This window comes from Cohnella sp. AR92 (assembly GCF_003990975.1).
Classification (GTDB): domain Bacteria; phylum Bacillota; class Bacilli; order Paenibacillales; family Paenibacillaceae; genus Cohnella.
The window spans coordinates 1-57,671 of record NZ_RZJR01000015.1 but is presented as its reverse complement, the minus strand read 5'-3'; the positions used below and the strand labels follow the sequence as shown (position 1 = coordinate 57,671).

The following is a 57,671-nucleotide window of genomic DNA, read 5'->3' as shown; positions in this document are numbered from 1 at the left end:
CCAAACATAAGTACAGGGATACTACTGAATACAAACAACCAGTTCAACCAACACCAACATTCAATTGTAAAGGAGCCTTTTCTTATGCGTACCATCCCTTTATCCATCTGCCTTAAGCGCACCCGCATCCTCCGCGAGTCTGCCGCATACGGAATCCAGTCCTTGTGGCTCTACGGATCGGCGCTATACGGCGAAATGGACAACAATGAACCAATCACATTCCTAGCCAAGTGCGACCAGACAACAGAGATCGTCGACTCCTTCTTCGCCCTAGAGCGCGACCTTAAGCCACTCTTGGGCAGGATGGTATCAATCGTCGATTCCCCGGCTATTTTCCGCAGAACAGGGCGCAAACCTCCGAGCGATCGACATCAGGGATCTCGAACCCAACTGCACCTATAGCAAGGAGTAGCCCGCAACTACCCATTTACCCGACCACCCAACCAGTACCACCAATCCCAACCAATCCAACCAAAAGAGGTGTATTAAGATGCTACTACGACATATCTGTGAAGTCTGCGGCAAGGAAGAGATTCTAACTCCCGATCAAGCTCATGAACAAGGATGGGACTACCCACCGATGATGGGACAATTCAAGATGATTTCTCCAAGAACGTGTGGAAGCTGTCCAATCGACCGCACTCTCTGGTGGGCGATCCAGATTGGAGAGGATTTATCGGAAAAGCAGCACCAAACGCTTGAACGTATCCTGAACGAGCCCGACAGTATCAAGGTCATCGATTGATCCATTCTGCATTGTAATGTTTAAGAACAAAGGTGCTGACAAAATCAGCACTTTTCTTTATGTGTCTGGTATTGATGGCGGTATCAAATCTGGTTACCAATAGATTGCTTTGTTCGTTGATGATGCGGTTGAGTATCAGACGCAAAGCGATCCTCGCGATCTTGCTTGCTGTGTAGGGTGATCAGGATACGATGCTTATTCGTTGTATTTATTTATGTTGTAAGCAGCCGACTTTATGGAAGGTATTCGGAGATGGATTATTGAATCATTGAGTATCCATCTGTCTCATTCTGCTATGAGGGGTTCGGCATGATCTTGTGGTTGAACGAGAAGTTGGTGAAAACCAAGGAAGATCATGAGAAGGTATCGAAGGATTTGTTACAGTAAGGAAATAATTGCTTGACCAATTTGATCGTAAAGGTTACTTTTTTCTTAATAAATTTGTTAGGAGTTGGAAATGAATGAGTGACATTACGATAATCCCTCTAATCCCAGGTCAAATTGATATCGTTACCTCGAAGGGGGAATATAATTTTCAAGAAGTATTAGATGACTTCCCCAATGCTGAGTCAATATTCGTAACCACGTACAACATTTCAGCACGTCGTAAGGATTTAATACGTGAACTTGAAGATGCGACTGCTCATGCAGAGGTTCACATCATTACTAATATACCTGATCGGTATGAGACGTACTATGGAAGCGGACCAAGAGAGCGTGCATCAGAAAGTATTGAGCGCTACACTCAACGACTTGATCCTACGAATATCGAGAATTTTGCTACATCCTTCAATTTCAGTAATCACTCCAAAGTGATTATGACGGATAATATCGCATATATTGGTTCAGCCAATTATTCCGAAGAGAGTAAACAAAGCAGAGAGTCGGGGTTCCTTATTCGAGGACAAGCTTTGGTCAGTGTTATTAGGGAGAATCTTGTTCCGATACTAATTGGTGAAAGCATCCCATACTTTGGAAGTATGTTGGACGATAAGAAGATTCTCCTTGCTTTCCTGTTGTCAAAATTAGAGGGGATATCATCTACTATACGTGATGGATTGTTCACGTTTGTGGGTCATCCGCGCGAAGATCAAGAGGTATATAACGTTCACGACTCATATTTGAGGGAAAGGGATTTAGATACTCTACTTGAGGTATTAAGTGAGATTGAAAGTGAAATAGACACGGGGTTTCGTGACGTTGCAGGTTTGGCACATATTGCGGATTTGATTGATTTTGAATCAATTAATCAAATCCATGAACTATGTAATTATAATACGCCAATACATGAACTTGCAGAGTTTGACTCAGTAGAGTATGCATCAGACATACTCTCTAAACAAATGGTGCACAACGAAGATATGGATGATGCTTCTCAAGATGCTGTTGATCGGGCATCTGAGCACCATTATGATTTGTCAGTTGCGGCTGAAGAGCCGGTCAATGAATTATTTGAGTATCTGGAGAAAGTTAAGCTTTCATTTCAGGCAGCTATGGATGAGGTAATACGACTTGAAGATCAGCAAAGTAGAATAGATAACACATAAAATCAAGGCACCATGGTTTTATCTTTGAGGACGGGGGAAAGCAGCTTGTTAAGCTCTAGTTCACATGAATGGTTGTACCAAAAGGTGCTGACAAAATCAGCTCCTTTTTCAATTCTTCCTGTCTAATTTACCTCTTCCTAGAAGTTACTGTAAAATATCAGTGAGTTAGAGTAAGTTAAGATTAGGGTTGCTTCTGAAAATAACGGAGGTTATATAGGATGCCGAGGGGAAAGAAAGTAAGACGTATTGATTATGGCGGAGTAGAGATGAGAGAGCTAAGTGCAATTAAAACAAAACGGACATTCAAAGAATATATGGAGAAATTTTATGCTCTATATGGTTTTGAAGAAACTGACTTCAGAATGGGTAAAGAAAAGAACACGGACTATTACTTCCCTGCTGATTTTGCAGAGCTTCTTGCTTTAATCTTGAGGAAGAGCAGTAACCACCCCTTTAGTAGAGCAAACTATGACGAAAAGAAGGTTAATGCATCGCAAATACAGGAGTACAATCGACTGATGTGCGAAAGTATTGATAATGAGCTACCCTCAGTATTTCGAGATTTGATCTACACCATGCCCTCTCACCTTCAGTCTGTTAAGCTTGGAGATTTGACTTCAGTTTTGGTGGAGCGCTTGTCGTTATTTATTGTGAATATCACAAAATTGGAACATCAAGCAATGGGCGATACAGTTGACTGGCTGTGTAGAGAATTAGATAAAGCGAATTACAATCTATTCAGGGGTAATTACTTTTCTGAGATGGCTCAAAGATCCAATGAAGCTTACAGTAATGAGCACCATAAAGAGATTATTGAGAAATTATACGGACCTAAGAATGAGAATGTTGATGATATAGAAAGACGAATGGTAGCGACAAACAATAGTATCGACTATACGGTTTCTTTGCTAATAAAACATATCATGCAAGCTACAGATGAACTGTATGAAGGAGAAGGATCAGAGTTTCTAGACCTCGGTAATAAACCATTGCTCCACCTATTGGGGTTAGACGTAGTTCCAGTAGATGAAAGCAACTCGGATGGTCAGGAAAGTCATTTGACTGAGCGAACTCTTTTTTATCACAAGTTGTCCAAAGAGGTAAACCAAGGAAGAGTCGAAATTGCTGAATCAGTATTAGAGGGGTATAGAGAAAAAATCTTAAAGAGAAAATCAATCATTGATCAGATTAAAGACAAGAGCTTTCGTGAGCCAGGCGTTATGAGCGTTGACGAGAAGAAGGAAATTCTAAAAGTTCGTATACAAGAAATGCAAGCTGAATTAGCCAAATTAGAGGAAGAAGATAGCGCATCACAAGATGACTTCGTAGACAGTTTCATGGCGGAGATGCAAAGAGAGTATGTGGCGTACTGTGAGAAGGCAAATCAAGATTCAGAAAAATTGAAACCGGTAGTGGATCACTTTGTAGGTCAAGTCCTTATAAACTTCATGAACACCAGTGGAATAAAGTAAAGGCTTTTTATATTTGCTTGACTTTATGCTCACTGCCCTATTCCTCGTAATACAATTGGGTCATCTCCTATAAAGGAAGGGGCTTGTCAAATGAGTTTAGAGTTGCCGATCAGTCATAAAGACAAATTCGAGTGTGAAGGTTGTGGCGCTAAAATCAGCCATACTTTCACTATCCAAGATCTTGAGTATGAGAGCAGCGATGAAAGAGGTATGGGCGAAGAGACTCAGTACAGCTTTACAGAAGAAGTTCCTTGCCCTCAATGCGGTCACTTGAACGAAGTCGCCGGAGAAGTATGGGAATATCCAGATGGAGCCGTAAATCTTGTTCAGTTAACTTAATTGCGAGCAAGCGGAGATGGTGTTCTTACTTGGCACCATCTTTCTTATACATATGCTCCTAAGTGAATGAGATTTGTTGGAGTCCTAGAGAGGGGGATCAAATATGCTCTATCGTCATATTTGCGAGGTCTGCAACAAGGAAGCGATCCTGTCTCCCGACCAAGCTTACAATCAAGGATGGGACTACCCACCAAGGATGACAAAATTCCAAGTGGTATCTCCCCGCACCTGCGGCTCCTGCTCAATAGCAGGAAGTTTATGGTGGGCAATGACTATGGAGGGTAAGCAGATCGATGATCTCTCGCAGCAGCAGCGAGAGACACTCCACCGTATTTTGAACGAGCCAGATTCTATTACAGTACCAAATTGACCGAAGGAGATGGTTTTCATGTTCAAAGAGGTAGAACTCGCTGACTCGTTACAATCCGCATCGTATGTAATTAAAAATGCTAAGGGGTTCGATACCTTTGTCTTTAGGATGGGGTTCAAGGAAGAAACCTTTCTCACGGATGCTCAGAAGGATCAGATACTGTCCTACTTAGAGGAAAACGTAAGCAGGAATGATCCTCTCTACATTAAAGCTAAGGCGTATATCGACCAAAGCGAGATGTCGAGCGACTACTTCCATAACCATCCGAGGAAGTTTCGCGGCGCTTATCGTCCTGTCGTTATGCAGTTCATCGCGGGGCTTATGGTTAACTCCATTGATACAAGAATTGATGATAATGAATTCGACGGTATTATTGTTGATGAAAACAATAACCCATGGTGTGAAGCCGATGCTGTTTACGATGATATATAATGAACCAAGTATTTTGTTGATGCTGTAGCCTAACTTGAGGTCTGTACTATGGCAACTAGGTTAGAGAAATAATGAAATCGATTAAGCTGCTGATACCCTCGGCAGTTTTTCTTTATTTGGGGTAGTTGAGATCGTCGAAGGGGTTCAGTCTGGAACTCTGAAGCGCGCCATTAGGAAAAATAGGAGTTAGCTTCATCTCACAGGATATTCACCCGTTCACCCAACCTCTGAACCTTTTTTCCTCCCCATCGAGCCAACTTGTGATCCACGCTGAGTTAGGAGTTTTTGATTTTATGAACAGCGAGATAATTAGCTGAAACTGTAAATTTTAGGGGTTCAATTTAGTTTGGTTTTACGCTAAACTTGAACAACTAGTACAAGTATTTCCATTGGTTTGGGATTGGGAACCAAGCTTTTACCGATAAGTTCAGATGACTAAACTAGTAGAGGTGAACGGTATGAAAGCCAAATTGCAAACGAAGCTGTTTGAACAGTTCCCTTGGATTAAGTCAGTTCACGGAAGTCGTTTTGCAGAGGATGGTTTCTCCTGTGGAGACGGTTGGTATCAGCTTCTGTATGATATGTTTTTAGAGATCGAAGCCGCCTACGCGAAGTCGTCTGGAACAGAAAATAGGTCGAGTGTCGGTCAGATAAAGCAAAAGTTCGGTGAATTGCGAGTTTACATCTATGACGTCTTTCCTGAGGTAAACGATATTATATCTGAAAAGCAAAAAGTCTCGACTTCTATTTGTGAGCAGTGCGGTAAGGAAGGCAAACTTGAGAGACGTACTGGAGTATTTCAGACTTTATGCGATGAATGTGTAGAGTCTAATCCTCAATACACCATGCGATGAGGAAGAGTCCTAATATGAACGTACTCGATAAGATCATCGCTCAACGGACGCAGATTATGCAGCTCGTTGCTCCATACGGGGTTACCTCATTAAGGCTTTTCGGCTCTGTTCTCAACAGAACCGAAAAGCCTTTCTCAAATATCGACTTTGTCGCTGTGTTTGACCCAAACCAATTTACATGGGGCGCACACTTAGACGTCCAGTCGGAACTAGAAACATTCTTCGACAGAAAAGTAACGGTCATCAACTGGAGTGACGTACCCGAAGCCTATAAACCAACTGATCCAGTCGACATCCTTCAGCTAGATGCCACGATTCAATACGACATCATCCCGAAGTCGAGCCAGTTTTATTATGTTGTACTCGACAGTTACCTAAAACACTTCGATCCTGAGTCTAAGCCGTATTTTCTGCTTGAGTCCGAACAAAAAGGTGCTCTAATCAGGTATCTAGCCAAAAGGATAAACTGGTGGTTCAGGAAGTTGCTTTTTCTCAAAGATAACGACCTTCGTTCCTTCGATGGGTTCTTATTTGTAGAAGTCCTTTATCTCTGTGACAAGCTCGAAGTTCTCGAAAACCAGTCTGAGGAAGACGTCATCCGTTTTAAGCAGCTATATCCTAAGGTAAGGGATTACGTCCACCGACAGTGTCCACCTGAGAATGAAGAGTTGAACAAGTTTACCCGAGTATGGGTAGGAATCAGAAGCTTCGATCCTTATGAAGAAATGGATTAAGAGGAGCTGAACAGTATGAACGTAATCGACACGATCATTGAGCATCGGTCAAGGATTATGGCTATCGCCGCGCCATATGGGGTGACCGCTTTGAAGCTTTACGGATCGGTTTTGAACAGAACCGAGAAGCCTGACTCGGATATTGATTTTCTAGCTGTTTTCGATCAGACCCATCCTTTCAAGTTGGGCGAAGCCGCTGAGCTTGCGGATTTATTGGAGTTAGTTTTCGACCGCCGAGTAAGTATCGTCGATTCCAGAAACATACCCGATGTTTTTCATCCACAAATTGACAATGACCCTGTGGATATAATGACTTTGGAAGTCGGTAAGGAATACACGACCTCCCCGAAGTCGAGTAGGATTTACTTCTACATGCTGAACAAGCTGTTCAGGGATTATTACGATAAGACCGACCTTGGAGAATCAGAACTAACAATTTGGGCGTGCATCAACCTTGCCGAGGGGATCAGTTGGTGGTTCAGCCGATTGCTTCGGTTGGAGGACAATGACCTGAGGTCGTATGAGGGGTTCGACTTCGTTGAAGTTCTGTATGTTTGCGATCAATTCTGTTATGAGTTAGACCCTGATCCAGAAGATATAGAGAGGTTGAAGGCTTTACTTCCCCCGATCAAGGAGTATGTCGAGGCGAGGCTCCCGCTGTATAAGAAGTAGATGGTATAAGTGAAGATGCGGTTGCTCCAATCAGGGGTAGCCGCATTTTCTTTTAATACCTTTGAAGGCTACTTTTGTAGCAGGAAGAAGGCACTCTTCTGGTGAATATTTACATACTGACAACTGATTGTAGGAGTGAAATACTTGGCGAAGTACACAGCAAGATACATCAAAGGGAAACCAGTCTGCAAGCGGGACGAAGTCGTCCAGACAAATGATAAAAAGATTGAGAAGCGTGAAATATTGGAGATTGTTTTGAACAAGCCAGGTAACAAAACTGCTTCCGTAATAATGATGAATCCGTCAGAAGCAGATTCGGATAAATCTGATGGAACGGTGAACAAAGTTATTGAGTTTTTTGTCAAACCGTCTCATAACCCATTAAATGAACGGGACAGAGAGATAACTGATATTAAGCACTTGAATATCTTGAACTTATTGCCTATTTATAACCCTAAGTCTAAGGGGTTAAATAACGATCTTGATATTATTATCAGTGAGAAGTCGGATAAGAAATTACAATCACTGCTTGAGTCCAATATGCAGTTAGCCATCAAGACAATAAAAGCGTCAGATTACGTTGTATTAGCGTGGGGGATGCCGGATGAATTCCCTCTGCCGTTGTATTATAAACTGGCAGGAAAAGTTCTCGAAGAAGTTATTGATTCAACTAAGGAGATTTTTGTATTCAGAGTTAAAAATTCTAAGGCAGAGTATCATTTGACCAAGCGATTAAACCCACCACATCCATCGTATTGTAACTTACTCGGATTAGTCCGAGTTGATGTCGATGCATGTCTTCGAATAGTCCCACGAGCATTTGATCTCTCTATAGAAGATGAGGTGGAATAATGAATGCATGGGTTAATTTCGATACTCCGTTAAAAACGTATACAGTCCATCTTGATCATGACGCTTGTCCATATGTAGCTGATATGAAACAAAAGTCTAATCAGGGATGGAAGAAGCAGCAAGGAACTGGAGGTTGGAAGCTGTTTCGCTCAAAAGAAGAAGCGTTAGATATTTATCAAATCAGTCATAAGGACAAGTTAGTATTAATAGAGTGTAGTCACTGCAGATAGAATAGCAGTATGGGAATTTAACTTCGTTTTGGATGGTGTCAACTTTGTCGAATCTCGACTACACAATTAAGCTTGTCTATCCAGACTGGGTAATTGATGGACTAAGGGATAAACGAATGGGGTTCAGTGGCAAGTACAAAAACTATCGTTTTCCAATTGGAGCTAAGATGCTTGTTTATTTAACAGAGCAGCAGTTGATCATGGGCATAAATACAGTTAAGGGGACTTGGAAAGACGGCGAGGTCTTTGAGTCCAGACCGGGCTACCCAATTAAGTTGCCAGTAGTTATGGACTATGAAGTCTCTAAAGAGGGACAAGGTCTTCATATTAAAGAGATACAGAGTATTGTTCCATTATTTCAGCCACATAAAGATATGAGCTTCTTCCCGCTGACGGAGGATCAGTATAATTCACTAGAGAAGATGTTAAAAGATAAAAACTGAGTTACATAGGAGTTCCACAGCTGCCGCGAAAATCGGCAGCTATTTCTTTTGCAAGCGACATTTCCTGTAGCAGATGACCAATAAACGGTATTTCTCTAATCACACTCATCGACTCACAAACTCAAATCACAACAGTGAATCATAACACGGTCTTATCTATACAAATTGTTCCAGATAAGTATAATGAGCCTTATACATGTCCCGAGGGGGTTCGAATCAATGAAGGCATCGCCCGATTTTATCAAGCAGTTGGAGTTATTGTTCGAGCAGTATGAGAAAGAGGTGCATAAAAGTATTCTTGAGGAGAAGACAGTTAAGACGTACCTTCTACACTCTAACAACTTTGTCAGATGGTGTCGAAATGATTTTGTGCCAGGGGCAAGGAAAGCAGGTAGCCGTAAATAGAGGAGTTATTTAGATGGATATCAGTCAGTACTTAGAGTATCACCGCTTTGCCATCGAGAAGCAATTTGAAATTCTTGAAGAGTATCAAGAGCGATTTGCAGTTGCTTTGCGGAGTTCAACTTTTGCAGGGCAAAGGGCAACCGATCGAGCGATTGAGTTAGCAGAAGCCGAAGCTGATCCCGATGAAATCTACACATCAAGGGATTTATGGAGCCATTATCAAAGAATGCTCTCCGCGCATCAAGCAAGTGTCGAAGCTAAAATAAAGCTTCAGGAGCTTGAGCAGCATGAATATGGTATCAATCAGATATGCGGTCTAATCCTTCAATCAGCGAAGCAAGGTATATCGACTGTCCATCGTGGTTCGGGATGGTCACGGGGAAGGAACATTGGTGGAGAGCCACTGGCAAACGTGATTCGTCAGGCAAGAAACCAAGCTTTCCACTATGAAGAAGAAAGCCCCCACCCAGGGGTAGTGTCTTGCTTTTCGAATCTTCATGTTGGATGTGGGATCTCAAACGACCTATCCAAAAACTTAGCGCGAGAAGTGGTCTTAGATGCCTTAGGGTGGAACTATTATGCAGATTACCACTCTGATATGGTGAACAATTTTAGTTAGTGAAGGAAAATGTACGTGTCTGAAAATGAAATTCTTGATTATCTACCGGAGGAAGTACCTGATCACTTATTTACACAGAGCAGATTAAGTCGTATGGGACTCACGCCAACCGCTGATCCAATTGCATATGTTGTCTATCCAGAGCAGAAAACTAAATACAAGTTATTCAATATCAACGAGACTCGAAAACGTAAGCAGCAGAAAGGTCTTTCATTAGTACAGAAGGATGCAACGGTCGAGCAGATACTAGCTGAGCGTAGACATGAAATTGAAGTTAGACGTATACAGTTGGGGTCGACAATCAAATAGATTTTCAGAGTTTCATTTTTCATTCGAATACTTCTTCGGCTGTCGATCCTTCGACAGCTTTTTCTTTCGATAGGCGGAGAATAAAGAGAGGATTGCGTCGATTTCTAGCGAATTATTCCATAATAATAAGTTGTCTTTGGGAAGGGGTTTGACGATAAAATGCAACTTAATGTGTATTTCTCAGACTTTTTTGAAGTTGATCCGATGATTCTTGAGGAATACGGGGCATTCGACGTTTCGTTAATTAACGACTTGCCTTTATTTATTGATCCCTTCCTCTTGTTCAACAGTGATAAAAAGGAATATCAACTTTTACATAACGGGATTCTTAAGTATCTAAGATTTTTGAGGGACAAAGCACAAGGAGGACGAATATCGGACGGACTGTTAAAGGCGTGGTATATGTTCCCTGAGATAAAACAAAACTGGTTTGGGTTCTGCAAAAACGGTAATGGAGGTAGCGGTTTAGGAAGGGATTTTGCAATCGCCTTGCATGAAAATTTGGGGAATCTTTTTTCAAGTTTTGGTCAGGAGCAGATTACGGACAGTAGTCACCTAGAGAAACTTTGTATCATAAAAGATAAAGTTGGTCGAGACAATATCAGTGACTTTACAACTAGGCTAATTCATGAGTTTCTTCTAACCTATACACAAACGTTTGCAGTTACGCATTTAAAGCCTGGTTTAACAAAGGCAGTGGCAGTCCAAAACGTAAAGTTTAACTATATAACCGAAACTTGGGAAAGCGGTAGTTTCACTCTGCCATTTATAAATGGAGATTATGTATTATTAACTCCTGTTGACATTTTGACCAAAGACGACACATGGATTAATAAAACGGATATTGTAAAAGATTTTTCATCTATTCCTGACTGCATTGATAATGATCAGCTTCGTGCTCAAATAAACAATTATTTTTATTCAGCGTTACCAGAGAATGCTTCAGCAAAAGATCGTAGTCATGCAGTTAGCAAAGTGGTCACTCAATTTCCTGAGTTTATTGATTACTACATCAAATATAAGGAACAGAATGGTGAAAAAGCAGAAGCCAGTAGCATTGAGAAGGTCAGGGAATCTGCTACGTTATACGTAGAACAATTCAAGCAATTTATACATTTGCTTAAAGAAGAGACAGAGTTCTATAACACATCAATAGATACATTCGAGGAATCCATGTCTAGAGTAATATTTATGAAGAATGTAATTGAGAAAAACGATGGTTACAGAATTTTTTACTCTAACGGCATCGCAATCAAAAAGGAAGAGGATTTACAACTGCTATATCGACTGACTTGGTTCGCTTCGGTTTCGGATGTGAATAGGGAAGTTAATAACGGAAGAGGTCCAGTAGATTATAAGGTCTCAAGGGGTAATAAGGATAAGACTTTAATTGAGTTTAAACTTGCTAGTAATTCACAGTTAAAAAAGAACCTGCAAAACCAAGTTGCGATATATGAAGAAGCTAATGAAACGAATAAGTCTATTAAGGTAATAATGTACTTTTCAGAAAGTGAGTATTTAAGGGTAAACAAGATATTGAATGAGCTCAACCTACATCAATCAAAGAACATTGTCCTTATTGATGCGAGAAATGACAATAAACCTTCGGCTTCAAAAGCCGGTGCGTAAATGTAAGTGACAGCTGCAACCATGCTTAATCGGCGACGATCAAGCATGGTTGTTAACCATGCAAAATCATCAGCAGGCTGCAAAACCATATGTTATGATGTGGAAAAATACGACATATGGAGGTTGTGAAATGTCTGCTCCTGACAAGAAAATCGTCGTTAACAAGTTGACGCAAAAGTACGGTTGTTCCCTCTCTACGATCAAGGGGAAGCAAATTATGTTTCAAGGAGTGAGCGGCGGAAAGCGGATTGTTGTTTGCACTCCGTACTCCAAGATCCATACGATCGGTAAGGGTTGGTTCGACCTTACGACAAGACAGGTCGAACTTCTGGACGAAGCAGATATAGCTGTTTTAGCAGTTCGATTAGAAGACGGAAACATCTATTATGTAGACTTCAAAGAACTTCGTAAAATGATGACACTCGACCTTCAGATTGTGAACCTTAATGAAGGTGAGCATTGGAAGTTTTACATTTGGGGAAATAACATTCAGGTAAGGGGTCGCTCGGAGAAGTTTCAAGCAGTACCTGAACGACTGACATCATAACGAGTTGAGGTAATGGCATGACAAAACTGTTTTTACATAGTCGTGAAATGAAGAGCGTATTTCAGCTGTTGGGTGAGCATGAGAACGATATCAGCTACAGCGTGGCTTGGGGATTGACGCAGTGTCCTTCATTCCTTAAGGTCTTTCTCCAAAGTGTTCTCCAATGGAATGGTACTGTCGACGAAGTCGAAATTCGAATGCAGGAATATGAAAAAGGTAAAGGCTTTACGGATATTGAGATTGAGCTAACTCAGCAGTTCCATCTAATCATTGAAGCGAAGCGAGGTTGGAACCTCCCAGGCATCGCTCAGCTTCAAAAATATGCGACACGAACATCCTTCATACAAAGCCCTTGCCCCGATAAACGATTGATAGTATTGAGCGAGTGCAGCAAGGATTACGCCAAGCATCGTGTTCCAGATCAAGTAAATGGGTTTCCAGTAGAGGTGTTGTCTTGGAAGGATTTCTACCAATACTCAAAGCTGGCTCACGTAAGCGGGACACATGCCGAGAAGTGGTTACTACAGGAATTGAATGTTTACTTGGGGAGTTTGATGACCATGCAAAAGCAAGACTCGAATATGGTGTATGTAGTATCTGTTGGTGGTGGATCTCCTGAAGGTTGGACGATTTCATGGAGAGACATCATTAATGAGAGGAAGAGATACTTTCATCCTGTCGGGGGTAATGGTTGGGTAAAGGAACCACCGAACTACATCGCATTTCGTTACGATGGTAAGCTACAGTCTATTCATCATATAGAAGGTTATGAGATTGTAACGAATATGTCTAAGGTATTTTCTGAAGCAAAGGATGAAGAGTGGGAGCCGAGCTTCGTTTATCACTTAGGAGCGCCGTTTGCACCGAGTAAGGATGTAAAGACTGGAAACATATACCCTAACGGCAGAGTGTGGTGTATGTTAGACACCTTGTTTACTTGCTCAACGATTTTTGAAGCGAGAGATCAGACTAAATTGCGTCTAAATAGTTGAAATATGAGTTGGTCAAGCTGTCGAGAAAATCGACAGCTATTTTTATGGTCACGGATAAGTACAGGTCTTCTATTAGCTCGCCCTATATTTATTGGTTAAAACTCAACATTTAACTGGCGTTCAGCCCTTACTCCAAGTTATAACTTACAACAACCTCAATGCGAGGCTTTGTCTGCCCTTCCATTGATCAAGCCAAATAATTGGAGGTTGTTATGGACAAGAAAGCTGTTGTTAAAGCGTTGGGCGACCACTTCGGTATCAAGCCGCAGTATATGGGCGCACCGAGCTTTGGGTATCAATTCGATACGCCGAACGGGATCTATTCGGTAGATAAGGAAGGAACGGTAACCAATGCCGAAGGTGTCGAAATCGAGCTTCAAAGCCTATTGAGCGGCTCTCCCTTCAATGGGGTAGCAACTCCCTCCGATCCTTCTGCTCCTGCCGCTACAGGTGATCCTGACGCCTCTGCTAATCCTTCTGAGTCGGAAGCTCCTTCCGATCCTGTGGCTTCGAATGATCGAGAGTCACCCGATCACCCACCCGCGCAGGAAGGCTCTGTAGATGCGGAGGTTCCTTCCGACCCTAAACCACCTGATGCTTCGGTAGAGTCTGAAGCTCCTGTTGAACCTGACGCTGAACATGAAGCTCCGCCAGAAGCTCTCGCAGAACCGGCAGCACCTTCGGAACAAACTCATTCAGGTATCACTGACCTAGAAGTCACCGTTCCACTGGAGGGGCATACGGCGCAAACTTTAAGGAACTTGGTAAACCTGATTTTCAGCCGCCAAGTACTCATTGCTAAAGCGGTCGGCTTCAACGGCAATATTATCGATGAAGGCTTCATAACGGCAATCCAAGATCCGAGTCTCGATACAGATGAGAAGCAAATGTCGAAAATAGCGGAATTGCAATACCTCTGCCCAGGCATCACTTTTGACTTTGACAAACAGATGCTCGCCTTTAAGTTCTTTTTAGGTGAGCAAACCACTGAAACAGTTCAAGCATACACACAGTTCGTTGCCTTGCTGAACCATACGGCAAAGAAATTGAAGTATGCTTCGTCCAAGTCTAAAGAGACGGATAACGACAAGTTTACTTTCCGCTTGTTCTTGATTCGTCTCGGAATGGTTGGAGATGAGTACAAGATTGCCCGAAAGGTTTTGTTAGACAAGCTCGAAGGTAACAGCGCTTTCCGAAGCGGTAGCAAGCCCGAGAAGGTTGTTGAGCCTATGGAGATATAAATATTTCGAGCTTCATCCATTTTTAGGAAGGTAGTAAAACTCCCCATGTTGAATTCTGTATCTTAGAATTCAACATGGGGAGTTTTTTTTATTAGGCAAAATATATTTTGTTCTTACGAAATAGCCCAATTTAATAGTCCCAAAGGATGTGTATTTCGAGAATGTATAGTATTTGGTATGATTGCCCATCTGAAGACGAGTGGTATGAAAAGATGGTTCGACTATTACAAAAGCATAAAAGTTATCATCATATTACCCTGTGGGACGTTGTGCTCAGTTATATATACGCAGTATTTTGCCAAATAACTTCTGATGAATCAGCACCACCAATGTATGATCTCTTTGAAGAATGCGGATTAGATGTTGATGAATGTGTTGAGAGTGAAGGAATTGGTGTTTCGTTAGATATGATTAATACATATATGACTGAGAATGATCTAACTGAAATTACAAGCACAGACTTTAAGGATATACTCGAATATTTTGAAGATGAGCTGCGTGAAAAATTGTATGCTCGAGTCCATGAACAAAAGCTTGAATTCTGGTCGATTATTAACAAAGAGTTCAAAAGCACATACGAAAAAGCATTGTTCTTCTATGTGCGTGAGGAGCATTATAAACGTGCCCTCGATACATATAATCCTGCAGCAGATCTGAACGTTTTCGTTGAAGAAACGGATTACTTTGATCAAGAGTTTGTTTCAACCGAAGATGACGAAAACGATGAAGAAGAATGCGACGATGATGAGTCTGAAAGTAATCAGTCCCACGAAAATGATAAAGAGGAATACATAGTTGAGGATGTGAAACCAAAGGTGAAAACTATCCTATATAGTTTTGTGAATAACAACGACGCTACGGAAATGAGCACGGTGATGAGAGTTTACGATTGGATTGAGAAGTATTCTTGAATTATGATTTTACTTACGCCAACGCGAAAAATATAGCCCAAGTACCTTGTGAAGGGTTCTTGGGCGCGTATAATAAGTTAGGTTAGCTTGCGGCTTTCTTTCGCTTACTTGAATCCGCCTTCAATTCAGCAACTACTTCATCGATAGTTAACCCATACTTTCTGATTGCATAATCGACCACTAGGATAAGTTCCTCGTATGTCCACATAACAACTTTCTTGCCGTATCTTCTTGCCAGGTCTTGAAGCGTAGCGACAAACCCTTGTTCTAACTCACCCGCTACTACGATCCCGAGTACGTTAGCACTTGATTCCTTACACTTGTAGACAAACTGTTGAAGCATTTCGTATGCCTTCTTATTTGTGGGGTTGATCGGCTTTTTCTCGTAACTTTTGGCGATACCAACAAAAACAGCATCATCCATGCCAAGTATCTGTATTGTAAAGCTAATATCTCCAAATTCCTGTCCATGATGTGGATGTAAAGTGTGATCAGTAAAGGTTACAAAGGGCTTCATGATGCAACGGACACTTTTTTCGTGTTGACAGGCTTGGCAAGCATCTACACTGTGCTTCGAACATTTCTCTTTAAGCAGCTGTAAAACTTCGCCTAATTCTTCCCGCCTTTTCGGGGCAATAGTTCGATCCCATACTGGCTTGAATTGCTCAAGTTCCCTAACTTTGAACATGACTTTGGAAGCTACTTTTGACGAGAAGTGAACCACGTTATTTTGCAAGTAAAAGTATTCTTCTTCTTGAGTGAAACCTTCGTTAGGAAAGTACTTGTTGATAATTTTTTGTACCAAAGCGATTAAGGTGGATTTGGGATTAACAAGCACACCATCATACCAAGTATCGATTCTAATCTTATGATCCATCAAGCAACGAACTTGATCCTGCTGAAGTTCATTGTGGCAGAACGAACATATAACCTTTGGAGCTTGTCCCCTCTTTGTGGAGATCTCGAGCAGGTCCACATTGCCGCAATGATTGCATACAATATCAGAATAATGGTCGCACTTCTCGCAGTAAGGGTAGAATCGGGTAAGTGTATGTTTCTTTAACGCGTTGACAATTTTATCTGTATTCAAATCAAGGAGCTTAAAGCTATCAATTTTTTTAACTTTGCATGTAACAATTGCTTTAGTCACTTCTAGTATGACTTTTTTCTCATCACTTGAAGTGGCGAAAGCGGTCAAGTCGGGATCTTCCTCAAGTCCGAAGGAGCTGAACTTTTCATCGATCTCACCGTTCTCCTGTATGGAGTTGATATGTCCAATGATTTGTCCAATTCGCCATATTCCCCACCGTCTCATTTCAGACGCCTTCAATTGACGCGTAAGGTAGATTTTCCCTTTGTCGCAATTTACACCGAGTGTGGAAAAGAAGTCTCCATCTTCATCGATGGCTTCTTGGTAAACGGAACTGGGCGAGTCGTATCCTTCAAATTCCTTTAATTGGTCAACTTTATTACCGAGATTACTATCTGTAATCGTAACTTTATCCGGTTTACCGGAAGAAGGGTCTGGATTACTAAGCGTGGTGCGCTTCATGGATTCTTTGCTAAAGACGCTTTCCACCGTTTTCTTTGTAATGTTGACAGGTGAAACAAAACAGTCGAATGCTCTCTCAAGTGTCTTTGCTATATTCCCGACCAACGATTCTGTTGGGATACTGATGCTTACAAAACGCTGATCAAAGTTTATCCAAAGGAACCCGAACTTTAACTCGTAGATGAAGTCCGATTGTTCCGATTCGGGATTAATAAAGTTATACCTTTCTTGATACTTAAAGGCTATCTCTAACGTTTCGGGATTAACAATGGTCTGATCAATAGCAAGTAATCCGGAAATGGTGTCATTTGGGTATGTTATTTGCTTAAGCAATTCGTTCATTTTGTTTACTGCGGATTCGCCTTTATTACTTGAAATAAACGTTGATGAGTTCAATTGGGGGTTATGTGGGCGCAGCATGAAGAGGCGAAAATTTGGGCGGCGGCTATAGCGGTTATCCTCAAAGCATTCTTCGATATCAGCTTCTGTAATCTCGGGAGAAATAGAAACTATATCAACGAGTTTTTGTTTTTCCAATCGCATTAGCGCATCTTGAATCTTTTTTTTAACTTCGCTCTTGGTGATAACCCTATAGCGGTTAATCAGTTCTTTCTCGTCGACCTTCGAATATAACAGGTGACGGATCACACCATTCTGAACATGAAGTAATTTGTCAGCATGCTTTTCCGACATATGAACCCCCCTAACATCAATACAAAGTTTATTAACATTGTATCATATTTCCCAGAAAATTGGTGAGAAATGTCGTTTTAATGGAGTCTCGCGAGTATAGGGGCAGGATACTCGTGCTTGCTGCCGAAATATTATTGTGTTAAAGAACCTAAGGATAATTGATTGTGGAGGTTACAATGAATCAAGCGTGTAACGTGAAAGTGGATTTGATAGAACGGTTCGCAAGATTTTCGCTCATATTTCTATCGATATTCATTTTTGCATTAGCAGGATGCACCACAGCGCCCCAAGACATAAAAAGTTCTACAGGAGCAAGTATTGAAAATCGGACACCTTCTTCTCCTGATGAACAGAATGTTCAATCGAAGGAAGGAAGTTCGAAGTCTGATACGTCAACTATTGATACGAAGGTAGATGTTAAGCCCGTTGTCCCAGAAAATAAGCAACCCGAAGGCGAACTAAAGGTTCATTTCATCGACGTTGGTCAAGGTGCATCACAGTTGATTATAGGACCTACTGGGAAGACGATGTTAATCGACGCCGGAGACAACAACATGGAAAAGACAGTTGTCGGGTATCTACAATACCAGAAAATAAGCAAGATCGATATACTTATTGGAACACATCCGGACGCCGACCATATTGGCGGATTAGATAAAGTGATCGATAACTTTGACATCGGCAAGATCTACATGCCGAAGGTGCAGTCAAATACGAAGACGTTCGAATCGGTATTGCTTTCAATTCAGAATAAGAATTTAAAGGTGACAACAGCAAAAGCCGGTCTAACATTAGACTGGGAGCCAGGAATTGACGTAAAGATGATTGCCCCAGGCAAAACATATAACGACGATAATGATATGAGTGCCGTTGTCCATCTTACCTTCGGTCAAACATCTTTCCTTTTTACTGGTGATGCGGAAGTGAAAAGCGAGCAAGATATGATTAGCTCAGGAGTTGATCTAAAGTCGGACGTCTTACTTGTGGGGCATCATGGTTCCAAATCCTCTACAAGTCAGAAGTTTTTGGATAAGGTAAACCCCACCTATGCGGTTATCCAAGTAGGCAAGGGCAACAATTACGGTCACCCAACGCAGGAAATCTTGAAACGTCTTAACGATAAAGGGGTTAAAGTCTACCGTAACGATGAGCAAGGCAACATCATTTTTACTTCGAACGGTAATGACATTACAGTATCAAACAACCCTTCAAAATATTCGGCTGATGTGAACAATGGACAATCCCCTCCGAATGAAGATGTTGCACCGGCTGTTTCACAGTCAAACAAGGACGATTTAGGAACTCTGTCGATCAGTGCAAATATCGACAATAAAGCTCCCGCCCAGAACGCCACTGTAACAGTGACGATAAAAGTTATTGATGGCAAGGGGAATCCGGTTAGTAATGCCAATGTGACCTTAAAGCTACACTACAAGTCCACCGTTACAACATACGAAGGAAAAACTAATTCGGATGGGGTATCGACTTTGCCCTTTAAGATCGGCAGGGCGTCTAAAGGATTTACGGTTGACGGAGATATTACCGTAACCTTTGGTGGAAAATCCAGTAACGCGAAAGTCTCATTTACCCCGCAATAACTAGGAGTGATTAATTTGAAAGGAATCGTTGATCGGTTCGAAGGCGATATAGTTGTTATTGAGATCGATGGGCAGCCCCGAGATTTTCCCAGACATTCCGTTGATAAAGATGTTAAGGCTGGAGATGTAGTTGAACTCCTAGAAAATGTGTGGATCAAGAATGCAACTGAAACGGTGAGAAGAAGTCAAGAAATAAAAAAGCTTATGGATGACGTTTGGGATGAATGATCAATTATAGAGTATGTGACAGAGGTGTTCTGAAAAAGGGCACCTTTTTTTATTTGGACGGGTAGTAATGGGTTTGGTCAAGATGGAACTCAGATAATGCGTTGATTCCGGTGGTTTTAGAAGGATAAAGGAAGGGCTTGTAGAATAATGTAAAAAGCCTGTGTATGACTATGGTGATGTTATTTGAGAGGGGTTATGCAGTTGTCGTACCAATCGGAAGCGCAACTAGAGAAAAATTTGATCGAACAACTTGTTCATCAAGGATACGAGCAAGTTACTATAAATGATGTTGATTCGCTGATAGCAAACTTCAGACGTCAATTAAATAAGTTCAACGAGAAGAAACTAAACGATCAACCGCTTACGGACAGCGAGTTTAGCCGTTTTCTTACCCAAATAGATGGCAAGAGCATCTTCGACTCGGCAAAGATTCTTCGGGATAAGCAAGTCTTAGATAGGGACGATGGCACAGAGGTTTATCTGGAGTTGATGAACACTCGAGACTGGTGCAAAAACCACTTTCAAGTCACCAACCAGACTACTGTCCAGGGAAAATATAAGAATCGTTATGATGTAACTTTACTCATCAATGGACTGCCTGTCATTCAAGTTGAGTTAAAGCGCCGCGGTCTTGACTTCAAAGAGGCATTCAACCAGATCCAACGCTATCGAAAACACTCGTTCCGAGGGTTATATCGCTACCTGCAGATCTTCATAGTCAGTAACGGGGTAGATACTAAGTATTTCGCCAACTCAGATGGCGATATCTTGTTCTCGCACACTTTCTTTTGGTCGGATGCAGAAAATAACCGCATCACAAATCTGAGTGATTTCGCAAGTAACTTCTTAGAGAAGTGCCACATGGCAAAGATGGTCGCTCGATATATGGTCTTGAATGAGACCGAGAAGCAACTCATGGTGATGCGCCCTTATCAGGTCTTTGCAGTTGAAGCTTTAGTTAAACGTGCTTTGGAGACGAAGAATAACGGCTACATTTGGCACACAACCGGTAGTGGAAAGACATTGACATCCTTTAAGGCGAGCCAAATTCTCGCTAGTGAGCAGCATATCAAGAAGGTGTTCTTCCTTATTGACCGGAAGGACTTAGATAGCCAAACTCTGCAGGAATTTAACAAATTCGAGCATGACTGCGTAGACATGACCGACGCTACTGACACACTTGTCACACAAATTGCGGACATTAATAAGCCGTTAATAGTAACCACGATTCAGAAGATGGCGAATGCCATAAAAAATAAAAAGTACGCGCACATCATGGCACCTTATAAGCAGGAACGCGTTATCTTCATCATGGATGAGTGCCATCGTAGCCAGTTTGGGAAGATGAGAACTCTTATAACGGAGTTCTTTGAAGAGGCTCAATTCTTTGGTTTTACAGGAACGCCGCGCTTCCCTCAAAATATGAGTTCAGATGGAAGAACCACCGCCGATCTATTCGAGAAGTGTCTACACACGTATCTAATAAAGGATGCGATCCATGATCGAAACGTCTTAGGGTTTTCGGTGGAGTACTATAGTACAGTTGAAGACCCTAAAATGGAGTTATCCTTGACGGATGATGATTGGATGCATGATGATCGGATTAAATTGGTTTCCAGTCAGATCCTTGATAATCATCATCGCAAATCGCGCTCCAAGGGGTATACCGGTATATTCACGGTGGATGGCATCCCAATGTTGCTCAAATATTACGACACCATGAAGTCGCTTAACCATAACTTTAAGATCGCTGCCATATACACTTACGGTCAGAATGAGGAGAGCGATGGGCATGACTCCGAGCATTCTCGTGATGCCTTAGATCGCATCATGGCTGATTACAACAAAATGTTTGGAACCAACTTTAATACCGACAATTATGAGGGTTACTTTGCGGATGTGTCTAAAAAGGTGAAGACTGCCCAAATCGATATTCTTTTAGTGGTCAACATCTTCCTCACGGGATTTGACAGCAAGACACTTAATATTCTTTACATTGACCGCTACTTGAAATATCACAATTTGATTCAAGCCTTCTCGAGGACTAATCGAACCCAAAAGGAGACCAAGCCTTTCGGCAACATTGTCTGCTTCAGGAACATGAAGGCTGATACTGACGAGGCATTAAGGCTCTTCTCGCAAACGGACGACATTGACACAATTTTGTCACCTAGCTATGAAGAGACCCTTAAGAAGTTCCGAGAATCCTTAGTTCGGGTATTCTCAATAACTCCAACACCGGAGTCAGTGGATGATTTAAGGCGTGAAGAAGACAAGTTTAGATTCGTTGTTGCCTTTCGCGAAATGACTGGTCACCTTACAAGGCTCCAGACTTTCACAGAATTCGTATTCACCGAAGAGCACTTGGGTATTGGCGAACAAGTTTACCAAGACTTCAAGAGCAAATACTTCCGTATCCATGATGAAGTTAAAAACGGTGGCGGCACCGGTGGCGGTGGTGGCGGAGGAAACGGCGGCGGTGGTGAAGGCGGAACTTCGCTCTCGGATGTTGACTTCATGATTGAGCTGATGCAGACTGACCGTATCAATGTCAGCTACATCATGAACCTCATTCGTAACATTGACTTCAACAATGAGGAGCAACGCAAAAAGTCGGTGGACGATATTATCGATGAAATTGATCGTGCCGACAACGAAGAGCTACGCTTAAAGGCTCGCCTGCTCAAGTCCTTCTTACACAATGTAGTGCCGTCCCTGACTAACGAGGATTCCGTCGACGATGCCTATAATGCCTTTGAGCTAGAAGAACGCGTTAAGGAGCTGGAGTCGTTTGCCGAGGAGGTTAACCTTCCTGCCGATAAGGTGCAAAACTTTGTAGAGGAATACGAGTTTAGTGGAATCGTCAACCAACAGGAGATCAGCGATTCGATTCAACTACCTCTTCTCAAGAAACGAACCCTAATGCAACGCATTATTGCTTTTATAGATGAGCACACCAAGCGCTTTAGCTGAGATATATCGCCCAGTTACATGCTATTTCGAAAAGTAGCAGAAAAGGTGTTGCCTTTTCTGCTACTTTTTATTATTATAAGGACATCAGTTAATGCTACTTTGTCAAATAGCAATTAATGAGGAGGAGGGTGTATTGAATCTCGAACAGTGCGCTTCAGTTTCGCAAGGGGTATTTCTCTCACGTGTTCAGACTTTGCCTTCGTCAGATTCGGTAACATTATCCTTATTCACGTTGAAGGAAATGAACCAGTGGCTTAGCTCCGAGCCTGACACTACTACGGAAGATCCACAAGTTGTTCATGTACCTATGGACCGGGTGGCTTCACTCCCGATTGCAAGGGAGGGACTAGTGCTCATCAGCCTTACTGGACAACGTGCCATCGCTCTGCAGAAAGTGCATTCCGGTAAGCTAATACCATCTAACTTTGCCATCATAGAGACATCGGAATCACTTAATCCCGATTATCTAGAATGGTTTATCAACGAGCATCCAGACTGCAAACGGCAGCTAAAGGTTGCAACCCAAGGTTCAATTGTCTCGTCACTATCAATTCAGATGCTCAGGACCTTAGAGATGATTTTGCCACCTTTAAAGGATCAGCTTAAGGTTGGTAGTGTCCATCGATTGTTACATAGGAAAAATCGCTTGATTCAGGAGCGTATGGTTCTGGAACAGCAGTATGCGAAGCATATTTTAACGGGGTATATCAAGGAGGAAATGAAATGACGACATCTGAAGCACAACGTCAGCAACAGGAAGAGCTGCACAAGAAACTATGGGCTATGGCTAACGATCTGCGTGGTCAAATGGAGGCTTATGAGTTCAAGAACTACATACTTGGCTTAATCTTTTACCGCTACCTGTCGGAGAAAATCGAGGATCGGGCTAACAGCTTGCTTAAGGAAGACCAGATTTCTTACAAAGAGGCTTGGAAGAACGAAGAGCTCCGAAAAGCTTTGCAGGAGGAGCTAATTCAGCAGATTGGTTATGTTATTGAGCCAGAATACCTCTTCTCCAATATGATCGAAGAAATTCAGAAAGGTGACCAAGGTAAGTTTGACGTCGAAATGCTTCAAAAGGCGGTCAATGCTGTAACTGAATCCACTCTAGGTGCAGACAGTCAAGAGGACTTCCAACACCTGTTTGACGATATGGATCTTTCTTCCTCGAGACTCGGTCGAGATGTAAAGTCCCGTTCCAAGCTGATCGCCAAGATCATGGCAAACATCAGCAACATTCCATTCAAACATGATGATATTGAGATTGATGTCCTAGGTGACGCCTATGAATACATGATCGGTCAATTCGCAGCTAATGCAGGTAAGAAAGCCGGCGAGTTCTATACTCCGCCACAGGTTTCGAAAATCCTTGCCAAAATTGTAACAGCGGGTAAAAGTAGCATTAAATCGGTTTACGATCCGACCTGTGGCTCCGGTTCCCTTCTGTTGCGAGTAGCAAAGGAAGCGAAAGTTGGTAAGTTCTACGGTCAGGAAAAGGTTTCTACAACCTACAACCTAGCTCGCATGAACATGCTTTTGCATAACGTCTCATATCAAAACTTCGAAATTGAAAATGCTGACAGTTTGGACGATCCCCGTCACATTGATTTGAGATTTGAGGCAGTTGTAGCCAACCCGCCGTATTCAGCAAAATGGTCTTCAGATAAGAAGTTCGAGCAAGATGAGCGGTTTAGTGCATACGGCAAACTGGCTCCTGCGTCCAAAGCTGACTATGCTTTTATCCAACACATGATCCATCATCTTGATGATAACGGCACAATGGCAGTAGTTCTTCCACACGGGGTATTATTCCGCGGTGCGGCAGAAGGAACTATTCGCAAATATCTTATCGAGGAAAAGAACTATTTAGACGCCGTGATCGGTCTACCGGCAAACATTTTCTTTGGCACAAATATTCCTACATGCATTTTGGTGCTAAAAAAGTGCCGAAAAGAAGATGATAATATTCTTTTCATTGATGCTTCAAGCGACTATGAAAAAGGTAAGAACCAAAACCGCTTACGGGAAGAAGATGTTGAGAAGATCATTGCAACCTACAAAAATCGCCAAACCCTCGATAAATACTCCTATGCAGCAAGTCTGGACAAGATTAAAGCCAACGAGTATAACCTGAACATTCCACGATATGTGGACACTTTTGAGGAAGAAGAAGAGATAGATATTATTGGTCTAAAAGCCAGATTACAGCAGATTGAAAACGAGATTAATGAGATTGACAATGAACTTTACTCATATTTTGAAGAATTGGGGGTGTGAAGCTTGGGTAGAAATATTCCAAGAGTTCGGTTCAAGGAATTTGACGGTGACTGGAACGAAACATTGTTCGATGAGATATTTGATGAAGTAAATGAGAGGACAAGTGATACGGAGAAGTATCCATTGTATAGTTTAACTCTTGAAAGAGGTGTCACACCTAAAAGTGAAAGATATGATCGTTCGTTCCTTTTGAAAAAAGAAGAGGATAACTACAAATTAGTTAAAGATAATGATTTTGTTTATAATCCGATGAACTTAACGTTGGGCGCAGTAGCTAAATATAACGGCAGTCAAGATATTTCAGTATCTGGCTATTATAACGTTTTTAGAACTAGAGAAGCATATGATTGCGAGTTCTTTGAAAGGCTCCTAAGATCAGGAAGATTGATTTTACGATATAAGTCCATTGCAACTGGCTCATTAATCGAAAAACAAAGAGTTCATTTTTCTCAATTTGTTAAATTGAGGCACCCTATACCCTCTTTAGTTGAGCAAAAGAAAATCGGTAAGTTTTTCTCACTCTTAGACAAAAAAATCGAGAAGCAACAGGAGAAGATCGAGCAATTGGGACTCTTCAAAAAGGGCATGCTGCGGAAGATCTTCTCACAGGAGCTACGGTTTAAGGATGATGATGGTCAAGAGTTCCCGGATTGGGTAAAAACTACGTTGAGGGGCGTTTCCCAAAAGATCACTAAGAAAAATACGGACTTCTCAATATTAAATGTCATATCAAACTCCTCAAAGCATGGTTTAGTATCTCAGCGGGACTATTTTGATAAGGATATTGCAAATACTGAAAATATCGATGGATATTATGTAATCGAGAATGGTGACTTTGTTTATAATCCGAGGGTTTCGAACGATTCACCTTACGGACCGATTAATATTTTTAATTCTCCTGAGGCAGGTATAGTTTCACCTCTGTACCTTTGTTTTAGAGTAGAGGGAGTCAATAAGACATTTCTTTCATATTATTTCAAGTCCTCGATGTGGCACAGACATATATACGAAAAGGGAGATTCAGGCGCGAGGCATGACCGTGTAAGTATCAAAGACGAGGAATTTTTTAATATGTCACTGTATATTCCGTCCATCAAGGAACAGGAGAAAATAGTAAGAATTTTTGATGCCTTAGACAAGAAGATCACAGCTGAAAAATTAAAATTGGATCTCCTTGTCTCACAGAAGCTGGGATTTATGCAGGAAATGTTCATTTGATATGTCCTAAAGGCAACAGGTGTTTAGCTCCTGTTGCCTTCTGCCTTTTTTATCACCCAACAATGCCCTTTAACATCAACATAGAAATCCCACCCCTCAGGATCGTACTCTACTATGTTATCCTTTGCCCCAAGAAAGTTCACGGCTTCCATAACCATTTCTTCATACCCGCAACGTAATTCCTCATACTCTGACATAAGCTGTTCAACCTGCTTCTTCATAAACTCCATCATATCAATCGTTTGCCGAAGCGACTCAGTCCTCTGCTTGGTCAACACACCGATGTATTTCCCATGTTTTTCGACAATCTCATCATTATGTTTGAAATTATGGTTAATAAGTTCAAACTGAGCTTTGTGCGAGAGAAAGTCAAAGATTTTTCCCACCTAAGTCAACTCCTTATTGGGTTTTTATCTATATACACAGGTATCTTCTAAAATTCTACGAGTTTAAGTTTGATTCTAGTTTCGTTCCTGCAGCTTTTAACGGCTCACTGGCAGGGGCTAGATGCTGCTTGTGCTTAAGAGGTTTAATGCAGTTCTGATGCCCTCAATATCGCCCGTTTATGGCGTCAAATCGCTATGCCCTCCCCGCCATAAAGGGGTTGCAAGTTTGGTGAGGTTACGCTAATGTCAACAACCAATGTATGAGGTTTTCATTCTACCGATAACCTTTAATGGGGGGCATTCGATGATCTGTCAAAATTGTAATAGTCATAATGACGTAACCGAATTCAATAATGGAACCGAACGGCTGGTGTTATGCGTTGACTGCCGATTCAAACTGTTATCCCCGCATGTTCAGGTTCCCGAAAGCCGGTGGAGCAATAGCGCATGCCTGGGCTATGCTATATTGGGAATGAACCGTCTTAATTTTAGTCAGACTCAGATAAAGGAATTGATAAGAGCCATAAACAGTGAATTTGACCAATCCAGTATCGAAGAAGCAATAGTCGTTTACGAGCTTTCGCCGTATTGAGGGGTCAAATTTAATGAACTATGAGCTTTGTGAACATGTTAATCATCAATATGTCCGTCACTCTCTAATTTGCTCGGACTGCAAGCAGTCAGGTCAGGAGCAGCACTTGAAGGATAACGATTTCCCCGCGTCTTTCACTGAGGTACACCTAAACGCCGAGACTGGCTTTTCGGTAACCAGAATCAACAACCATGTTGATAAAGTGACCTTCTTCCGCAGCTTCGATGGTAACGCCGACTACCTTGGGACGTTCCATGATCTACAGGGAGCGCTGTCGACTATGGGGGGCAGCAATAATGTTTCAGCATAATGATCAGGTCAAGCAGGTGCGGGAATCGAACCCGAAAGGCACGAGGGTCGAGTTGGTGTCGATGTCCGATCCCTACACCACGCTTAAGGCAGGTGACCAGGGCACAGTGAACTTTGTGGACGATGCGGGAACGATCTTTGTAAACTGGGACAGCGGCTCTACCCTTGGTGTGGTCTATGGTGTAGACGTTATCAAGCACCTACGCAGTTGTTGAGTAGTTTTATAAAAGCATTGAAACTTTAGAACGAGGTCAACGCTTTATAACGCCGAAGGCTTTGGCAGAGGCTCCCATCTTGATATAATAAGTGGGTTAGGAGGCGTTGGCTTTATGACTATGGTTTTATCTTATGTATGGCAGGACAAGATTGTCATGATGGCGGACAGTCGGATGTCGAGGTATGACAAGGATGGTAACTTCGAGCATATTGATGATCGGGTAAAGATCCATCCGTCAGAGCAGCTGGTTATCGGGAATTCTGGAATGGCTAAGGCAATGATCAGAAACGGTGACACAGGCAAGATCCTTGAAGTGGAGCAGCTTATCACCCATTTTTTCAGTATCAACAAGGGAAGGTTGTCCACTCAGCCGGGAAAGGTAATCATTGGGGCTTTAGTCGATACGTGGAATAACACCTTGAAGGAGAAGATGGGGATCAAGCCCGAGGATCATCCTGTCTGTTTTATGTTGGCTAGGTGGGAGAATGGCTCAAAACCGATGATTTACACCTGTGAATCGATCGGCCGTCAAGTTAATTGGACATCGTTCGGTGGAGCGGTCGGAGATCCGCCAATGAATCCAATTATAGTACCGTACTTTAATGAAGACCTTGTTAACAGTATGACATTCGAGGAGACGATTCAGCACTTTAAACGGTGTTATGAGGAAGTCAGTTCGAAGGTAGAGACAATCGGAGGTCAGGTAAGGATTTACGTTTTAGACCAAGACCCCGCTCAATCCCAATGGTTGTCCCAGGGGTAATAGAAGGCGCCGCGGCCAAATCGTGGCGTCTTTTCTTTGGAGAAAGTCATTTTTGCTAGTGGACTAGGTATTATAAATGTTCCGACATCTTTAGAACGGTTAGGTTATTTTTATAATAACAAAAAGAACAATCAAAAATAGCACTAATTCTGTAAAGCATGACTGCTTATCGTCTGCCGAACGGGATGGGTGCTTTTTTTCGGTAAAATTGAGGGTCTCGATTACCGATATTTATTGAAAGATAAGATTTGTAAACTAATTCAGCGAGGTGGCAACATGAGCAGAGAAAATCAGACACAGTATGGAAAATCTGATATAAAGAAAAATATTGAGACATATGGTAAGCAACTAAGGAAGGCTATGTCAGAGGATGAACGTGAGTCACTCGGGAGCAAGTGGAGTACGTTACACTTTAAGACCCTTTTAGGTTTGGAGTCTATTCAGGTAACAAGAAATAATGGCGGCACAGGCATGAAGCCAGTCGGAGTCATCCTGCAGTCCGACATTGATATTGATGATGTTCCCGATATTGATGTTAAATTAGACAAGGATACAGGAATAGACATTGAAAAAGATATCAAGTACAGAAAGGCTAATGCCGGAGAAGAGTTCGCCCTTTCTTATTATGAGTTTATGTTCTTAGTGTTACGTGATGAGTATGCTGCTTTTGTTAGCTATAACGGTTATAAGGCTGTATGTCTTTCCACCAAGACAGCTGAGTTCTTAGAGTATATGAATGAGGATGGGAGCTTTAAGGTGCGTGAAGGTGATAATAATCCTAAAGGTTACTACAGGATTAAACTCCCAACCCCAACGATTACCTTTGTCAAGGTAAAGGGCAAGCGGGGCAAAGTAATCAACTTTGGTTCAATTCGCGATAATAATATAATTGCTATTGACGAGCAGGTGGCTGATAAATGGAGAATAAGCGAGGAGTTCAAAGATGATGGATATATAACCCGGTTCCTTGAGCTTATTCCAGAAGATAAACGAGCTAAGTAAGGAACGCAAAGAAGAGCCGAGAATCGGCTCTTTTACACATAATCGTAATATTTCGGTTGCTTTCCTTTAGACAGAAAGTATTTATTCAAAAACTTGTCCCTATTGAAAGGCACACCACGATCCTCAAAGACAGCGAAGATTGTATCCAAGGTATTTAGTTCTACTTTGATAAGTGAACCGTCCTTGTCCTTAAATGTCTGCTCAGTTTCATCTGATTCAACTGGTTCAAATATGAAGGTATCCTCCAAGTAGGTGCATGTTCCGATCCCGACTGCATCCAGGAATATGGATTCTTCTCTACTGGTTGCACGAACGAGATCATCAGGGGTCAATGCTTCCTTGAGACCATCGACTTTGGCGCATAGTCCTTCAATCCTTGTCTGTTGTGTCAATCTTGTCTCGACCGTTCTGTAGTACTCAAGAACAATAACTTCCTCGTTGTAATCCCTAATTACTGCAGGGTAACAAGACTTTAAAGTCCCTATTGTATCCTCGACTTTTTGATCGAAGGTTCTAGAATACCGAAGAACAACATCCCCAATCTCTAGCCCTTCCTTCAACAGAAAAGCATACTTCTCATTTGATGAATATACCCTATTCATTAATTCCTTTTCCCGATACTCTTTCACAACATCTTGCCAGGGTAGTTGAATTACGCCCTGAGTTTTATATTTGATTTTGAGTATGGATTCAAGTAGAATTCCGCTTCTCTGCAACTTGATGAGATCGTCATATTCGCCATTCTGTTGCTCATATTCTTCATGGTCAATAATTAGCTTGCGATTTGGTGTTTGGTCGATGTAGTTCTTAACTAAGACAAAAGCCATTAGGCTCACGTATGCTGTCGAACGGTTCTTGGTATTTAGGGCACTGTTTGCTCGTTTGTTGGAGTTAAAGTTGAAAATCACACAGCCTTCTTCAAACAGTAAGTCAACTTTAGATACATTTTGACTCGGCAAGAAAAAGTCGGCAATGTCATAATCAGGCAGATCAGTCTCCGCAACGGGTTCTATACCTTCGATGAGTTCACAATCCACTATAAAGCCGAAGTGTGCTGTCTGTACAAGCTCCGTATCGATACCGACGTTATCCACTGACAAGCCTTCCTCTAACAATAACTTCGTATACTTGCCCAACTCGTATGCCAGTAGCAGCTCCGATCCGGTTTTGAATTCCTTAAGCTTGACCCCTTCTGGTAGCAGGTCATTTATATGTATGGACATTGTGTATTCCCCTTATGACAGAGCCTGTTGAATAGCTCATTGCAGTATCAACATGACTCCATTATAGCAAAACCTTCTTAGTTTTTGCCTGTATGGGGTTCATCGCTCAAGGTGTCGATAAAATCGGCACCTCTTTTTCGTGTTACTCAAAGAAGCACGAATGTGATTGGTTTTTTACAAACTCATTTCAAGACATGAACAACATTGGGTGATATGGAATGTAGTTTGGGGGAGTTGGAGATTGTCGTTTTGGTGTTGAGATATAAGTAGTCAAGAGGTGCCCGCCCTCAAGGCATGGAGGTCAAACTCCAAATTCACCGATGCGGGGTTGACAAACATGTCTACTGTAGTTGAGGAGCTTATTGAAAGTCAAAAAAGTGCAAAGGGAAAAGTTAAGACGGGTAGTAAAGTCGGAAAAGCCCTCGAGCATAGAATGTCAACGGGTGATGCTACCATGATCGTCAAGAAGGAAAAGTCGTTTACACTTAACTTTGTCGTAGCTGAAGACCGCAGTGATGCTATCATAACTAAACTTGCCAGGAGAGAAATACAAACAGTACTTGCAAAGCATGGTGCAGTGAGTGATAATTTGGACGAGGTTTTGTCCAAATCTATTACAGGGGTAATGTGTTATGGAGAGAAGAAATAAGGGGTATGTTCGGGTATCTACTATGCACGACTCTCAGAAAGATAGCCCTGAGCACCAAATGGAATTCATCAAAAAGAGCGCTTCTAACGAAGGTATCATATTGAAGGATGATGATTTTTACGAAGATAAAGACACAGCAACTTCTATAGTTGAACGTGAAGATGTGCAACGCATGATCGAAGATGCAAAGAGGGGCAAAATCAGTTCAATCTGGTTTGCCTCTCTTTCCCGTTTCAGTCGAGATGTGATTGATGCAATTTCATTAAAGCGGATGCTTGTTAATGCACTCAAAATTAGAGTTGTATCGATTGAGGATGCTTACGACTCTGCAAAAGAAGATAACGAGCTTCTGTTCAATATCAAGGCTGCGATCAATCAGAATACTAGTGGCGACATTAGCAGGTCTTCGCGGCGGGGGATTGAACAATCGGCTGAGAAGGGAAACTACATCGGGTCTATACCTCCTTTTGGTTACAAGAAAGTCACTGTAGATGACCCAAGAATGAAAAGCGGTAAGCGCAAGACACTCGAAGTGATTCCCGACAAAGCCGAGATCATTCGAAAAATATTCGACCTTTACGTAAATCACGGTATGGGTGAAAAGTCTATTGTGAACTATCTCAATGGAGATAATGAGAATGGTGAGCCGATACCTTCATACAAAGGAGGTGTATGGGGTTTAACGAGTGTTCAGCGTATCTTACAGAACGAGGTGTATACGGGGTATAGCGTTTACGGTAGGCACACTAATGAGGTTAAACATAACATTGATAATCTGATGGACAGAAGAAGAAAACTCGTCCAAAAACATAAGTCAGAATGGAAAAAAACAAAGTTTCAGACTCATGAAGCGATCATCTCCAAGGAGTTGTTTGACGCGGCGCAGGATATGAGATTAAAGCGCGGCGGAGGAGAGCGCGGTGGTAGGCGCGAATTTGTTAATGCGTTTGCCAAGATGATTTTCTGCGCCGAATGTGGATCAGCTATGGTGACTATGAAAAGCAAATCTCGAAATGGAACTGACGAATATCGATATTTGTTGTGCTCAAAACGGCGAAGGTCAGGCGATGCTGGATGCAAAAATGGTAAGTGGATTCCGTATTATTCAATGCGTGATGAGCTTGTTGGAGAGATCCTCAGAAGGCTTAAGTCTAGATTATCTTTAATTGATTCGAATGATATCAATGCAGCTTTACCAATCAGCGGAGATAATGATAAAGAAAAGAAACAGTTAGAGAAGCGAATTACTGATAACCGTAAATTACTATTTGAAATTCGTCGTCAGAATATGCAAGGTGAACTGAACAAAGCGCAATACGAATTTGAACGCGAGGAGTACGAAAAGGAGATCGAAGCAGCCGAAAAAAGATTGGCTGTGATCTCGGCTAATGAACGACGAGTAATTGATCTTGAGCGTATTAAGAAGGAAGTTCGTACGGCTATAAAAAAACTCTCTGACATGTCATCATACGACGATACAGAGAAGTTACGCCCGTTGTTGATGGATTGTGTGCAGCGAATAGACGTTCATGCTGACGGTGTTATCGATATAAAATCCTATATCTAAGCCATTCTTTTGTTGTGTGCTTCAATACATATTACAAATGTGATGCAGAAACTGAACGTCAAAGGTCGTTCGCAAGCGGTTGTCGAGCTTATCAAGCTCGGGGAGCTCAAGATCTAACCGGGGCATGCGATGCGGATACGCGGGTGCAGCCGGCCTTCTTTTTCGCGGCTTGGAACGAGCGGCGGGAGAGGAGGCTCTTTGCCTTTCCCAGAGAATATGGAAGGACAAGCCTACGAACGAGGAACGATTGCTGTCGTTGCATGGCGATTAATTTGGAACCTTCGAACCTGTTATCTCGTTTGATAGGGTATGAGGCTTGACGCCCTATTACATATTGCAATCAAGGGACGGTGAAGCGAATGAAGCCCATTCGAGAACAGGCGGGAATCCCCTCGGGATGGAAGAGATTCATTGTCATACTAACAGCTGTGATCGGCTCGTTTGTCCTTGCGGCGCCGGCAGCGAAGGCGGGGCTCATCGATCGTCTGCAAGATATTTATCGCGCGCCGGACAAGCTGGAGGATATCCAGACCGAATATAACAAGACGAAGGATGAGCTGGATCGCCAAGCCGAGCAATTCGCTCTCGAACGCGAGGAGCTGCAGAAGCGGACGGATGCGCTGTCGGCGCAGAACGAAACTCTGGCCTCTCATAATGAATCTCTAGCATCTCAGAATGCCGCCTTGTTAGACAGGCTCGATAAGGCGGAACGGGAGAAGGAGAAGAAGGCGGAGCGGATGAGGAAAATCCTGCTGACCGCGGGCACGTTACTGTCGATGGGACTCGCTTACTTCCTGTCGATTCGCTTCTGGCGATTCTTGGCGTGGCGGCGGCATCACCGGGTAACGGGAGGGCATAGCCAATGAAGATTACGGCGCCTCTGCCGCAGGACCACGTTCGCATCGAGCTTCAGGAAGGCGAAGCGATGCACGTGCTGCATCCGAAAGCGATCGTAGCCTTTCAAGGCTCGCCTAACCATCGGGAAGACAAGGTCATGGACCTGTCGAATGCCTATCGCAAGAAAAAATGGGTTCGCTCCAAGCTGACGGGTCCTTCGGAAGCGGTACTCGGCCTTCCCGCGGATTGCTCGCTCACGGTCGTGGACATCGAAGCGGACAGCGATCTCTTGTTTAACTTCCGGCACGTTCTGTTCTACACGGACGGGCTTCAGATGAAGAGCCGCATTCAGAAAATCAAGACGGCTTGGATAACGAGGGAATGGGTGCGGATGCGCTTCACGGGACCGGGCAAGCTGGGCTTGGTGACTTCGGGAGCGCTTGCCTCGATGCCGCTTAGTCCGGACGTTCCGACATTCGCGGAAGCCGGTTCGCTGGTCGCTTACCCGGAGAAAGCGAGCGTGCAATTGTCCGTCTACGGCAACACGTTGGCGAGCCAGCATATGGGCGTTCAATGGCAGCTGTCGGGCAGCGGTCCGATTCTTGTCCAGTGCGGGGCCGTCGATAACGGGCTAAGCGACCATCTCAAAGGGGACGGATTCGTCAAACGGCTGCTTCGGGAGCTTCTTCCTTTCGGGAGCGTTTATATCAAGTGAGAAAAGTCCCGGCCGCCCAAGGAGGATATTCGACTTTATTCGAACGGCCTGCGAAGAAAATCGACTCCATTCTCCTTCGACAGGCAGGATTTCGAGTGTAATCCAGCGGCCCGAATACGGGAACCTTATGTTTTTTTTAATGGCTCGTCCCTTGCGGGACGGGCCGTTTGCTATTCCGGGACAAAATATTTATTCTTGGCGGCATCCGACACGACGAACTGACAGCATCCGCAGTGGATGGTGTCTATAATGATGGAAAATCCGCTTAATTGCTCTACAAAATGCAAATGGAGGGATTGGCCATGGAAAACGTGAATATCGAGACGAATTTTGAGAGACTGGCCGAAAAGCATCGTTTGACCCAGAGGGAGAAAGAAATTCTCGCTTATTGGATGAGAGACTACGATTACAAGCATATCGGCATTCTGCTCGGAATCAGCCGTCACACCGTCAAGGTGCATATCTCCCGCATTAACCTGAAGCTTCAAGTGAACTCCAAGGCCTCGCTAATTCTGAAGCTGATCGGCGCTTAGGGGCCGGCGGAACGATGAAGCGAAGCCGCGATCCCGTTATTCGATCTTTTATCGCCTATCGCGTTATCGCCTTCTTGGTCGCGCTGAGCTTGATCCCGGCCGCCGTCGTTCATGGACAAGCCTCGCCGACGCTGCGGCAGCTCCTCTATTGGGAGGACTCCAAGCGAAGCTCGGCCTTGATGGAGCTCCGATTCGACCCGTCCCATTGGACGGCCGGCCAAGTGCTCTCGCATAAGCCCTATGCCGTCGTGAGCAGCGTCGGCGGAACGTCTTCGGAACTTAAGTACCAGCTTCAGATCTGGAGAGGGACAGCGGTTCGGGAAGGCAGCGCCCTGATGACGGAATGGGACGTGCTCGGCATCTCCGAGCAGGGAGCCGTGTCTCAGGTGCTGGTCAATTACGCCCGGGTGAACAAAACTTACTTCGACGCGCCCAGCCAGAAGGACTTCCGGAATCTGGCGGGCGCGGAGACGTACCCGTGGGCGGATCTGCCGACGGACGCGGAGGCGCAGGCCAGAGGAATTGCTCCGCTGCCGGCAGACGGCTTTATCGACGTCTACGGCATTCTGCCGCACGACGGCTCGATCGTCTTCTCCGCGGCATCCCGTCAAGTGAAGGCGTTGCCGGATATTCCCGCCCAACTGACGCCGGAAGCTCCGCTGCCGAAGACGTTGCCGAACGAACCCGTTGCGGCGATTCCCTCCGATCTAGGCGGCCATTGGAGCGAGCCCTATGTGCTCGATCTGATGGGCAAAACGATCCTAAAGGGATTTCCGGACGGCACGGTGCAGCCCAATCGCAAGCTGTCGCGGGCCGAATTCGTCGCCATGCTGGTCAGGGCGCTTCAGGTCGAGCCGCTCGCTCCGCCGGCCGTCGTCTACTCCGACGTTCCGGCCAATCATTGGGCGAGCAAGGAGATCGCTCTCGCTTACGAGATCGGAATCATCGAGACGGACGGCACGGGACAGTTCCTACCGTCGCGGTCTATCACCCGTCTCGAGATGGCCCGGGTTCTGGCGGCCGCGATGCCTTCCTTCACGCCTCGCCCGGCGGACGGCGCTGCCGGCTTGAAGGACGTAAGCTCGCTGCGCGAAAGCGATCAACAGGCCATTCGGGCTCTGGCGAATGCCGGCATCGTGAGCGGCAACGATCGCGGCGAATTCCGCCCCGGGGATTATCTGACGCGGGGGGAAGCGTCCAAGGTGCTGTCGCAATTCCTGCAGGCCAGGCAATCTGCTTAAATCTACGTTTTTGGCCTTTTCTTCGTCTAGCGGCGAGGGAAGGGCTTTTTTTGGCGTTCATGGTTGTCCTGCAAGGATAGAGGAGGATAACGGACGATTCGAGAGATATCCTGCTATTATGCCGAATAGATTAACGGGGAAGGCCGATTACCGCCGAATCGAGGGATCGTCACGCGATTTTGTCGGTTTACACGGGAGTCGATATGCCCGACAATGATGAGGTTGGATTTTTGTGAACGCGCGTTTATTGAGGAGGATCAACATGAATACTGCTGCTGCGGCGGCAACCGCACCGGAAGCGCCGAACCTGAACCCCGATTCGCAGTCAGCCGGCGCCTCTTATGGCATGGACCATCTATTCGAGAATGAATCGCTGACGGATCGTCGACCGGCGAGGTTCCTGTCCCTGTTGTACAAGGAACATTGGACGAAGCTGGCGATATCGGTCTTCTTTTTCCTGATCAAGCATTCTCCCGTCTATGTTCTCCCGATCGTCACGGCCAACCTGATCAATATGGCGACCAAGCCGGATCAGTACAGCCGGATGGACCTTTGGTGGAATTTTATCCTGTTGTTTGTCGTTATCGTCCAGAATATTCCGACCCAGGTGCTGCACGTATCGTATATGAGCAAAGCCATTCGCTTCGTCGAGGCGGGCCTTAGAAGCACTCTGGTGCGCAAGCTGCAGCGTCTGTCCATGGCGGCTCACGGGGAACTGGCTTCCGGGAAGCTGCAAGCGAAGGTGCTGCGGGACGTCGAGGCGATCGAATTCCTGTCCCGTCAGATGATGCTGTCGGTTATTCCCGCCATCGTGAGCGTCATCGTGGCCATCTGCATCACGGCATCGCGCAGCTGGCTCGTCACGGGCTTCTTTGCCCTGACGATTCCGGCGGCCCTCGTGGTCATTTCTTTCTTCCGCAAGAAAATCCAGAGAACGAACAAGGAGTTCCGCAAACAGATCGAATCGATGTCCGGGCAAGTATCCGAGATGGTCGGCATGATGCCGGTCACCCGCGCGCACGGCTTGGAGAAAACGGAGATCAACAAGATCGATTCGACGCTCGGCCATCTTCGCCACAAGGGTTACCGGCTGGATATCGTGGAAGCCTACTTCGGCTCCTCGGCATGGGTCACCTTCCAGGTGTTCCAGGTGCTCTGCCTGGCGTTCACGATTCTGCTCGCGTATCGGGGAACGATTCCGGTCGGCGACGTCGTGCTGTACCAATCCTTCTTCACGATGATCCTGAACTCGGTCAGCCAGCTGCTCAACGTGTACCCGAACATCGCGAAGGGCTTCGAGTCGATCTACTCGGTCACGGAGATCCTGTTCTCCAAGGACGAAGAGGAATACAAGGGCAAGAAGAAGCTGGAGAAGGTGACCGGCGGCTTCAAGTTCGAATCGGTGCACTTCGGCTATCCGAATTCGGATCGGCACGTGCTGAGCGACTTCAACCTGGATGTCAGAGCCGGCGAATGCATCGCCCTCGTCGGGGCGTCGGGAGCGGGCAAGTCCACGGTGCTGAATCTCGCGATCGGGTTCAACCGGCCGACCCAAGGAAGGGTGCTGCTCGACGGCACTCCGATGGATGAGCTCGCGATGAGCGATTACCGCCAGCATATCGCGGTCGTCCATCAGAGCACGGTGCTGTTCTCGGGTACCATTCGGGAAAATATTACGTACGGACTGCCGACGGTGAGCGAGGAGCAGCTGGAGGAAGTCATCCGCATGACGCATCTCGAGGACGTGATCGCGATGCTTCCGCAAGGGCTGGACACTCCGGTCGGCGAGCATGGCGGCAAGCTGTCCGGCGGCCAGCGGCAGCGGATCGCCATCGCGCGGGCGCTGATCCGCAACCCGTCCGTCATCCTGCTCGACGAAGCGACCTCGGCGCTCGACAACGAATCGGAGTATTACGTCCAGTTGGCGATGCAGAAGCTGATCAAGAACCGCACGACGTTCATCGTCGCGCACCGGCTCTCCACGATCCGGGACGCCGACCGCATCGTCGTTATGAAGCAAGGCAAGTGCGTCGAGATCGGCACTTACGAGGAGCTGATGGCTCGCAAAGGCGAGTTCTATCAGTTGAAGCAGCTCCAAGCGTAGGATGGAAAGAGGGCGACCCTTTGGGGTCGCCCTCTTTTGTTGCAGCGGGCCACAACGCGCAGCTACAGCTCCTCGACTCGCCGAGATGTTGCCGTACGACACTAACTCACGTCTTCGCAGCCACCCGAGTCGAAGATGGCGTACCCGGCACTAGGGTGAAGAGCTAGTCTCACGCGAGACTAATTCAGCGCGTACTCGTCACTTGGGAGTAGAGTTAGTCTCATCGGAGACTAATTCAGCGCGTACTCGTCACTTGGGAGTAGAGTTAGTCTCATCGGAGACTAATTCGGCGCGTACCCGACACATGGGAGAAGAGTTAGTCTCGTCTGAGACTAATTCAACGTGTACACGTCACTCTGGAGAAGAGTTAGTCTCATCGGAGACTAATTCGGCGCGTACCCGACACTCGGGAGAAGAATTAGTCTCGCCTGAGACTAATTCAACGTGTACACGTCACTCTGGAGAAGAGTTAGTCTCATCGGAGACTAATTCAGCGCGTACCCGACACATGGGAGTAGAGTTAGTCTCGCCTGAGACTAATTCGCCCCGCAGCCGCCTCCTAGCTCCTAGTCTCGCTTACGCGTTAGAGCGGCCGCCCGTTCTGGAGCCTCCCCCTTCTTTTGTAGTATGATAATAGTAGAAGAATTACAGGGGGCGGAACGATGTCCGGCAAAGGGATCGAGGAAACGAGCGGCGAGTTGACCAAGCACGAGCAGCTGCTTCACTACATCAAGGAGCTGCCGGTCGGGACGCGGATCTCCGTGCGGCAGATCGCCAAGGAGCGTGACGTGTCGGAAGGGACGGCTTACCGCGCTCTTAAGGAAGCGGAGCAGCTAGGCTACGTCAATACGAAGGAACGGATCGGCACGGTGCGGGTAGACCGCAAAAGGCGCAACCAGCCGGAGCAGCTGACGTTCGCCGAAGTGCTGGAGATCGTGCAAGGGGAGCTGCTCGGAGGCAGGGACGGGCTCGACAAGACGCTCCATAAGTTCGTTATCGGCGCGATGGAGCTGGGCGAGATGATGGGCTACATCGATGCGGGCAGCCTCTTGATCGTCGGCAACCGCGCGAACGCGCAGCGGCTGGCGCTTGAGCAGGGAGCGGGCGTTCTCGTGACGGGGGGCTTCGGAGCGAGCGAGGAGGTACGCTCTTACGCGAACGAGCGGGAGCTGCCGATTCTGAGCTGCAAGTACGATACGTTCACCGTGGCGTCGATGATCAACCGCGCGATGTACGACCGTCTGATCAAGCGCAAAATCATGACGATAGCCGATCTCATCGAGCCGCAAGCGAAGACGGGGGCCTTGAAGCAGACCGCTACGGTCGCCGAATTCTTGAAGGCAAGCGAGGAGGCGGGCTACTCCAGATTCCCGATTACGGACGACTGGAATCGGGTGGTGGGGATCGTGACCTCGAAGGATGTCGTAAGCTCGCCGGGAACGCAGTCGCTGGACAAGCTGATGACGCGCAGGCCGATGACGGTAACGATGGCGACGCCGATCGCTTCCGCCGCTCATCGCATGGTCTCGGAAGGCATCGATCTGCTGCCGGTCGTCGACCGCCAGAGGAAGCTGATCGGAGTCGTCAGCCGCGCGGAAGTGCTTAGGGCGATGCAGTTCGCGTCGAACAACCAGCATCAAGGAGAGACGTTCGATGCGTTGATCTGGGGAGGATTCTCGGAGAGAAGGGACGAGGAGAACCGGCTTGTGTTCACCGGGCTTGCCACGCCGCAGATGATCGGTCCCTTCGGCACCGTATCGGAGGGCGTGCTGACGATGCTGATGCAGCAGGCGGCCGCCAGAGCCGCGAACGACCTGCATAGGCGCGATCACGTTCTGCAGAACATGACGACTTATTTTCTGCGGACGGTTCCGATCGAAGCTTCGCTCTCCATCCTGCCCAGCATCATCGAGGTGAGCCGCCGCCACCTCATGATGGAAGTGACGGTGCTGCAGGACGGAGACGTCATGGCGAGGGCGCTGCTTACCGCGCAGACGATCGATGCTTCGTGAAGTGCGAATGGTTCCGCATTCCCGCGAACAGGTTGAACAAGCCCATCACGAAGAAAATAGAGCCGACAATGACGCGAAGAGTAGAGCCGCTGAACAGCAGCATCTGAATCAGAGCCAGCAGTATAAGCGTCAGGCCGAGGCAGATGTTCATCTTGGCCCCGTACAAGCCGCGCATGACCGCATCGCTGTTCCTTCGCGAACGATAGCTGTAGAAGACGGACAAGACGGACGTCACGATGACGAGCGCGCCGAAGGTCCATTGCAGAGCGGATTCCATAGAACAGTTGCAGCTCCTTCGATTGGCGAATTTGTCCTTTATTGTAGCATAATCGTGTAGCATAATCGAAGATAATCCGCTTCCATCCGCCTGCCGCCAATCGCTAGCCAGCCGTCGTTCATCGCTTGCCGCATCCTCGTACGGCTATTCTATTTTTTAACCGTCGCCTGCTTCGCCTCCACCCACACCTGCAGCACGGAATCGGCGAGCAGCATCGTCCGGATCGTGACGGTGAAGTCCTTGTCCATGATGTCGCCGTAGAGCTTGCTGTCGATCAGGTTGCGTACGAGAGCCGCATCCGAACCGATGTCGTAGACGTTGCGGCCGATCAGAATGGAGAGATCCTTCTCCAGCCTGCGTTTGATCTCCGCCTCGGCGACCTTGTCGATCGGGGGCTTGCCCTTGGGTTCCAGCACGAATACGACGATGCTCCGCGTCTCGCTCACCTTTTTGTTCGCCTGCAATTGGGATTCCGTTAGTTTGAGCTGCTCATGAAGCTCGAAATTCTGCTCCATGATCCGATTCGATTGATCCATGATCATGCTGTTGAAGATCGCCGCTCCCACGATAATCCCGCACAAGAAGAACGCGATCGAGTTCATTCCCTTGCGATAGCGCTTGAAGTCCGGTACTCTCACCGTCGATCACCCCGCGCTCCGGCACATCCATTGGATCAGCTCGGTTGCCAAGTGAGCCCCCAGGAAAGCAAACAAAATATAAGCGATCTGGATCAGCGCTGGGGACAGGTAGCCTTCCATCACATGCGATTCGATGACCCGGATGGGATCGATCGAGCCTCCGATGGCGACGACGACGGCCCAGATTTTGATGCGCGAGGCGATATCCAGCATCGTGGTCTGCGGCGGCAGCCAGATAAACAGCGACACCAGCCCCGCCAGCATCGAAGCGCCCAGCACGACTCCGAAAGCGACGAAGAAGTCCAGGGTCGCCTGCGTAAAGAATCGATTCACATTGTTCAGCTCGCCCATTCCGATCCCCTCCCGAAACATCTATTAACATCTATATGGGACGGGCTTCGCGACATATGATACAATTAAAGAAACAAACATATGATCGTATGTTAATCGGTTCGAAAAGAAGGGATAACGATGTGCGGTTTCGTTCATTTGCATGTTCATAGCGAGTATAGTCTGCTGGACGGGGCTTCCCGCATCAAGGAGATGGCGGGCAAGGCGGCCGACCTCGGGATGAAGGCGCTCGCGCTGACCGATCACGGCGTCATGTACGGCGCTATTCCTTTCTATAAAGCTTGCCGCGAGCGCGGAGTGAAGCCGATCATCGGCATGGAAGCCTACGTGGCGTCCGGCTCCCGGCTGGAGAGGGTCTCCCGCAAGGAGCAGCCCATCTATCATCTGACCTTGCTCGCGAAGAACGAGACAGGCTATCGGAACCTGATGAGGCTGAGCACGATCGGCCATCTGGAAGGTTTCTATTATAAGCCCCGCATCGACTTCGAGGCGCTGAAGCAGCATGCGGAGGGGTTGATCTGCCTCAGCGGCTGTTTGGCAAGCGAATTGTCCCAGCATCTCGTGAACGACCGCTACGAGGAAGCCAAGGAGACGGCGCTTCGCTACCATGAATTGTTCGGGGAGGACTACTTCCTCGAAATCCAGGACCATGGCGTGCTGGAACAGAAGAAGCAGGCTGCGGGCTTGATTCGACTGTCGGAGGAGACCGGCATTCCGCTTGTCGCGACGAACGATTCCCACTACTTGAACGAAGAGGACTCCTCGCTTCAGGATGTGCTCATCTGCATCGGAACCGGCAAGACGCTTGAGGACCAGGACCGGCTCAAGATGGAGACGACCCAGCTCTACCTCAAAAGCGAGGAAGAGATGCGGAAGCTGTTCCCCCATCTCCCGGAGGCCATCGCCAATTCGGCCCTCATCGCCGACCGCTGCGAGCTGGAGCTTGATCTCGGACGCCACATCCTGCCGGAGTACCATCCGCTGCCGGAAGGAATGACCGCCGGCGCCTACCTGGAGTCGTTATGCCAGGCGGGCTTGCAGGAGAGATACGGGCATCGGCCCGATTGGAATGACAGCCAAGCGGAACAGGATGCAGAGCGATCGTTCCGGCAGCAAGCGGAGGAACGGCTTCGTTATGAGCTGGGCGTCATCGGCCGCATGGGGTTCGACGATTATTTTCTCATCGTGTGGGACTTCATCCGGTTCGCCCATGACAACGGAATCGCGGTCGGGCCGGGGCGGGGCTCTTCGGCGGGCAGCCTCGTGGCGTATACGCTGCGCATCACGAACGTCGACCCGATCGAGCACAAGCTGCTGTTCGAGCGCTTCCTGAATCCCGAGCGGGTGACGATGCCCGATATCGACATCGACTTCAGCGACGAGCGGCGGGACGAGGTCATTCGCTACGTCTCGGACAAGTACGGCAGCGGCCACGTGGCGCAGATCATCACGTTCGGTACGCTGGCGGCGCGGGCGGCCGTGCGGGACGTCGGGCGCGTCATGAATCTGCCTTACGGCGACGTGGACAAGGCGGCCAAGCTCATTCCCGGAGCCCCCGGCATGTCCATCGAGCGCGCGATGAAGGAGAACGCCGACTTCAAGGCGATCGCCGAGAAGGATGACCGGGTCGGCGAGATGATCGCGATGGCTCGGCGGGCGGAAGGTTTTCCACGGCATGCATCGACGCATGCGGCGGGCGTTGTCATCTCCTCGGATCCGTTGACCGATTACGTCCCCTTGCAGGAGGGAACGGGGGGCGTACCGCTCACGCAGTACTCGATGGAGCACTTGGAAGCAGTCGGCCTGCTGAAGATGGACTTCCTCGGGCTGCGCACCTTGTCCATCATCGAGAGAGCGATGGCGTGGGTGGAGCAAAGCGAGGGACAAGCGCTCCGCTGGGAGACGATTCCTTATGACGATCCGGCGACGTACGCGCTGATGGGCAAGGGAGATACGATGGGGATCTTCCAGCTGGAATCCGCGGGGGTTCGGCGGGTGTTAAAGGATCTGAAGCCATCCTCGTTCGAGGACATCGTGTCGGTGCTCGCGCTGTACCGGCCGGGGCCGATGGAGTTCATTCCCCAATTCATCCGGACCAAGCACGGCGAGGCCGCGGCGGAGTACCCGCATCCCGATCTCGAACCGATCCTGAAGGATACCCACGGCATCATCGTCTACCAGGAGCAGATCATGCAGATCGCGTCGTCAATGGCCGGATTCTCCCTCGGGGAAGCGGATCTTCTAAGGCGAGCAGTCGGCAAAAAAAAGCGCGAGGTGCTGGACGAGCAGCGTGCGCATTTTGTGAAGGGGAGCTTGGGGCAAGGCTACAGCGAGGAGGAGGCGAACCGCGTCTACGATATGATCGTCAGGTTCGCCGATTACGGATTCCCTCGGGCGCACGCCGCCGCTTACGCGGTGCTTGCCTTCCAGACCGCTTACCTGAAGGCGCACTACCCGGTGTTCTTCATGGCTTCGATGTTGACGGCTGTCATCGGGAACCAGCGCAAAACCGCCGAGTACGTGGACGAGTGCCGCAGAATGGGCATCGAAGTGCTGTCTCCCGACGTCAACGAGAGCGGCGTGCTGTTCACGCCCGTTCCGGGCGAGTCGCCTTCCATTCGCTACGGCCTGGCGGCCGTCAAGAATGTCGGCACCCAAGCGATCGAGAGCATTCTGGAAGCCCGTTCGAGCGGCCGCTTCGAGAGCTTGACCGACCTGTGCCGCCGGGTAGACCCGCGCGTCTGCAACAAGCGGGTGCTGGAGTCGCTGCTCCTGTCCGGAGCGCTCGGCTCTCTGCCCGGACATCGCGCCCAGCAGCTGGCGGCGCTTGACGAGACGGTGGAAGCGGCGGCCGCATGGCGCAAGGAGAAAGCCGAGCTGCAGCTGGAATTGGACCTGGAGCTGCAGGAGCTGGGGGATTCCCCGAACTGGAATGTCGATCTCCCGGACATTCCTCCATTCACGCAGTCGCAGACGCTGGAGCTGGAGCGGGAGCTGCTGGGCCTCTACTTGTCCGGCCATCCGCTCGACGAATACGAGCCGATCTGGGAATCGTACGGGCTCGATCGGCTGGTCGATCTGGCCGACGCGGCTGAAGGTGCTTCCGTCGTCACGGCGGGAATGGTCGTGTCGGTGAAGCCGATCATGACCCGCAAGGGGCAGGCGATGGCCTTCCTGGAGCTGGAGGACCGCATCATGGGCGTCGAGCTGGTCGCCTTCCCCACGGTCTGGAAGAGCGCGGCTTCCCACGTGCGCAAAGGCTCGCTGCTCCTCGTGAAGGCGAAGCTGCAGCTGGGAGACGAGGACTTCAAGCTGCTGGCCGACGAGCTGGTGCCGTTGACCGTGCCGGATTTGCCGGCTCAGGCGGCGCGAATGAGACGAACCGGCTCGTCGCGGCCAAGCGAGCCGAGGACCGGCTCGGCGCGAACAAGCGAGCCGAGCTCGGGCGGGGGCGGCGCGGGCTACGGCCGGCCTCGCGAAGGGGCCGTCGCGAAGGCGCCGGAGAAGCGCCGGGCAGCTCCCGCGGATGCGCGGCCGCCGCAGGCCGGGCGAACGCCGGCGGCCCAGGCGGGAGCGTCCGGGCCGGCGGGTGCCGCGGCCTCGGCGGGCGGCAAGAGTGCCGGCAGCTCTCCGCGCGTCTACATCCGAATCGACGCCCAGAGCGAGACGCCGACGACGATGAACCGCTTGAAGGCGCTGCTTGCCGAGCATCCGGGCCATTCGCCGACGCTGCTCTTCTACGAGAAGGAGCATCGGACGGTCGCCCTGTCCGAAGAGCTTAACGTCAAGCCTTCGCCGGAGCTGTTCCGGCGCATCGAGACTCTCCTCGGCCCGGACAGCGTCCGCGTGAAATAGAAGAAGATAGAAGAAGACCTCCAATCAAGCAGTCTTGCTTGGATGGAGGTCTTTTTCTATTTTCTAAGCCTTTGCATAAGAAATCCTCAGTTCAGCAGAGGAATAGAGAACTTCAGATGAGTAATGGTAACCCATATAGCTCGCCGAACCGCCGCATGATGGCTCCAGATGAGTAATAGCGACCCAACTAGCCCATCGAACCGCCGCATGATGGCTCGAGATGAGTAATGGTTACTTAACTAACGCGTCAACCGTATTATGATGCCTCCAGATGAGTAATGGCGACCCAATTAGCCCATCGAACCGCCGCATGATGGCTCGAGATGAGTAATGGTTACTCAACTAAAGCGCTAACCGAAGTATGATGGCTCCAGATGAGTAATAGCGACCCAATTAGCCCATCGAACCGCCGCATGATGGCTCGAGATGAGTAATGGTTACTCAACTAAAGCGCCAACCAAAGTATGATGGCTCCAGATGAGTAATAGCGACCCAACTAGCCCATCGAACCGCCGCATGATGGCTCGAGATGAGTAATGGTTACTCAACTAAAGCGCTAACCACATATGTGATGCTCCAAATTTGTGTTACGTGGTGCAACAAATTGGCGGAGTTGATGGAGAATGAGCTAATCTGTGGTACGTGGTGCAGCAAGTAGGCGGAATTGCGGGGGAACGAGCGAATTTGTGGTACGTGGTGCAACAAGTAGGCGGAATTATGGGAGAACGAACGAGTTTGTGATACGTGGTGCAACAAGAAGACGGTGTTGCGGAAGAACGAGCTAATCTGTGGTACGTGGTGCAGCAAGTAGGCAGCTTTGCGGAAGGACGAACGAGTTTGTGGTACGTGGTGCAACAAGAAGACGGTGTTGTGGAAGGACGAGCGAGTTTGTGGTACACCGTGCAACAAATCGCGGCACTCCGCCGGCGGAATTAGTCTCAACGGAGACTAACTCGGCGAGTAGCGGCGCTCCGCCGGCACGAAGTAGAGACGCCCCTGAGCTGTGCCATTCGCCATCGGCTCAGCCGCGGAGGGCGATGGTCAGGGCGGCGGCCGCAATGCTTGGTTGCTAGTCTCAAGCCATGTGTGCTATCATTTCATTAATGTGGAGGCACATGACTTCCACCGATTAGGACACGCCATAACGGCGCCAACGCGATTGGAAAGCCTGGATCGCCGGAGAATCAGCTGCCTGTTCAGGCGAGTGCGAATTCTTACAATCAAGACGACTGCGAAGTCGAAGTCTAAGCCATCCATTGGGGGTTCCGCTTCATGTGGACGGTCATTTACATCGCGCCGACCGCGAAGATGGCGGAGCGGATCCAGAAGCGATTGACAGAGGAAGGATTCCTCGTTCGGATACGCCCCATCAATCTGACCAAGCCTCAATACGAGATTTTGGTCCCGTCCGGCGAAGTTCAGGAAGTGCAAGAAGTACTCGGCAGCATTCTGCATCTCTAGCCGATCCGCAAGGGGAGCAACGCGATGAAGCTTTCCCTTTGATCACGGTACGGAAGGGTAAGCTTCGTGCTTACACAGCCTGAATCGTGTGCGCAAGCTTCATCGATGTCCAAGGACGCGAAGGCGTTATCTTGGGGATCCGATTAAGTGTCAAGCCCTGATCCAGGGCCGCGAAATCGTTGATCGGACGATAGGGTATCCGCTTGAGAACGGCTAACATGCGGACCCTGCGCACGTCACGCCTGAACGCTGCGGACCGTTACGAAACATTCGGACGGACCGCCATTTTTGTGCCTTGTGAGGTGTCGCTGTGTTTAAGGATTTTTTCCAGAAGAAGAAATATGCGGTTGTTCCTATGGGGGCGAATACCGCCCCTAATAAGGCCGAGAACGGAACCGAGGACAGGCCCAAGCGGGAGATTCCCGAAGGGCTCATGAATCGATGCTCCAAGTGCGGCAATATTCAATTCACCAAAGAGTTGGAGAAGAACCTTAAGGTTTGCTCCACTTGCGGCCATCATTTTCGACTGAACGCTTGGGAGCGCATCGCGATGACGATCGACGAAGGAACCTTCGCCGAGGTCGACGCCAATCTCGTCTCCGAGGATCCGCTGGATTTCCCGGGGTACAAGAAGAAGCTGAAGCAGCAGACCGACAATTCCGGACTGAAGGACGCGATCGTGACGGGCACGGGAGAGATCGCCGGGTATCCCGTCGTGATCGGGGTCATGAGCTTCGATTTCTTCTCGGGGAGCATGGGATCGGTCGTCGGCGAGAAGATCGCCCGCGCCATCGAGCTTGCGGACGAGAAAGGGCTGCCCTTGCTCGTGTTCTCGACCTCGGGCGGAGCGCGCATGCAAGAGAGCATCCTGAGCCTTATGCAGATGGCCAAGACAAGCGCGGCGCTGGCGAAGTTCCAGGATCGCGGCGGCCTGTTCATCTCGGTCTTCACCGACCCGACGATGGGCGGCGTCTCGGCCAGCTTCGCGAGCCTCGGCGATTACAATCTGGCGGAGCCGGGAGCCGTGGTCGGCTTCGCGGGACGCCTCGTTATCGAGCAGACGATTCGACAGAAGCTGCCGGATAACTTCCAGACGGCCGAATTCAACCTGAAGCACGGCCAACTGGACAAGGTCGTTCACCGCAAGGACATGAAGACCTTCCTAGGGAAGCTGCTGGATATGCATGCCGTGAAAGGAGTGGGCACGGATGTCCGTTGAATTGCCATTCGAGAAGCCGCTGGACGAGCTGAGAAAAAAGATCGACCACTTGCGGCAGGTTGGCTTGGACCAGCAGATCGACTTCACGGAAGAGCTGAATCGGCTGGAGCAACGCTACAAAGAGCTTGAGCAGGAGATCTACACCAATCTGAGACCGGCCGATATTATGCATCTTGCCCGCCTTCATCAACGGCCGACGACTCTTGATTATATCAACCTGGTATTTACCGACTTCATCGAATTGCACGGCGACCGCGTCTTCGCGGACGACCTGGCCATTGTCGGCGGACTGGCCAAGCTCAACGGCGTGCCGGTGACGGTTGTCGGTCATCAGCGCGGGAAGGACACGAAGGACAACATTCAACGCTTCTTCGGCAGTCCGCACCCGGAAGGATTCCGCAAGGCGCTTCGCTTCATGCAGCAAGCGAACAAGTTCGGACGCCCGATCGTCACCTTCATCGACACGAAGGGAGCTTATCCGGGGGATACGGCGGAAGCGCGCAACCAATCGGAAGCGATCGCCCGCAACCTTCTCGAGATGGCGCTCTTCGAAGTTCCGGTCATCTGCGTGGTCATCGGCGAAGGCGGCAGCGGCGGAGCGCTCGCCCTCGGGGTCGGCAATCGCGTTCTGATGCTGGAGAACGCCATCTACTCGGTTATTTCTCCGAACGGCGCGGCGTCGATTCTGTGGAAGGACGCTTCGAAGGCCGATCAAGCGGCGGAAGCCATGAAGATCACGGCCAAGGACCTGAAGGAATTCGGCGTAATCGAGGAGATTATCCCCGAGCCGAAGGGCGGCGCCCAGCGGGATCCGGCCGCTCAAGCGGAAGCGATCCGGGACGTCCTGTGGAAGCATCTGCAGGAATTGTCCGCTCTGACGCCGGAGCAGCTGGTCGAGGATCGGTACAACAAGTTCCGCTCGATCGGCCGATTCGCCGAGCTGGAGCCGGCGGTTCTGACCGAGACTCCATAACGGAAGTGCTTATTTTCTCCCGAAGTGATGGGTTGTCCAACGACAACGCGGCTTCGGGCTTCATTCATGTCAATAGGCGTGTAAACGGAATGTAAAAACGGAGGAAGAACAAAATGAAGCGTAAAACAAAAATCGTATGTACGATCGGTCCGGCAAGCGAATCCCTGGAGAACACGAAGAAGCTGATCCAAGCGGGGATGAACGTCGCTCGCTTGAACTTCTCCCACGGCGATTACGAGGAGCACGGCAACCGCATCAAGGCGATTCGCCAAGCTTGCAAGGAGCTGGGCAAGACGGTCGCAATCCTGCTGGATACCAAGGGACCGGAGATTCGTCTGGGTAAGCTGGCGTCTGAACCGATCGAGCTCGTTCAAGGGGAGCAGATCACCCTGACCACGGAAGAGATTCTGGGCGATATCAACCGCATTCCGGTTACTTATAAGGAGCTTCCGGGAGACGTGAGCGTCGGCTCCACCATTCTGATCGACGACGGCTTGATCGGCCTGACCGTCCTTGAGGTTGCGGGAACCGAGATCAAGTGCGAGATCGTCAACAGCGGTCAGATCAAGAGCAAGAAGGGCGTCAACGTGCCGGGAGTGGCCATCTCCATGCCTGGTATCACGGAGAAGGACGCCAGCGACATCCGCTTCGGCATCGAACAAGGCGTGGACTTCATCGCGGCTTCCTTCGTTCGCCGCGCAAGCGACGTGCTGGAGATCCGCGAGCTGCTCGAACGTCATGACGGCCGCCATATCCAGATCATCTCCAAGATCGAGAACCAGCAGGGCGTCGACAACCTCGACGAGATTCTCGAAGTATCCGACGGCCTGATGGTAGCCCGCGGCGACCTCGGCGTCGAGATCCCGGCGGAAGAAGTGCCGCTCGTTCAGAAGCAAATGATCGAGAAGTGCAACCGCGCGGGCAAGCCGGTTATCACGGCGACCCAGATGCTCGATTCGATGCAGCGCAACCCTCGTCCGACCCGCGCCGAAGCTTCGGACGTCGCTAACGCGATTTTTGACGGCACGGATGCCATCATGCTCTCCGGCGAGACGGCAGCAGGGAAGTACCCGTCCGAGTCCGTACAGACGATGGCGGCGATTGCCGTGCGCGCGGAATCCGCTCTGAATTACCGCGAGATCTTCCAGAAGCAAGCTCAAGCCCAACAGGTATCGGTAACGGAAGCGATCAGCCAAGCGGTGGCCAGCTCGTCGCTCGAGCTTGACGCGAAGGCGATCGTCACTTCCACGGAGAGCGGCTACACGGCTCGCATGGTTTCGAAGTATCGTCCGAAGTCCCCGATCATCGCCGTAACGCCGGAAGAGCAAGTGCTTCGCCGCCTCCAGCTCGTATGGGGCGTCGTACCGGTTCAAGGCACGCTCGTCGGCACGACGGACGAGATGATCGACGTTGCCGTTGAAGGCGCGCTGAAGACGGACCTGGTTCGCCTGGGCGACACGGTCGTCATTACGGCAGGGGTGCCGGTAGGACGTTCCGGCACGACGAACCTGATCAAGATTCACCATATCGGCGAATTGATCGCCCAAGGCCAAGGCATCGGCTCGCAGAGCGCGACGGGCAAGGTCGTGACGGCACGCACGCCGGAAGAAGCCGTCAGCAAAATGACGGACGGCGGCATCCTGGTCGCTCCTTCGACGGACAAGGAGTACATGCCTGCGATCCAGAAGGCTTCTGCCGTCATTACGGAGAGCGGCGGCATCACCTGCCACGCGGCTGTCGTAGGCCTGAACCTGGGCATTCCGGTCATCGTCGGCGTTGCGGACGCGCTGGAGCTGTTGAGCGACGGCACGGAAGTGACTCTTTACGCCGAGAAGGGCGTCATTTACTCGGGTCAAGCGAAGGTTCTTTAATCGAGGGGCCTCCCTATAATCAAAACGGGAAGTAGCGGCGAAGCGGCCGCTACTTCTTGTTTCTGCGAGAGAGTAAGGAGTGGAGGAACATGAGCAAGTGGTTTATGCATCCGATCCGGGTACGCTATCAGGAGACGGACAAGATGGCGGTCGTCTACCATGCGAACTACATCAATTGGTTCGAGATCGGCCGAACGGAATGGATTCGCCAGACGGGACTCTCCTTCCGCGACATCGAGGAGAAGGGCTTGATGTTCCCGGTCGTTCATCTGGAGGCGTCTTACCTGAAGCCGGCGAAGTACGACGATTGGATCACGATCTGCGTCAGGGTGACGGAATTCACCAAGGTTCGCCTGCGCTTCGAATATAAGGTGCTGCTCGGGGACCACGCGCTGGAAGGGACGCTTCGCGAGGAGCTGCCGGAAGCGACGCTGCTGACAAGCGGAAGCTCGCTGCATGGCTGGATCAATGCGGACTGGAAGGTCGTCGCCCTGGACAAGAAAGCGCCGGAGCTGTACGCGCTGCTGAAGGGATTGCTCGAATAGCTGCCGGCGTCGAAGCCGCGGCGGGGATTCAAGGATCAGGGGTTGGCAATTAGCGGAAACGGCAATATTCGCGAAACGATGCCCCTGCTCGTCCGTAGAAAGAGAAACGAGGAGGGGTAGGAGATGTGGATTCGCAAGGCAGGCTTGTTTATTCTGATTGCGATTCTGGCTGAACTGACCGGGATCATACTCATGGGCAGCTGGATCGGCGGCTGGCCGACCTTCGGACTCCTGCTGATCGGAGCGGCTCTGGGGGGCCTGCTCATCCAAACGGAAGGACGCAAGAGTTGGATAGAAGCGCGGCGTTTGATGCAAGAAGGTTCCCCTCCGGGACCGGCGGTGCTCAATGGGGTGTGCGTCGTCGCCGGAGGCGTTCTGCTCGCGATCCCCGGGTTTATCTCGGACATCGTCGGGATTACGCTGCTGCTCCCTTTTACCCGGCCGCTCTACAAGACTTATCTGTACCTATGGCTGGAACGCAAGTTCCGCTCGGGCTCGATTCGCGTGTTTCGCGGCCCGTTCGGACGGTAAGCCTCCTTACGACGAGGCAACTCATGACCTTAAGACCTCCGGTTTAGTCGTTTACGACTAGCTTACGGAGGTTTTTCTTATTGTATAATAAGCTTAAGTTACATCGCTTTGCCGCCGTAGATGATAAATCGGCCGATATCTCGGAAGATGCCCGCACGCTTGAAGGTGGTCAAGAGAATGATGGCGACCGGACCGACGATGAGGCCGAGGAAGCCGAACAGTTTCACTCCGGCGAACATGGCGACCATGGTCGGCAGCGGTTCGAGTCCTACGCTGGAGGAGAGCACCTTGGGCTCGATCACCTGTCTCGCAATCACGACGATCCCGTACAGGATCGCTAATGCCCCGCCCAATCCCCAATCGCCGATCATGAATTGGTAAGCGATCCACGGAACCATCGCGGCGCCGACTCCGAGATAGGGGATAAGGTCGACGAATCCGATCAGAAGGGCGATCGACAAAGCATTCTTGACCCCGATGATCATGAGACCGATGAGGACCGCAATGGCCGTTATCGAGACCAGGATGAATTGAGCGCGAACGTAACCGAACAGGGCGTGGCGAAGATCTCTCCAGACGTCGGAGGCTCGCTGCCTGGTTCTCGGCGGGAACCAGGTCGTCAGCCGTCCGAGGTAACGGCCCCAATCCTTGCTGATAAAAAAGGACGCGAGAAGCACGATGACGGCGATGGCGGCGACCTGCGGCAGCGAGGAGAGGACGTCGACGACGCCGTTGAGGAAGCTGCTGGCCAGATTGGTGCCCGCCTCGGCGACGGCTTTGGCGGTATCGGAGATGCGGTTGTTGATCGTCTCCTGATAATTCGGATTGTTCTGATAGAAGGAGTTGATTCTCTCGATCAGCCTCTGGATATCCGGACTGGCCAGGATGTTCTCGATCGTCTGCTCGGCCCAGTCCAGGAGCTGCTGCAGGGAGCCGGACAGATTCATGATCTCCCCGACAAGCCGGACGACGAGCGCGGAGACGATCGTCAGCATAGAAGCGGTAAACAGAAGCAGCGTCAGCACGACGGACAGCCAACGGGGAAGATGCAGCTTGAGATGAAGGCCGTCGACGATAGGATTCAAAGCATAGGCCAGCAGCCAGCCCAGCAGGAAGGGATAGACGAGAGGCAGGGCCCATCCCAGGACGAACACGATGCCGACCGCGGCAGCAAGCAAACCGAGCAGGCGAAGCCATTGGCCTCCGATCCGACGATTCACGCGAGAGTCACCTCCGGAAGTCCCTTTGGACGATGAATCCATTGTAGTGGATCGGCGGCGGGCTTCGCTCATGGCTAGCTTCCCATTTCAACGAGCAATTTCGACTTCGGCTGGAAGTCCAATCGCCCTGTTTTACACAGAGTTAACAATTCTCCGGCATAATGAGAGGACATAGATTCAGCCAGCGAAAACTAGGGGGACCATGCGTGACAGTATCCAAAAAGTACATCAATAGAGATCTTAGTTGGATCGAGTTCAATAGTCGAGTGCTTGAGGAAGCGGAGGATGCGACGACGCCTCTGCTGGAGAGGCTTCAATTCCTGTCCATCTGCTCCAGCAACCTGGACGAGTTCATGAGCGTCCGAGTCGCCGGGCTGAAGGACCAGTTGAAGGCCGGGTTCCTGAAGGCCGACTTTACCGGATATACGCCGCACGGCTTGCTTAAGCGGGTTATGAAGAGGACTAGCCAGATGGTGCGCAGGCAATACCGGAATTATCGGGACTTGATGCGGGGGCTGGCGAAGGAAGGCACGGTCATCACGGCTTGGGAAGAGCTGAACCGCGAGCAGGCGGAGGCGATGACGGAGTACTTCCACGAGATCGTCTATCCGGTGCTGACGCCGATGGCGGTCGACAGCAGCCGCCCCTTCCCCCTGCTTCACAGCAAAGAGCTGTATCTGGCCGTCGTGCTGAGCGGGGATCCCGCCGACGAGAAGCTGAAGGACCAGACGTTCAGCGCCATCGTTCAAGTGCCTTCGATCCTGTCGAGAACGCTGGAGGTGCCGGGGCGCCGCAATTCCCGCAAGACGACCTATCTGCTGCTGGAGGATCTCATCAAGGTACATATCGGCAAGCTGTTCAGCGGCTACGTGATCGAAGGCGTCCAGGCGTTCCGCGTCACGCGCAACTCCGATCTGGCGCTCAACGAAGAGGGAGCGGAGGACCTGCTGCAGGAGATCGAGAAGGAGCTTCGCCGCCGCAGGCGCGGGTTCCCGGTACGGCTCGAGGTCGAGAACGGCATGCATGAGCACGCGCTGGAGCTGCTGAAGGACGAGCTCGAAGTGACGGAGGACGATATTTTCGAGATCGAAGGCCCTCTTGATCTGACGTTCCTATCGAAGTTCGCTTCCTCGCTTCTGAACTCGGATCATCTCCGTTACCCGCCGATCGACCCGGTCTATCCGATCGAGTTCGAGGAGACGGAGCAGATGATGTCCGTCATCCGCGAGCGGGACGTGCTGGTCTACCATCCGTACGAATCGTTCGAAGCGGTGAACGACTTCCTCTACGAGGCGGCCGTCGACCCGGACGTGCTGGCGATCAAGATGACTCTGTACCGGGTCAACGTGAATTCCGCGCTGGTGAAGGCTCTTGCGCAGGCGGCGGAATCCGGCAAGCAGGTCACCGTCGTCGTGGAGCTCAAGGCCCGGTTCGACGAGGAGCGCAACATCGCTTGGGCGAGACAGCTGGAGAAGGCGGGCTGTCACGTCGTCTATGGCTTGGTCGGGCTCAAAACGCATGCGAAAATCACGCTGGTCGTTCGGAGGGAAGAGGGCTCGCTGCGGAGATACGTCCATGTGGGCACGGGGAATTACAACGAGAATACCTCCAAGGTGTACACGGATGCCGGCCTGTTCACCTGCCATCCGGATATCGGCACGGATGCTTCCGCGCTGTTCAACGAGATGACGGGCTATTCCACTCCGCATGATTGGAAGGCGTTCGCGGTCGCTCCGGCGGGGCTCAAGCCGAAGCTGTTCGATCTGATCGACCGGGAGATCGAGTTCGCCAAGGAAGGCAAGCCCGCCCGAATCGTCGCGAAGATGAACTCGCTGTCCAACCAATCGATGATCGACAAGCTGTACGAGGCGTCGCAGGCGGGAGTCTCGATCCATCTGATCGTCCGCGGCGTCTGCTGCCTCCGTCCCGGCGTTCCCGGGCTTAGCGAGAATGTCAGGGTCATCAGCATCGTCGACCGCTTCCTGGAGCACTCCCGCATTCTGGCCGTCTCGGGAGGCGGAGAGGAAGAGGTCTACATCTCGAGCGCGGACTGGATGACGCGCAACCTGAGCCGGCGAGTCGAGCTGCTCTGCCCGGTCTATGACGCATCGCTTCGTCAGATGCTGCTTAACCTGCTGCAAATGAACCTGCTCGATAACGTTAAGGCGAGGGAGCTGGAATCGGGCGGCAGCTACAAGAGGGTTTCGAACGGCGAGCAGCCGCTGCGCAGCCAATTCGGCGCGGCCGACATTCCGTTGTGGAAGACCGTTGCCGCCTCGATGGATCATCCGTAACCTAAGCCATCCGTAACCTTAAGTCATCCGGAACCTTAAGTCATTTCCTTCCGCGGGTATAGGCTTCGGCGGCATCGTTTTCCTATCATTTTCACACGTAATTGATCCTTTCCTAATCTTCGGCTAATCATTGGGGTATAGAATGATAGCAAGAGCCAAGGTGAGGGGAGGGCGCGAAGTGGTCGAATTCGACGTGATCGTGGACGGCAAGGTTCAGGAGACGATCCGCCCGAAGACGCAGAAGCTGAGAGACATTTACGAGCTTCTGAACGGCGGGTTGATGGGAAGTCTCAAGCGGAAGTACGGCTTCAAGGTGCAAGTAAGGAGAAGAATGGTTTACTAGATAAGGCGTCAATCGTGCGCCTTATCTTTTTTTATAAACAATGCTGCCCTCCCGGTCGTGGACCGAAAGGGCAGCGATGGCAGGTTGAACGAAGGGACTTGTCTAGACGAACTTCGCGATGGTTACGACCGGGGTCAATCCCCAGTTCTTCTTGAAATCCTTCGCCAGCGTCTCCACTTCCATCTTCTCGACTTGCAGCGGATGGCTCGCCGTCGCCCGAAGGTGCAGATGCTTGCCCTTCTGGATCGAGATATCCAGCGCCGAGATGCCTTGGGATTCGCTTCGGTCCAGCGCCGCGGCAAGTTGGAGCAGCATGCCCAGCTTCGCGATCCGTTCGAAGTCGCCTTCCCGCAGAAGGGAACGATAGGGAGCGAGCTTGTTCCTCATCGCGCCGGGCCCCTTGTAGGAAGCGATCGCCGCCGTGAGCAGCATCTCGCGGTGCCCCAAGCCGTTCCAATGGGCGTGCATGAGGATATAGAACGTATGGTCGGAATTATCGCCGACATCGATGATCGACCCGATCCGGAACAGCCGGGAGGCGGAATCGATCAGCGTCCGGAAGGATGCCGGGAGTCCCGCGTCCTCGGCGAGGCTGTCGTACAGCCTCAGAGCGAGCTTGTTCACCTGATCCAGATGAACTTGCGGGACGGTTGGATATAATGAGGTCAAATTGCGTATGCTGTCTTCCAGGACTTGGCGGGAGGTGAGGGTCGCTTCCTGCGAAGGAAGACAATTCTCGAAGAAAATGCCGTCGCGCAAGCCGGCGCCGCAAACGACGATCCGGGAGGCGCGGCATTCGTTAAAGACCGCCCGCAGAATCAACAGGCCGGGTACGATAACGTCGGCCCTGTCCTTGGACAAGCCGGGAATCTTCCGGCGCTTGTCCACGTTCAAGGGAGCCAGCACCTCAAGCGTATGCTCCAGGGCGTGCGCCGGGAATTCGTAACCGTGCAGGTTCGAGAGCGGATAATCGGTGTTGCGCTGGGATACCTTGGCGAACGAGCGGATCGTTCCGCCCAGCCCGATCAGCGGGAGACCGGCATGCTCCCGAATCCAAGGCTCCGCGCGGATCTGGGATTGAAGCTCGGACACGATCTGTTCCGCAAGGGCAAGAGGAATGGCTTCCTCCTTCAGCCCGTATCTTCTGGCCGTGTTGACGCAGCCGAACGGGAACGAGACGGAAGCGACGATTCTTCTTCCTTGAAGGAGGGTAACCTCCGTGCTTCCTCCGCCGATGTCGACGACGAAGCCGTCCTCCACGTCCATCGTGCGCAGCATGGCGATGCTTCCGTATCGCGCTTCATCCTGCCCCGACAGAAGCTCGATGCGCAGCCCGGTCTCGGACGAGAGCTGCATGAGCACCTGCTCGCGATTCGTCGCTTGGCGGACGGCGGCGGTCGCCACCGCTTTGATGCTTGTCGTTCCGTGCATCTTGCAGATGCGCTTGAAGTGCAGGAGAACCTCCGCGAGCTCGTTCACCGCATCCGGCGGGAGTTCCCCGTCGGCATTCAGTTTCTGGCTAAGCCGGGCAGGCCATCGGCCTTGATCGATGACGCGGAAAGCTCCGTGGTCCGTAATCTGATAGACTGCAAGCCGAACGGTATTGGAACCGATATCGATCATTCCGGTAACCGGGTTGTTGTTCAAAGCAATGGCGCCTCCTCTTGTGGATCAAGCATATGATGACGCCTCTATAGGGCGATCGACAGACCGTCTCAGCAGGGAATGCCGATACCAGTTAGGAACTATTCTACCATTCCGCAGGGCTTGACAAAAGAACCTTTATACCTTCGATAAAGAGTCTTTTGTCAAACCCCGCATAAAATAAGGCGCGAACGCATGTGAAACTGGTGCATGACCACAAATTGACCACATCGACTCATTTTTAAATGCTCCTCATCAATTCAGAGAATCTTTGAGAAGCTTCCCGTTTAATCGCTTTAGTAACGTGAAGGTAGATCTTCTTTGTTGTGGCGTCATCTTCATGTCCGAGCCTTTCCATTATTGCAGGAAGCTCTACCCTAGCTTCGGCCAACAGGGATGTATGTGTGTGCCTAAGCG

54 protein-coding genes are annotated in these 57,671 nt (G+C 49.1%); 45 read left to right on the top strand and 9 right to left on the bottom strand.

Features of this window, described 5'->3' with window-relative positions:
* The first annotated feature begins 490 nt into the window (after positions 1-490).
* The 17 genes from ELR57_RS22645 to ELR57_RS22555 all read left to right on the top strand — a co-directional run bounded on the left by ELR57_RS22645 (position 491) and on the right by ELR57_RS22555 (position 15,343).
* Positions 491-745, top strand: coding sequence for a hypothetical protein (locus ELR57_RS22645; protein ID WP_126961370.1), 255 nt, complete (start codon positions 491-493; stop codon positions 743-745).
* Between the two features lie 461 nt (positions 746-1,206).
* Positions 1,207-2,292 carry a phospholipase D-like domain-containing protein gene (locus ELR57_RS22640; protein ID WP_126961369.1) on the top strand — a complete coding sequence of 362 codons (1,086 nt, stop codon included), beginning with the start codon at positions 1,207-1,209 and terminating at the stop codon, positions 2,290-2,292.
* 218 nt (positions 2,293-2,510) lie between these two features.
* Positions 2,511-3,764: a hypothetical protein gene (locus tag ELR57_RS22635; RefSeq protein ID WP_126961368.1), complete on the top strand. Its 1,254-nt coding sequence runs from the start codon at positions 2,511-2,513 to the stop codon at positions 3,762-3,764.
* Positions 3,765-3,854: 90 nt separating this feature from the next.
* On the top strand, positions 3,855-4,103 hold the full coding sequence (locus ELR57_RS22630) for a hypothetical protein (protein WP_126961367.1): 249 nt from the start codon (positions 3,855-3,857) through the stop codon (positions 4,101-4,103).
* A gap of 388 nt (positions 4,104-4,491) precedes the next feature.
* Positions 4,492-4,905: a hypothetical protein gene (locus ELR57_RS22620; protein WP_126961365.1), complete on the top strand. Its 414-nt coding sequence runs from the start codon at positions 4,492-4,494 to the stop codon at positions 4,903-4,905.
* A 458-nt stretch (positions 4,906-5,363) separates the two neighbouring features.
* Positions 5,364-5,759, top strand: coding sequence for a hypothetical protein (locus ELR57_RS22615; RefSeq protein ID WP_126961364.1), 396 nt, complete (start codon positions 5,364-5,366; stop codon positions 5,757-5,759).
* Between the two features lie 14 nt (positions 5,760-5,773).
* Positions 5,774-6,493, top strand: coding sequence for a nucleotidyltransferase family protein (locus ELR57_RS22610; RefSeq protein WP_126961363.1), 720 nt, complete (start codon positions 5,774-5,776; stop codon positions 6,491-6,493).
* A gap of 15 nt (positions 6,494-6,508) precedes the next feature.
* Positions 6,509-7,165, top strand: coding sequence for a nucleotidyltransferase family protein (locus ELR57_RS22605; RefSeq protein ID WP_126961362.1), 657 nt, complete (start codon positions 6,509-6,511; stop codon positions 7,163-7,165).
* Between the two features lie 144 nt (positions 7,166-7,309).
* The gene (locus ELR57_RS22600; RefSeq protein WP_158630137.1) at positions 7,310-8,017 is read left to right on the top strand and encodes a DUF1643 domain-containing protein; all 708 of its coding nucleotides are present in this window, start codon (positions 7,310-7,312) and stop codon (positions 8,015-8,017) included.
* A complete protein-coding gene (locus ELR57_RS22595) occupies positions 8,017-8,247 on the top strand; it encodes a hypothetical protein (RefSeq protein WP_126961360.1) in 231 nt (76 codons plus the stop codon). Before ELR57_RS22600 ends, ELR57_RS22595 begins: the two co-directional genes overlap by 1 nt.
* Before the next feature lie 44 nt (positions 8,248-8,291).
* Complete coding sequence (locus ELR57_RS22590) at positions 8,292-8,690, top strand: hypothetical protein (protein ID WP_126961359.1); 399 nt, start codon at positions 8,292-8,294, stop codon at positions 8,688-8,690.
* Between the two features lie 418 nt (positions 8,691-9,108).
* Positions 9,109-9,714 (top strand): hypothetical protein, encoded by a 606-nt coding sequence (locus ELR57_RS22580; protein WP_126961357.1) that lies wholly within the window; start codon positions 9,109-9,111, stop codon positions 9,712-9,714.
* Between the two features lie 468 nt (positions 9,715-10,182).
* The gene (locus ELR57_RS22575) at positions 10,183-11,652 is read left to right on the top strand and encodes a hypothetical protein (RefSeq protein WP_126961356.1); all 1,470 of its coding nucleotides are present in this window, start codon (positions 10,183-10,185) and stop codon (positions 11,650-11,652) included.
* A gap of 58 nt (positions 11,653-11,710) precedes the next feature.
* Positions 11,711-12,199 carry a hypothetical protein gene (locus ELR57_RS22570; protein ID WP_126961355.1) on the top strand — a complete coding sequence of 163 codons (489 nt, stop codon included), beginning with the start codon at positions 11,711-11,713 and terminating at the stop codon, positions 12,197-12,199.
* Positions 12,200-12,216: 17 nt separating this feature from the next.
* A complete protein-coding gene (locus ELR57_RS22565; protein WP_126961354.1) occupies positions 12,217-13,191 on the top strand; it encodes a hypothetical protein in 975 nt (324 codons plus the stop codon).
* A 212-nt stretch (positions 13,192-13,403) separates the two neighbouring features.
* Entirely contained in the window at positions 13,404-14,432 is a 1,029-nt protein-coding gene (locus tag ELR57_RS22560) for a hypothetical protein (protein WP_126961353.1), read from the top strand.
* A 161-nt stretch (positions 14,433-14,593) separates the two neighbouring features.
* Complete coding sequence (locus ELR57_RS22555) at positions 14,594-15,343, top strand: hypothetical protein (protein ID WP_126961352.1); 750 nt, start codon at positions 14,594-14,596, stop codon at positions 15,341-15,343.
* Between the two features lie 82 nt (positions 15,344-15,425).
* On the opposite strand, the gene ELR57_RS22550 is transcribed toward ELR57_RS22555, so the two are convergent.
* Complete coding sequence (locus tag ELR57_RS22550; protein ID WP_126961351.1) at positions 15,426-17,588, bottom strand: hypothetical protein; 2,163 nt, start codon at positions 17,586-17,588, stop codon at positions 15,426-15,428.
* Positions 17,589-17,764: 176 nt separating this feature from the next.
* Here ELR57_RS22550 and ELR57_RS22545 point away from each other — a divergent pair, with 176 nt between their 5' ends.
* The 6 genes from ELR57_RS22545 (at position 17,765) to ELR57_RS22520 (ending at position 25,882) form a co-directional block, all read left to right on the top strand.
* A complete protein-coding gene (locus ELR57_RS22545) occupies positions 17,765-19,186 on the top strand; it encodes an MBL fold metallo-hydrolase (protein WP_126961350.1) in 1,422 nt (473 codons plus the stop codon).
* Positions 19,187-19,192: 6 nt separating this feature from the next.
* Entirely contained in the window at positions 19,193-19,414 is a 222-nt protein-coding gene (locus ELR57_RS22540) for a DUF3006 domain-containing protein (RefSeq protein ID WP_238162654.1), read from the top strand.
* A 201-nt stretch (positions 19,415-19,615) separates the two neighbouring features.
* Positions 19,616-22,387, top strand: a complete 2,772-nt coding sequence (locus ELR57_RS22535; protein WP_126961348.1) for a type I restriction endonuclease subunit R, EcoR124 family — start codon at positions 19,616-19,618, stop codon at positions 22,385-22,387.
* A gap of 133 nt (positions 22,388-22,520) precedes the next feature.
* On the top strand, positions 22,521-23,114 hold the full coding sequence (locus ELR57_RS22530; RefSeq protein WP_126961347.1) for a restriction endonuclease subunit S domain-containing protein: 594 nt from the start codon (positions 22,521-22,523) through the stop codon (positions 23,112-23,114).
* Entirely contained in the window at positions 23,111-24,664 is a 1,554-nt protein-coding gene (locus ELR57_RS22525) for a type I restriction-modification system subunit M (protein WP_126961346.1), read from the top strand. Before ELR57_RS22530 ends, ELR57_RS22525 begins: the two co-directional genes overlap by 4 nt.
* A gap of 3 nt (positions 24,665-24,667) precedes the next feature.
* Entirely contained in the window at positions 24,668-25,882 is a 1,215-nt protein-coding gene (locus tag ELR57_RS22520; protein ID WP_126961345.1) for a restriction endonuclease subunit S, read from the top strand.
* 23 nt (positions 25,883-25,905) lie between these two features.
* On the opposite strand, the gene ELR57_RS22515 is transcribed toward ELR57_RS22520, so the two are convergent.
* Entirely contained in the window at positions 25,906-26,268 is a 363-nt protein-coding gene (locus ELR57_RS22515) for a hypothetical protein (RefSeq protein ID WP_126961344.1), read from the bottom strand.
* A 605-nt stretch (positions 26,269-26,873) separates the two neighbouring features.
* Between ELR57_RS22515 and ELR57_RS22505 the strand changes: the two genes are divergently transcribed.
* From ELR57_RS22505 to ELR57_RS22490, 4 genes are all read left to right on the top strand, one after another.
* Positions 26,874-27,170: a hypothetical protein gene (locus tag ELR57_RS22505; RefSeq protein WP_126961342.1), complete on the top strand. Its 297-nt coding sequence runs from the start codon at positions 26,874-26,876 to the stop codon at positions 27,168-27,170.
* Positions 27,157-27,384, top strand: coding sequence for a DUF4314 domain-containing protein (locus ELR57_RS22500; protein ID WP_126961341.1), 228 nt, complete (start codon positions 27,157-27,159; stop codon positions 27,382-27,384). The genes ELR57_RS22505 and ELR57_RS22500 overlap by 14 nt, the downstream gene beginning before the upstream one ends.
* Positions 27,385-27,498: 114 nt before the next feature.
* The gene (locus ELR57_RS22495; RefSeq protein WP_126961340.1) at positions 27,499-28,149 is read left to right on the top strand and encodes an Ntn hydrolase family protein; all 651 of its coding nucleotides are present in this window, start codon (positions 27,499-27,501) and stop codon (positions 28,147-28,149) included.
* 276 nt (positions 28,150-28,425) lie between these two features.
* Positions 28,426-29,151 (top strand): hypothetical protein, encoded by a 726-nt coding sequence (locus tag ELR57_RS22490; RefSeq protein ID WP_126961339.1) that lies wholly within the window; start codon positions 28,426-28,428, stop codon positions 29,149-29,151.
* A gap of 32 nt (positions 29,152-29,183) precedes the next feature.
* Here the strand turns inward: ELR57_RS22490 and ELR57_RS22485 are convergent, their stop codons facing one another.
* Positions 29,184-30,374 carry a hypothetical protein gene (locus ELR57_RS22485; RefSeq protein ID WP_126961338.1) on the bottom strand — a complete coding sequence of 397 codons (1,191 nt, stop codon included), beginning with the start codon at positions 30,372-30,374 and terminating at the stop codon, positions 29,184-29,186.
* 337 nt (positions 30,375-30,711) lie between these two features.
* Between ELR57_RS22485 and ELR57_RS22480 the strand changes: the two genes are divergently transcribed.
* The 9 genes from ELR57_RS22480 (at position 30,712) to ELR57_RS22440 (ending at position 40,032) form a co-directional block, all read left to right on the top strand.
* Positions 30,712-31,023 carry a hypothetical protein gene (locus tag ELR57_RS22480; RefSeq protein ID WP_126961337.1) on the top strand — a complete coding sequence of 104 codons (312 nt, stop codon included), beginning with the start codon at positions 30,712-30,714 and terminating at the stop codon, positions 31,021-31,023.
* On the top strand, positions 31,007-32,590 hold the full coding sequence (locus tag ELR57_RS22475) for a recombinase family protein (protein WP_126961336.1): 1,584 nt from the start codon (positions 31,007-31,009) through the stop codon (positions 32,588-32,590). The genes ELR57_RS22480 and ELR57_RS22475 overlap by 17 nt, the downstream gene beginning before the upstream one ends.
* Before the next feature lie 3 nt (positions 32,591-32,593).
* Positions 32,594-32,707 (top strand): LuxR C-terminal-related transcriptional regulator, encoded by a 114-nt coding sequence (locus tag ELR57_RS22470; protein ID WP_370452335.1) that lies wholly within the window; start codon positions 32,594-32,596, stop codon positions 32,705-32,707.
* A 242-nt stretch (positions 32,708-32,949) separates the two neighbouring features.
* Entirely contained in the window at positions 32,950-33,456 is a 507-nt protein-coding gene (locus ELR57_RS22465; protein WP_126961335.1) for a hypothetical protein, read from the top strand.
* Positions 33,453-34,142, top strand: coding sequence for an AIM24 family protein (locus ELR57_RS22460; protein WP_126961334.1), 690 nt, complete (start codon positions 33,453-33,455; stop codon positions 34,140-34,142). The genes ELR57_RS22465 and ELR57_RS22460 overlap by 4 nt, the downstream gene beginning before the upstream one ends.
* 302 nt (positions 34,143-34,444) lie before the next feature.
* Positions 34,445-34,675: a response regulator transcription factor gene (locus ELR57_RS22455; RefSeq protein WP_238162653.1), complete on the top strand. Its 231-nt coding sequence runs from the start codon at positions 34,445-34,447 to the stop codon at positions 34,673-34,675.
* 14 nt (positions 34,676-34,689) lie between these two features.
* Positions 34,690-35,916 carry an S-layer homology domain-containing protein gene (locus ELR57_RS22450; protein ID WP_126961333.1) on the top strand — a complete coding sequence of 409 codons (1,227 nt, stop codon included), beginning with the start codon at positions 34,690-34,692 and terminating at the stop codon, positions 35,914-35,916.
* A 262-nt stretch (positions 35,917-36,178) separates the two neighbouring features.
* Positions 36,179-38,020 carry an ABC transporter ATP-binding protein gene (locus ELR57_RS22445; RefSeq protein ID WP_238162652.1) on the top strand — a complete coding sequence of 614 codons (1,842 nt, stop codon included), beginning with the start codon at positions 36,179-36,181 and terminating at the stop codon, positions 38,018-38,020.
* A 662-nt stretch (positions 38,021-38,682) separates the two neighbouring features.
* Positions 38,683-40,032 (top strand): DRTGG domain-containing protein, encoded by a 1,350-nt coding sequence (locus ELR57_RS22440; RefSeq protein ID WP_126961332.1) that lies wholly within the window; start codon positions 38,683-38,685, stop codon positions 40,030-40,032.
* Here ELR57_RS22440 and ELR57_RS22435 read toward each other — a convergent pair.
* From ELR57_RS22435 to ELR57_RS22425, 3 genes are all read right to left on the bottom strand, one after another.
* On the bottom strand, positions 40,004-40,309 hold the full coding sequence (locus ELR57_RS22435) for a YtpI family protein (RefSeq protein WP_126961331.1): 306 nt from the start codon (positions 40,307-40,309) through the stop codon (positions 40,004-40,006). The genes ELR57_RS22440 and ELR57_RS22435 overlap by 29 nt on opposite strands.
* A gap of 149 nt (positions 40,310-40,458) precedes the next feature.
* The gene (locus ELR57_RS22430; protein ID WP_126961330.1) at positions 40,459-40,947 is read right to left on the bottom strand and encodes a sporulation membrane protein YtrI; all 489 of its coding nucleotides are present in this window, start codon (positions 40,945-40,947) and stop codon (positions 40,459-40,461) included.
* A 6-nt stretch (positions 40,948-40,953) separates the two neighbouring features.
* Positions 40,954-41,280: a YtrH family sporulation protein gene (locus ELR57_RS22425; protein WP_126961444.1), complete on the bottom strand. Its 327-nt coding sequence runs from the start codon at positions 41,278-41,280 to the stop codon at positions 40,954-40,956.
* Positions 41,281-41,418: 138 nt separating this feature from the next.
* Here ELR57_RS22425 and ELR57_RS22420 point away from each other — a divergent pair, with 138 nt between their 5' ends.
* The 7 genes from ELR57_RS22420 to ELR57_RS22390 all read left to right on the top strand — a co-directional run bounded on the left by ELR57_RS22420 (position 41,419) and on the right by ELR57_RS22390 (position 51,753).
* Positions 41,419-45,153 carry a DNA polymerase III subunit alpha gene (locus ELR57_RS22420; protein ID WP_126961329.1) on the top strand — a complete coding sequence of 1,245 codons (3,735 nt, stop codon included), beginning with the start codon at positions 41,419-41,421 and terminating at the stop codon, positions 45,151-45,153.
* A 1,272-nt stretch (positions 45,154-46,425) separates the two neighbouring features.
* Positions 46,426-46,614 (top strand): glutamate decarboxylase, encoded by a 189-nt coding sequence (locus tag ELR57_RS22415; RefSeq protein WP_126961328.1) that lies wholly within the window; start codon positions 46,426-46,428, stop codon positions 46,612-46,614.
* Between the two features lie 310 nt (positions 46,615-46,924).
* Positions 46,925-47,833 carry an acetyl-CoA carboxylase, carboxyltransferase subunit beta gene (accD, locus tag ELR57_RS22410; RefSeq protein ID WP_126961327.1) on the top strand — a complete coding sequence of 303 codons (909 nt, stop codon included), beginning with the start codon at positions 46,925-46,927 and terminating at the stop codon, positions 47,831-47,833.
* Complete coding sequence (accA, locus tag ELR57_RS22405) at positions 47,823-48,806, top strand: acetyl-CoA carboxylase carboxyl transferase subunit alpha (protein ID WP_126961326.1); 984 nt, start codon at positions 47,823-47,825, stop codon at positions 48,804-48,806. Before accD ends, accA begins: the two co-directional genes overlap by 11 nt.
* Positions 48,807-48,919: 113 nt before the next feature.
* Positions 48,920-50,677, top strand: a complete 1,758-nt coding sequence (gene pyk, locus ELR57_RS22400) for a pyruvate kinase (RefSeq protein ID WP_126961325.1) — start codon at positions 48,920-48,922, stop codon at positions 50,675-50,677.
* An 89-nt stretch (positions 50,678-50,766) separates the two neighbouring features.
* Positions 50,767-51,222, top strand: coding sequence for an acyl-CoA thioesterase (locus ELR57_RS22395; RefSeq protein ID WP_126961324.1), 456 nt, complete (start codon positions 50,767-50,769; stop codon positions 51,220-51,222).
* A 123-nt stretch (positions 51,223-51,345) separates the two neighbouring features.
* A complete protein-coding gene (locus ELR57_RS22390) occupies positions 51,346-51,753 on the top strand; it encodes an FxsA family protein (protein ID WP_126961323.1) in 408 nt (135 codons plus the stop codon).
* A 98-nt stretch (positions 51,754-51,851) separates the two neighbouring features.
* Here ELR57_RS22390 and ytvI read toward each other — a convergent pair whose 3' ends face one another.
* Positions 51,852-52,973 (bottom strand): sporulation integral membrane protein YtvI, encoded by a 1,122-nt coding sequence (gene ytvI / locus ELR57_RS22385; protein WP_126961322.1) that lies wholly within the window; start codon positions 52,971-52,973, stop codon positions 51,852-51,854.
* 206 nt (positions 52,974-53,179) lie between these two features.
* Here ytvI and ppk1 point away from each other — a divergent pair, with 206 nt between their 5' ends.
* Together ppk1 and ELR57_RS27950 are read left to right on the top strand one after the other, a co-directional pair.
* Positions 53,180-55,267, top strand: coding sequence for a polyphosphate kinase 1 (gene ppk1, locus ELR57_RS22380; protein WP_238162651.1), 2,088 nt, complete (start codon positions 53,180-53,182; stop codon positions 55,265-55,267).
* A 178-nt stretch (positions 55,268-55,445) separates the two neighbouring features.
* On the top strand, positions 55,446-55,610 hold the full coding sequence (locus ELR57_RS27950) for a hypothetical protein (RefSeq protein ID WP_158630136.1): 165 nt from the start codon (positions 55,446-55,448) through the stop codon (positions 55,608-55,610).
* A gap of 102 nt (positions 55,611-55,712) precedes the next feature.
* Here the strand turns inward: ELR57_RS27950 and ELR57_RS22375 are convergent, their stop codons facing one another.
* Together ELR57_RS22375 and ELR57_RS22370 are read right to left on the bottom strand one after the other, a co-directional pair.
* Positions 55,713-57,257 (bottom strand): Ppx/GppA phosphatase family protein, encoded by a 1,545-nt coding sequence (locus ELR57_RS22375; RefSeq protein WP_238162650.1) that lies wholly within the window; start codon positions 57,255-57,257, stop codon positions 55,713-55,715.
* 238 nt (positions 57,258-57,495) lie between these two features.
* The coding region (locus tag ELR57_RS22370) for a tyrosine-type recombinase/integrase (protein WP_126961320.1) at positions 57,496-57,671 on the bottom strand (176 nt) is incomplete at its 5' end.

Excerpts from the sequence above, each read along its gene's own strand:
- ELR57_RS22645 (WP_126961370.1), top strand. The coding sequence starts at position 491 with ATGCTACTACGACATATCTGTGAAGTCTGCGGCAAGGAAGAGATTCTA.
- ELR57_RS22640 (WP_126961369.1), top strand. The coding sequence starts at position 1,207 with ATGAGTGACATTACGATAATCCCTCTAATCCCAGGTCAAATTGATATC.
- ELR57_RS22635 (WP_126961368.1), top strand. The coding sequence starts at position 2,511 with ATGCCGAGGGGAAAGAAAGTAAGACGTATTGATTATGGCGGAGTAGAG.
- ELR57_RS22630 (WP_126961367.1), top strand. The coding sequence starts at position 3,855 with ATGAGTTTAGAGTTGCCGATCAGTCATAAAGACAAATTCGAGTGTGAA.
- ELR57_RS22620 (WP_126961365.1), top strand. The coding sequence starts at position 4,492 with ATGTTCAAAGAGGTAGAACTCGCTGACTCGTTACAATCCGCATCGTAT.
- ELR57_RS22615 (WP_126961364.1), top strand. The coding sequence starts at position 5,364 with ATGAAAGCCAAATTGCAAACGAAGCTGTTTGAACAGTTCCCTTGGATT.
- ELR57_RS22610 (WP_126961363.1), top strand. The coding sequence starts at position 5,774 with ATGAACGTACTCGATAAGATCATCGCTCAACGGACGCAGATTATGCAG.
- ELR57_RS22605 (WP_126961362.1), top strand. The coding sequence starts at position 6,509 with ATGAACGTAATCGACACGATCATTGAGCATCGGTCAAGGATTATGGCT.
- ELR57_RS22595 (WP_126961360.1), top strand. The coding sequence starts at position 8,017 with ATGAATGCATGGGTTAATTTCGATACTCCGTTAAAAACGTATACAGTC.
- ELR57_RS22580 (WP_126961357.1), top strand. The coding sequence starts at position 9,109 with ATGGATATCAGTCAGTACTTAGAGTATCACCGCTTTGCCATCGAGAAG.
- ELR57_RS22575 (WP_126961356.1), top strand. The coding sequence starts at position 10,183 with ATGCAACTTAATGTGTATTTCTCAGACTTTTTTGAAGTTGATCCGATG.
- ELR57_RS22570 (WP_126961355.1), top strand. The coding sequence starts at position 11,711 with ATGCAAAATCATCAGCAGGCTGCAAAACCATATGTTATGATGTGGAAA.
- ELR57_RS22565 (WP_126961354.1), top strand. The coding sequence starts at position 12,217 with ATGACAAAACTGTTTTTACATAGTCGTGAAATGAAGAGCGTATTTCAG.
- ELR57_RS22560 (WP_126961353.1), top strand. The coding sequence starts at position 13,404 with ATGGACAAGAAAGCTGTTGTTAAAGCGTTGGGCGACCACTTCGGTATC.
- ELR57_RS22555 (WP_126961352.1), top strand. The coding sequence starts at position 14,594 with ATGTATAGTATTTGGTATGATTGCCCATCTGAAGACGAGTGGTATGAA.
- ELR57_RS22550 (WP_126961351.1), bottom strand. The coding sequence starts at position 17,588 with ATGTCGGAAAAGCATGCTGACAAATTACTTCATGTTCAGAATGGTGTG.
- ELR57_RS22545 (WP_126961350.1), top strand. The coding sequence starts at position 17,765 with ATGAATCAAGCGTGTAACGTGAAAGTGGATTTGATAGAACGGTTCGCA.
- ELR57_RS22525 (WP_126961346.1), top strand. The coding sequence starts at position 23,111 with ATGACGACATCTGAAGCACAACGTCAGCAACAGGAAGAGCTGCACAAG.
- ELR57_RS22505 (WP_126961342.1), top strand. The coding sequence starts at position 26,874 with ATGAACTATGAGCTTTGTGAACATGTTAATCATCAATATGTCCGTCAC.
- ELR57_RS22500 (WP_126961341.1), top strand. The coding sequence starts at position 27,157 with ATGTTTCAGCATAATGATCAGGTCAAGCAGGTGCGGGAATCGAACCCG.
- ELR57_RS22495 (WP_126961340.1), top strand. The coding sequence starts at position 27,499 with ATGACTATGGTTTTATCTTATGTATGGCAGGACAAGATTGTCATGATG.
- ELR57_RS22490 (WP_126961339.1), top strand. The coding sequence starts at position 28,426 with ATGAGCAGAGAAAATCAGACACAGTATGGAAAATCTGATATAAAGAAA.
- ELR57_RS22485 (WP_126961338.1), bottom strand. The coding sequence starts at position 30,374 with ATGTCCATACATATAAATGACCTGCTACCAGAAGGGGTCAAGCTTAAG.
- ELR57_RS22480 (WP_126961337.1), top strand. The coding sequence starts at position 30,712 with ATGTCTACTGTAGTTGAGGAGCTTATTGAAAGTCAAAAAAGTGCAAAG.
- ELR57_RS22475 (WP_126961336.1), top strand. The coding sequence starts at position 31,007 with ATGGAGAGAAGAAATAAGGGGTATGTTCGGGTATCTACTATGCACGAC.
- ELR57_RS22465 (WP_126961335.1), top strand. The coding sequence starts at position 32,950 with ATGAAGCCCATTCGAGAACAGGCGGGAATCCCCTCGGGATGGAAGAGA.
- ELR57_RS22460 (WP_126961334.1), top strand. The coding sequence starts at position 33,453 with ATGAAGATTACGGCGCCTCTGCCGCAGGACCACGTTCGCATCGAGCTT.
- ELR57_RS22455 (WP_238162653.1), top strand. The coding sequence starts at position 34,445 with ATGGAAAACGTGAATATCGAGACGAATTTTGAGAGACTGGCCGAAAAG.
- ELR57_RS22450 (WP_126961333.1), top strand. The coding sequence starts at position 34,690 with ATGAAGCGAAGCCGCGATCCCGTTATTCGATCTTTTATCGCCTATCGC.
- ELR57_RS22445 (WP_238162652.1), top strand. The coding sequence starts at position 36,179 with ATGAATACTGCTGCTGCGGCGGCAACCGCACCGGAAGCGCCGAACCTG.
- ELR57_RS22440 (WP_126961332.1), top strand. The coding sequence starts at position 38,683 with ATGTCCGGCAAAGGGATCGAGGAAACGAGCGGCGAGTTGACCAAGCAC.
- ELR57_RS22435 (WP_126961331.1), bottom strand. The coding sequence starts at position 40,309 with ATGGAATCCGCTCTGCAATGGACCTTCGGCGCGCTCGTCATCGTGACG.
- ELR57_RS22420 (WP_126961329.1), top strand. The coding sequence starts at position 41,419 with ATGTGCGGTTTCGTTCATTTGCATGTTCATAGCGAGTATAGTCTGCTG.
- ELR57_RS22415 (WP_126961328.1), top strand. The coding sequence starts at position 46,426 with ATGTGGACGGTCATTTACATCGCGCCGACCGCGAAGATGGCGGAGCGG.
- accA (WP_126961326.1), top strand. The coding sequence starts at position 47,823 with ATGTCCGTTGAATTGCCATTCGAGAAGCCGCTGGACGAGCTGAGAAAA.
- pyk (WP_126961325.1), top strand. The coding sequence starts at position 48,920 with ATGAAGCGTAAAACAAAAATCGTATGTACGATCGGTCCGGCAAGCGAA.
- ELR57_RS22395 (WP_126961324.1), top strand. The coding sequence starts at position 50,767 with ATGAGCAAGTGGTTTATGCATCCGATCCGGGTACGCTATCAGGAGACG.
- ELR57_RS22390 (WP_126961323.1), top strand. The coding sequence starts at position 51,346 with ATGTGGATTCGCAAGGCAGGCTTGTTTATTCTGATTGCGATTCTGGCT.